Origin of the sequence: Streptomyces sp. NPDC053541 (assembly GCF_044544705.1) — a bacterium.
Lineage (GTDB): Bacteria > Actinomycetota > Actinomycetes > Streptomycetales > Streptomycetaceae > Streptomyces.
This window is the reverse complement of the sequence record NZ_JBITXM010000012.1, coordinates 79,922-135,697: the sequence shown is the minus strand read 5'-3', so window position 1 is coordinate 135,697 and position 55,776 is coordinate 79,922. Positions and strand designations below refer to the sequence as shown.

The window sequence follows — 55,776 nt, the reverse complement described above, 5'->3', positions numbered from 1 at the left end:
GATCTCTTCGCCCATTCCCGTCCTCCAGGGGGACCGGGGCACCGAGCTGCGCTCCTCCGGCGAGGAGCTGGTCCTGCGCCGGCGGGACGCCGAGCTGCGCATTCCGTTCGCCGCCATCGCGCGCGTCCGGGCCGAGCGGCGGGAGGTCGCCGTCGAGCTGACCGCCCCGGCCGGCACCGAGCCCACCGTGCACCGGATCGAGGACGTGAGCGCGGCCGCCGCCTCCTTCTTCGCCGAGGCGGTGAACGCCGCCCTGCCCGAGCGCGCCCCCGGCGAGGAGACGGTCGACGGCGCCACGCTCGTGGTCACCCGGAGCCTGGTCTTCGACGCGGAGGACGGGGAGGGCGGCGGGGACGGGAGCGACGTGGAGATCGGGCTCGCACGGCACGGCACCTGGCCCATGTACGCGGCCTACGCCGTGGCCGGCGCGCTCGCCGTCGCCGTCGGGGTCCTCGACCGGAACGGGAGCCGGGGCATCGCGACCCTGCTGCTGGGCACGGCCGCCGCCTGGGTCACGTCCTGCGGCCTGCGGTGGCTGGCGATGGCCTGGAAGGACTGGTACCTGCCCCGCTACGGCATCACCGTGGAGGGACACCAGGTCTTCCGGGACGGCGAGACCACCAACGCCTTCACGGCCACCGACGGGGTGACCCGGCACATCCTCGGCGACAACAAGGGCAGGCCCGTCCAGATCGCCTACCATCCGCGGGACCCGAGAAGGGCGGTCGTCCTCAAGGGGACGAACGACCTGGTGCTCACGGTGGTCGTGGCGCTGGTCGTCCTCGGCGTGGCCGGGCTCATGCTCTACGGGACGTTCCTGCTGGCCCTGCCCGCCTTCGGCGGATGACGAAGGCGGGACCCGAGGGCCAAGGCTCGCCTATGGAAGGCATAAGTCCACCTTATGAGGTCATAGACCGGGCCCAGGTACCGAGCGGCGCACGGCGTTATTTAGGGTGGCCTAAGTGCGGCGACCCCTCGCCGACACGTCGCTTGCGAAGGGAATCCAGTCATGCCCCGCCCCCTCCGGGTCGCGATCGTCGGCGCCGGCCCCGCCGGGATCTACGCCGCTGATGCGCTGCTGAAGTCCGAGGCCGCCGCCGAGCCGGGTGTGTCCATCGACCTCTTCGAGCGGATGCCCGCCCCCTTCGGCCTCATCCGCTACGGCGTCGCCCCCGACCACCCGCGCATCAAGGGCATCGTCACCGCCCTGCACCAGGTGCTCGACAAGCCGCAGGTCCGCCTCTTCGGCAACGTGAACTACGGCACCGACATCCACCTCGACGACCTGCGGTCCTTCTACGACGCCGTGGTCTTCTCCACCGGCGCCATGTTCGACCGCGAGCTGCGCATCCCCGGTGTCGAGCTCGACGGCTCGCTCGGCGCCGCCGACTTCGCCTCCTGGTACGACGGGCACCCGGACGTCCCGCGCACCTGGGACCTGTCGGCCGAGAAGGTCGCCGTCCTCGGCGTCGGCAACGTCGCCCTCGACATCGCCCGGATCCTCGCCAAGACCGCCGACGAGCTGCTGCCGACCGAGATCCCGGCCAACGTCTACGAGGGCCTCAAGGCCAACAAGGCCGTGGAGATCCACGTGTTCGGCCGTCGCGGCCCGGCCCAGGCCAAGTTCAGCCCCATGGAGCTGCGCGAGCTGGACCACTCCCCCAACATCGAGGTCATCGTCAACCCCGAGGACATCGACTACGACGAGGGCTCGATCGCCGAGCGGCGCAAGAACAAGCAGACCGACATGGTCGCCAAGACCCTGGAGAACTGGGCGATCCGCGACGTCGGCGACCGCCCGCACAAGCTCTTCCTGCACTTCTTCGAGTCCCCCGTCGAGATCCTCGGCGAGGACGGCAAGGTCGTCGGCCTGCGCACCGAGCGCACCGAGCTGGACGGCACCGGCAACGTCAAGGGCACCGGCCAGACCACCGACTGGGACGTCCAGGCCGTCTACCGCGCCGTCGGCTACCTCTCCGACGAGCTGCCCAAGCTCCCCTGGGACACCGTCACCGGCACCGTGCCGGACGAGGGCGGCCGGGTCATCGAGGAGGGCGGCGCGCACATGGCCTCCACCTACGTCACCGGCTGGATCCGCCGCGGCCCGGTCGGCCTCATCGGCCACACCAAGGGTGACGCCAACGAGACCGTGGCCAACCTGCTCGACGACCACGCCAACGGCCGGCTGCTCACGCCGGAGTCCCCGGAGGAGGAGGCCGTCGTGTCCTTCCTGGAGGGCAAGGGCGTCACGTACACGACGTGGGAGGGCTGGTACCGGCTCGACGCCGCCGAGAAGGCGCTCGGCGAGGCGCAGGGCCGCGAGCGCGTGAAGATCGTCGAGCGCGAGGAGATGCTCCGCGCGAGCGGCGTCGACCTCGGCTGAAGGGCCTGCCGGCCGGGGGGTCCGGCCACGCGGGGGCCCTGCCTGCCAGGCGGGGGCCCTGCCTGCCCGGGGGGCCGCCTGCCTGCCCGGGGGTTCCCACCTGCCGGGGCACCGTGACCGCTCAGCCGGTCGCCCCGGCCTGGCCGGGTTGCCCCAGGCGCCCCGCCGCGCCTGCTGATCAAGCCGTGGCGCTCCGCCTCCCGGCCGAACCGGCCGCCCTCCCTTCCCGGTCCTATCCTTGATGGGGCCGGGAAGGAGTCGTTCCCATGGCCGTCGCCGCGCACGCACACGCTGCCGCCACCGCCACGGGCTTGCCCGCCACGGACTGGCCCGCGGCCTACGCGCTGCTGCACGCCGCCGACCGGCGGCCCGGTGGGCGGCCGCTCGGGCCCGACGGGCTCGTCGCGCTGGCCGATGCCGCCTGGTGGTCCGGGCGGCTTGACGAGGCCGTCGCCGCACGACTGCGGGCCCACGCCGGGTACGTCGCGGCGGGCGACGGGCGGGGCGCGGGGCTGACCGCGTGGTGGCTGTCCGACGCGTACCACCGGCTGGGGCGTCCGGCCGCCGCCGCGGGCTGGCTGCGCCGGGCCCACCACGACCTCGACGGACGGCCCGACTGCCCCGAGCAGGGCCTGCTCGCCTGGACCGACACCGCGCGGGCCGAGGAACACCACGACCCGGCCGCCGCGCTCGCCGCCGTCCGCCGGACGGCCCGGCTCGCGGCCCGTTCGGGCAGCGCCGACCTGCTCGCGCTGGCCCGGCAGGCCGAGGCGTCCCTGCTGCTGGCCCACGACCGGCGGGCCGAGGCGTTCGCGCTGCTCGACGCGGCCCGGGCCGCCGCGGCCCGGGGCGAGCTGAGCGCCGCCGTCACCGGGCGGCTGCACTCCCTCCTCGCCGGGCAGGCGCTGCGCGCCGGCGATCTGCGGCGCGCGAGCACCTGGGCGGACGACGCCATGGCCTGGTGCGCCGGCCAGCCGCCCGGCCCGCACCCCTTCCGGCCGCTGTGCCGGGTCCACCACGTCGCCGTGCTGGAACTGCGCGGCGCCTGGCCGCGGGCCGAGGAATCGGTACGACTCGTGGTGCAGGAGGCCGGCCCGGACGCGCGCGGTGCGGTGGCGGAGGCCTCGTACCTCCTCGGCGAGATCCAGCGGAGGCAGGGGCGCACGGCAGAGGCGGAGCGTTCCTTCGCCCGGGCCTACGGGCTCGGCCGGGTGCCGCAGCCAGGGCTCGGGCTGCTCCGGCTCCGGCAGGGGCGCGGTGACGCGGCGCTCGCCGGACTGCGCATCGCGCTGGACTGCCTGCCGGACCCCGCGCACGACCGGCTCGGCCGGGCCCGGCTGCTGGCCGCGCTCGCCGAGACCGCCCTGGCGCTCGGCGATCCCGAGACGGCGCGGCAGGCCGTACGGGACCTGGAGGCACTCGCCGCCCCGGACGCCGCGCTGCTCACCGCCCTGGCCACGACCGCCCGCGGCACCCTGACCCACGACCCGGCCGCGCTCCGTCGGGCCCTCGCGCTCTGGCGGGACCTGCGCGTCCCGTACGAGGCGGCCCGCGTCCGGGCCCGGCTGGCGGCGGCGGCAAGGTAGGGGCTCACCCGGATCGGGGGCCCCGGCCGGACCCGCAGGGCCACGGGCCTGCGTAGGCGTCCGGCCCGCCGGGTCTGCCGGGGCCCCACCAGGGCCAGGCCCACCGACACCCCCGCCCGCAGGACAACGGGCCGGGCGGGCGCCTCGCGCGGGCGCCACCCACAGACCAAACCGCCCGCCAGGCCCGCGAAGGCCAGGGCCCGCCCAGACCAGGGCCACCGCCACCCCGCCCGCAGGGCAACGGGCCGGGCGGGCGCCTCGCGCGGAGCCGCCCAAAGACCAGACCGCCCGTCACCCCCGCCCCGCGAAGGCCGAGGCCCTCGACGAGGCCCGCCCAGACCAGGGCCACCGACACCCCCGCCCGCAGGGCAACAGGCCGACGCAGGCGCCCGTGCCCGCAAGGCAACGGGCCAGCGCGGGCGCCACCCACAGACCAGACCGCCCGCCAGGCCCGCGAAGGCCAGGGCCCGCCCAGGCCGGCGGCCACCGACACCCCCGCCCGCAGGGCAACAGGCCGACGCAGGCGTCCATGCCCGCAAGGCAACGGGCCAGCGCGGGGGGCCGCCCAGAGACCAGACCGCCCGTCACGCCCGCCCCGCGAAGGCCGAGGCCCTCGACGAGGCCCGCCCAGATCAGGGCCACCGACACCCCCGCCCGCAGGGCAACGGGCCGGCGCGGGCGGCCATGTCCGCAGGGCAACGGGCATGCGCGGGTGTCCGGCCCAGGGGCCTTCTGGAGCCCGCCTCCGCCCTCAGCCGACCTTGCGCGCCGTTTCCAGGAGGCGCGCCGTGTCCTCGGCCGGCAGCGAGAGCGCGTTGCCCACCGTGGTGAGGACCTCCTGCTCGGCCGGGGTGTAGGGGCCGTCGGCGAGGGCGATGCGGGCGCCCTGGAGCAGGATCGATTCGCGGCCGGCGGCGGCGAGGTGCGGGGACAGCGGTTCGAGGGCCTCGTGGAGCTCGATGGCGAGGGCCGCGCCCCCGCTGCTCACGTCCGGCAGGAAGCGGCCGGTGTCGGCGGCCAGTGCCTCGACGAGCTCGACGAGCTGGAGCGAGGTGCAGTCCGCGTACCCGGCCGCGCGGACGGCCGTCGCCGCGGTGTCGACGGCGGTGCGGGAGGAGGTGCCGCCGGCGGCGAGGACCGCGAGGGCCACGGTGTGCACCGCGTCGCGCAGCATCCCGGAGAACCTGCTGGTCGTCGGGTGGGCCAGCGCCTCCGTACCGAAGTGGGTGTGGCAGGCGGCGCACTCGACGACCGGGCCGGCCTGCCCCCGGGGCAGCAGCGGCACGCCCAGGAGGGCGAACCGGCGGCGGCCGGTGCGGCGCCGGTAGTTGCGGTCGCCGCCGCACTCCTCGCAGAAGAACTCGCCGTCGCCGATCGTGTTCCAGGAGGTACGGATTCCGCAGAGAACCAGGCTTCGCTCACGGGACTTCCGCGCTGATCGCACGCCGCACCTCCTCCAACGACCCGGCAGCACTGCCGGCGTTGGCGTGATGTTAGCCACATCGATGATGTGGCGTCAGCACCTCGTCAGCAGAAGAACGCGTAGTTGGCCGAGACCCGCCGTGCCGCGCGCGGGCCCCGGCGGGGCCCCACAGGGGGCGCTCGCGGGGCTTCGCAGAGGCCAGGAAGCCGCCGCCGTGCGGGGCGCGCGCCGCCGCGGCGCCGGTGCCGGCGGGTCCGGGCGCGGAACCGGTCGTCGCGAGATCACCCTCCGGGGTGGCGGGGGCGCCGGTGCGGAACGGCGGACCGCCCCGCACCCACGGAAGGGGTGCGGGGCGGTCCGCCGGAGGCGCGTGCCGGGGCGGCGTCAGCGCGCGGAGCGGTTCACCGCGGAGACGACGGCCTTCAGCGAGGCGCGCGTGGTGTTGGCGTCGATGCCGATGCCCCACAGGACCTTGCCGTCGATGGCGCACTCGATGTACGAGGCGGCCTGCGCGGACGCGCCCTCGCTCATCGTGTGCTCCTGGTAGTCCAGCAGGCGGGCGTCCACGCCGATCGCCTGCAGCGCGGCGAAGAAGGCGGAGATCGGGCCGTTGCCGGCGCCGGTCAGGACGGTGTCGACGCCGTCGACGACCGCCTCGACCTTCAGGGTGTCGGTGCCGTCGGTGTCGGAGGTCGACTGGCCGGAGCGCAGCTGGATGCGGCCCCACGGGTTGTCCGGGTTCGGCAGGTACTCGTCCTGGAAGACCGACCAGATCTCCGCCGGCGTGACCTCGCCGCCCTCGGCGTCGGTCTTGGCCTGGATGATCTTCGAGAACTCGATCTGCATGCGGCGCGGCAGGTCCAGCTTGTGGTCGTTCTTCAGGACGTACGCGATGCCGCCCTTGCCCGACTGCGAGTTGACCCGGATGACGGCCTCGTAGGAGCGGCCGACGTCCTTCGGGTCGATGGGCAGGTAGGGCACCGCCCACTCGATGTCGTCGACGGTCTTGCCCTGGGCGGCCGCGTCGGCCTCCATGGCGTCGAAGCCCTTCTTGATGGCGTCCTGGTGGGAGCCGGAGAAGGCGGTGTAGACCAGGTCGCCCGCGTAGGGGTGGCGCGGGTGGACCTCCATCTGGTTGCAGTACTCGCTGGTGCGGCGGATCTCGTCGATCTGCGAGAAGTCGATCTGCGGGTCGACGCCCTGGGAGAACAGGTTCATGCCCAGCGTCACCAGGTCGACGTTGCCGGTGCGCTCGCCCTGCCCGAACAGGCAGCCCTCGATGCGGTCGGCGCCGGCCATGATGGCCAGCTCGGCCGCGGCCACGGCCGTGCCGCGGTCGTTGTGCGGGTGCACGGACAGGCACACGTACTCGCGGCGGGTCAGGTGGCGGGACATCCACTCGAAGCGGTCCGCGTGCGTGGACGGGGTCGAACGCTCCACGGTGGCGGGCAGGTTGAGGATGATCTCGCGGCCGGGGCCGGGCTGCCACACGTCGCAGACCGCCTCGCAGACCTCCAGGGCGAAGTCCAGCTCGGTGTCGGTGAAGATCTCGGGGCTGTACTGGTAGCCGAAGGTGGTCTCCGGGCCCAGCAGCTTCTCCGCGTACTCCATCACCAGGCGGGTGCCGTCGACGGCGATCTGCTTGATGGCGTCCTTCGAGCCGCGGAACACGACCCGGCGGAAGGTCGGGGCGGTGGCGTTGTAGAGGTGCACGGTGGCGCGCTTGGCGCCCTTCAGGGACTCCACGGTCCGCTCGATCAGGTCCTCGCGGGCCTGGGTCAGGACGGAGATCGTGACGTCGTCCGGGATCGCGCCCTCTTCGATGATGGAGCGCACGAAGGCGAAGTCGGTCTCGCCGGAGGACGGGAAGCCGACCTCGATCTCCTTGTAGCCCATGCGTACCAGCAGGTCGAACATCTCGCGCTTGCGGGCCGGGCTCATCGGGTCGATCAGGGCCTGGTTGCCGTCGCGCAGGTCGGTCGACAGCCAGCGCGGCGCCTTGGTGATGCGCTGCTCGGGCCAGGTGCGGTCGGGGATGTCGACGGCCTCGTACTGCCCGTACTTGTGCACGGGCATGCCCGACGGCTTCTGCAGGTGCGTGGCGTTGGTGACGGGCGTCGGACGGCTGATGAACGGCGACTGGGACATTGCGTAGGGCTCCTCGGAGGGTCCTGCGGAAAGGACGGCCGACTGTCGAACGCAACACCGAAACCCGCGGGGAGGGGGTCGGCCTACGACTACAGGCCCTCGCCGCGGCAGCTAAGGAGAAGCAGCCCGAAACGCATGATGTGCGTCACTGTAGCCCAGGCCCGGCGGAGGCGGACGTCCCGTTTCAGTATGCGGGACGGCGTCCGCGTCAAGCGCGAAAGGTGACTCATCACTCCATTTCGCCAATCGTCGTCGCGGGTCGTGACAGCGGCAGCACGCAGTGCCACATTGCTGCAATGACTCCCCACTTCTGCACGATCGTCCCTCCGCACATGCTGGAGCGGCTCGCCGAGTCGGAGAACCCGGTCTACGCGGAGGCCGCGCAGCGGACCCTCCTGATGGACACCGCCCAGCGCTCGGCCCGCGAGGAGGCGCCGCCGGCCCCGGAGGGCTCCCCCTCGGACAAGCCGCGGCGGACCCTGTACGACGCGCGGCACGGCACGGCGCTGCCGGGCGTCGAGGTGCGCGCCGAGGGCGAGCCGGCGGTCGCGGACACCACCGTGAACCGGGCCTACGCGGGGCTCGGCGCCACCTTCGACCTGTTCCTCAAGGCCTTCGGGCACCGCTCGGTCGACGGCGCGGGCATGCCGCTGCTGGCGACCGTCCACTTCGACGAGAAGTACGACAACGCCTTCTGGAACGGCGAGCAGATGGTCTTCGGCGACGGCGACGGGGAGCTGTTCCTCGACTTCACCATCCCGGTGGACGTGATCGGCCACGAGCTGGCGCACGGCTTCACCCAGCACACGGCGAACCTCGCCTACTTCGGGCAGTCCGGGGCGCTCAACGAGTCGGTCTCCGACGTCTTCGGCTCGCTGGTCAAGCAGCACGCGCTGGGCCAGACGGCCGAGCAGGCCGACTGGCTGATCGGCGCCGGGCTGCTCGGCCCGGCCATCGACAACGGCGTCGCGCTGCGCTCCATGAAGGAGCCGGGCACGGCGTACGACGACGACGTCCTCGGCAAGGACCCGCAGCCCGCCACCATGGACGACTACGTGCGCACCAGCTCCGACAACGGCGGGGTGCACATCAACTCGGGCATCCCCAACCACGCCTTCTACCTGCTGGCCACCGAGCTCGGCGGCTTCGCGTGGGAGCGGGCCGGGAGGATCTGGTACGACGTGATGACCGGCGGCACCCTGACGGAGGAGGCCCGGTTCAACGAGTTCGCGCGGGCGACCGTGGCGTCGGCGCGCCGGCTCTTCGGCGAGGGCGACGAGGTGCAGGCGGTCCTGAAGGCCTGGTCGCTCGTCGGCGTGCCGACCACCTGAGGGCGCTGGTAGACAGGTCCCATGCGCATCCGAGTACGACGCACCGGCGGCTTCGCGGGCATCGCGCGGGAGGCCGAGGTGGACACCTCCGGTCTCGCCGACGCCGAGCGGGTCCACGACCTGGCCCGCGCGGCGCTCGCCGCGGAGCCCCGCGAGAGCCGCGGGGTCCCGGACGGCTTCAGCTACGAGATCACGGTCGACGGACGCACGGTGACGTGCTGCGACCCGGACCTCACCCCGGAGCAGCGCGAGCTGATCCAGCGCGTCCTGAAGGAGGGCGCCTAGCCGCTGCGGCTCAAGGCCCTTCGGGCCTAGAAGCCGAGCTTCCGCAGCTGCTTCGGGTCCCGCTGCCAGTCCTTCGCGACCTTCACGTGGAGGTCGAGGAAGACCGGGGTCCCGAGCAGGGCCTCGATGTGCTTGCGGGACTTCATGCCGACCTCCTTCAGGCGCTTGCCCTTGGGGCCGATGATGATGCCCTTCTGGCTGGGGCGCTCGATGTACACGTTGGCGTGGATGTCGAGCAGCGGGCGGTCGGCGGGGCGGTTCTCGCGGGGCAGCATCTCCTCGACGACCACCGCGATGGAGTGCGGCAGCTCGTCCCGTACGCCTTCGAGCGCGGCCTCGCGGATCAGCTCGGCGACCATGACCATCTCGGGCTCGTCGGTGAGGTCGCCCTCGGGGTAGAGCGGCGGGGACTCCGGGAGCAGCGGGATGATCAGGTCGGCGACGAGCTGGACCTGCTTGTCGCCGACGGCGGAGACGGGCACGATCTGCGCCCACTCGATGCCCAGCTCCTTGCCGAGCCGGTCGACGGCGATGAGCTGCTCGGCGAGGGTCTTGGAGTCGACCAGGTCCGTCTTGGTGACGATGGCGACCTTGGGGGTCTTCCGGATCTCGGAGAGTTCCTTGGCGATGAAGCGGTCGCCGGGGCCGAGCTTCTGGTCGGCGGGCAGGCAGAAGCCGATCACGTCGACCTCGGCCCAGGTGGTGCGGACGACGTCGTTGAGGCGCTCGCCGAGCAGGGTGCGGGGCTTGTGCAGGCCGGGGGTGTCGACGAGGACGAGCTGGGCGTCGGGCCGGTGCACGATGCCGCGGACGGTGTGCCGGGTGGTCTGCGGCCGGTTGGAGGTGATCGCCACCTTCTGGCCGACGAGAGCGTTCGTGAGGGTGGACTTGCCCGCGTTGGGGCGTCCGACGAAGCAGGCGAAGCCCGCCCGGTGGGGGGCTTGGGTCTCATCGGTCTCAGGGGTGCGAACGCTCATGGGGGCCATTGTCCCCGATGAGCGCCCCCCTCACGTACTCGCGTCCCCGCGCGCGCTGCGGCGGCGGCGCAGCCGCAGGGCGAGCGCCCCGCCGGCGGTGCCGGTGAGCAGGACGGCGAGCGGCAGCCAGGGCAGGGCGAGGAAGCCGGCCCGGCCGGATGCGCGGACGTCCTCGGCGGTGGCGGTGAGGGTGACGTCGCCCCAGTCCAGCTGGGGGGAGCCGGTCCACTCGGCGGTGAGCCGGATCTTCTGCCGGGGCAGCAGTGCGGCGGGCAGCCGGCCGAGGTCGCGGGTGAGCAGGGTGCGGCCGAAGGCGCCCTCGGCGCGGAGGGCGACGCGCGGGTCGAGGGTGACGTTGCCGCGGTTGTGCAGGGTGTAGGAGACGACGGCGCGGCTGGTGCGGGTGCCGGGGACGAGCGGCCGGTGCTGGACGAGGGTGACGTCCTCGACGGACAGGGCGGGGACGGTGGGGCCGCCGACCCGGAGGTAGACGCGGGCGGCGACGGCGCGCTGCACGCCGAGGGCGACGGCGTCGCGGCCGGTGCCGGCGCGGGCGATCCGTTCGTCGAGGGCGACGAGGGCGCCGGCGTGGTCGCCGGGCTCGGCCGTGGCGGGGACGGTGAGGGTGTAGGGGACGGTGACGGCCGAGCGGGCCGGGACGGTGACCCGGTCGCGGGCGGGCCGGATCCAGGCGCCGGTGCCGGTCTGCTGCTCCTGGCGGGTGCGGACGGCGAAGCCGCCGTCGCGTTCGGTGTTGTAGGCGTCGGCGCCGTAGAGGAGGAAGGTGAGCGGGGCGGCGGTCTTGTTGGCGACGGTGACCCGGTCGGTGACGGTGGCGCCGGGGTCGGCCGAGAGGTAGAAGTACGGGCGGCTGCCGAGCTGCGAGGCGGCCGGGTAGACGGCCCACTCGCCGTTGTCCGCGGCGGAGGCGGCGGGTGCCTCCTGGGCGCCGAGCAGCAGCAGGGCGCCCAGGAGGGCCAGGACGTGTCGCAGGAGGGCGTACGGCGTGCGCACGGGTGCGGGCCCCTTCGTCATGGCGGTGTCGTGCGGGTCAGGACAGCGTCAGCGTGAGCACGCCCGCGTACGAGCCCGGCGCGGTGAACGCGGGCACGTCGAGGGAGAGCCCGGCGTCGACGGTGAACTCGCCGCCGGTGACGGTGCCGTTGGGCGTGGAGGCGAGGGTCGCGCCCGTGCCGCCGACGGGTCCGGCGGTGCCGGCGACGCAGGTGCTGGGGCTGCCGGCCTTGGTGGCGCAGACCGGGGTCCAGCTGAGCTTCCCGGCGCCGATGGCGCCGCCGGGTCCGGTGAAGTCGGTGACCTTGCCGGTGAGGGACCAGCCGGCGGGGCCGCCGCGGAAGTCCTTGACGGTCACCGTCTGCAGGGCTCCGGTGGCCGCGCCGCCGGTGCCGAAGTCGACGGCCGAGAGCGCGACGGCATCGCCGGCCTGGGTCATCGACAGGGTGCCGGCCTTGACGGTGGCGCTGATCTTCTGGCTGCCGGGCGGGGCGGGGGTGTCGTCGACGACCTGGTACGCGACGGGGCCTGCGCCCTTCTGCGGGTCCCAGGCGGCACCCTCGTAGGCCACGATGCCGGTGGTGGCGAGGTCGGTCACCTTGAGGCGTGCGGCGAAGCCGCCCTCGCTGTCGGTGGTGACGGTCATCCGGTCGGCGGTCTCGGCGGCGCCGGCCCGGCCGGTGACGGTGACCTCGGTGAGCGGGGTGAACTTGGTGCCGCTGACGGTGACCCGGACGCCGGGGGCGCCGGAGGCGCTGTCGAGCTGGAGGGCCCGTTCGTTGGCTCCCGGCTGGGCGGTGGCGGTGACGGTCTCGGAGACCGGGGCGGGCGGGCTGGAGACGGTGCAGGGGGTGTCCAGCTCCATGATGTAGGAGGTGTGGATGTTGTAGTCGCCGGGCGAGAGCTGGATCGCGCCGGGCGCGGTGACCGTGAAGGTGCCGGTCATCGAGAAGGGCGGGAAGGCGCCCTTGCCGGGGACGGGCGGGTTCTTCTTCTCGCCGGTGACGGTGACCGAGCCGGTCTGGGCGCCGCCCAGGGTGACCTTGCCGCTCGGGGTCATGATGTTCTCGGGCAGCGCGAGGTCGACCGGGTTGGAGGCGGCGGGCTTGGTGACCGTGTAGGTGACGGTGACCGTGTCGCCGACCTTGGGCGCGGTGTTGTCGACGGTGATCTGCGCGGTGGTGGTGCCGTCGATGGGCGGGATGCCGGCGATCGGCGGCGGGACGCAGTGGGTGGCGAAGTCGACCGCCGAGGAGGCGGTGGTGACCGCCCCGGCGGGGGCGGCGAGCGCCCCGCCCGCGGTGAGCGCGAGCGCGGTGGCGCCGAGGGCGGCGGTCCAGCGGCGCCGTCTTCGGGTGGCCGTGCGGCTGGGATCGAGTGCCATGTGGGCCCCTCCTGAGGGATGAGAGGGCGCCATTGACGGGTGCGGGCCGAGAGAAGTCAATGGAAGCGAAATCCATCGACTGATGACCCATCAGATACTGTCAAGATCAGGCTGCGGGCTCCGGCCGCCAGGCGCGTTTGCGCAGGTCACGGCGGGAACCGGTGCCACCACGGGCGGCACCGGTCCGTCGTGCGAGGGGCGGGCTCAGCTGAACACGAAGGGCCCGGGCGACTGCGAGGTGAGCGCGTCGCAGTTCACGGTGACACCGAAGATCACCATCTTGAGCGCGGTGCCCGCGAAGTAGGAGTTGAGGCTGTCGCCGGAGGCGACGGTCCCACTGAGCGGGCCGATGGTGACGGACTGGTTGGCGGCGAGCGGCGGGTTCTTCTTCCCGGTGAAGGTCCGGGTGCCGCCGCCGGCCCTGGCCATCGTGAGGGTGGCGCTGATCTGGTCGGCGCCGACCGCGATCGGCGTCTTCACGGCCGAGGTGAGGGTGATCGTCGCGGCGGTGCCGCTCTGGGTGGCGGTGAGCGTGGCACCGCCGCCGCCCCAGCTTCCGCAGTCGTACGTGGCGGTGGCCGAGCCCGGGGAGACGGCGGCGGCGCCCGGCGCGAAGGCGAGGGCCGCAGCGGCGAGCGTCCCGGACAGCGCCGCGAAGATCCCTAATCTGCTGCTGCTTCTCATGGCGAGGTCGAACCCCTTCCGATTCCGAGAGAACGCAGGGGTGCGGACACTGCGTGGAGGAGACTCCGCGAGAACGGCGGAGATCTGACGGTCCGTCGGACCGGTCGCAGTCATTGACGCGCATTCCTCACAAGAGCACAAGGCCCGTGTGTGAGCGGGTGTGAGCGAGTACGAGGGAGTGCGGAGGAGTGCGAGTGAGGAACGGCGCGGGGCCCGGTGTCCGACGGACACCGGGCCCCGCGGGTCACGCTCAGCCCGCCGTAACCGCCACGCGCAGCCGCCCGTCGGGCCCCGCGAGCAGCACCGGCGTCTCCGGCCCGCCCAGGTCGCGGACCGCGGCGCGGTCCAGGTCCGAGGGGGTCTCGGCGGCGGAGACCACGGCCGCGGCCTCCAGCGACTCCGCGCCGCTGGCCACGGCCATGGCGACCGCGGTCTGCAGCGCGCTCAGCTTCAGCGACTCCAGGGCGACGGTCCCGGCCACATAGGTGCGCCCGGTCTCGTCCCGCACCGCCGCGCCCTCCGCGACCCCGTTGCGGGCGCGGGCGCTGCGCGCCAGCGTGATGATCTTCAGGTCCTCGGCGCCGAGGTCCTCGTGCTCGCGGTTGAGTGTCATGATCCGAGGATAGGCCGGGGGCCTCTTCCCCGGGCCGGGGGCTCGGCCCTGGGGCCGGGGCTCAGCCCTGGGGCCGAGCCCCCGGTCCCGGGGTCGGGGCTCAGCCCTGGGCGGCCTTGGCGAACTTCTCGGTGGCCGTCTTGGCCAGGCTGTCGAAGTCCTTCTTGGCCGTGCCGGCGTCCGCGAGGTGCACCATGCGGAAGACACCGGCGCCCTGGCGGGCGACGGCCAGGCTGGGGCCGAGCTTGACGCCCGGCGCGACCTCCAGGGTCAGCCCGAAGGCGAGGGCCTCCTCGGCGCCCTGCGGGGCCGTGAGCTTCTTCGACTCGACCTTGATCTTCTGGCCCTCGGCCTCGACGCTGAAGCTCGCGCAGGCGTCCAGCGCCGCGGCGATCTTCTTCGTGTAGTCGGCGGCGCCGTCGGCTGCCGGGAAGGTCGCCACCTCCTGGCTGAGCTCGGAGGCGTTCTTGCCGATGGCGAAGTCGACGCTGGCGCCCTGGGTGGCGCCGTCGATGCCGGCGCTCACCATGGCGGCCAGCGGCTGGCACTCGGCCTTGTCGGCCTTGTAGACCATGTTGTCGTTCTCGACCTTCTTGGTCTTCCAGCCGGCCGGCAGGTCCTTCAGCTCCAGGGCCGCGGCCTTCATCTGGGCGGCCGTCAGCGGCTTGGCGGCCGGGGCCTCGGTGGTGGGGGCGGCGGTGGTCGCCGTCCCGGCGGCCGGCTTGTCGGCGCCGTCCTTCTTGGTGTCGTCCCCGCCACCGCACGCGGCGGTCAGGGAGAGCGCGGAGACGGCGACGACGGCGGACAGGCCACGGGTGATACGCGTACGCATGGGGCGGGGGTCCTCGAGGGTGAGAAAGGACGACGGGGACGAGCACGACCGCGTCCTGCGGTGCTGTGCTGCGTGAGGATATCCGGACCCTCCGACATCGCCGCGGCGAGGCCCCCACTTCCCCAAGAGAACACCAAAATCCCTGGTCAGAGGGCCCCTTACGGGCTCAGCCGGCCACCGGGAACATCGCCCCGCGCCGTCCCTCGGGGGAGACCAGCCACTCCAGCTTCGCGGCCGTGTCCGCCTCCGGGAGCGGGGTGTGCAGGACGATGACGAGGTCGGGCCGGGCCGGGACCCTGAGCTGGGTCGACTCGACCACCAGCGGACCGACCAGCGGGTGCGCCATCTCCTTGCGGTTCTGCCCGCCCGGCAGGATGTCCCGCCGCTCCCACAGCTCCGCGAACTCCGCGCTCGCCTCCTTGGCCTCGGCCACCACCTGGCGGAAGCCCTCGTCGTCCGGGCACTCCGAGCAGGCGGCCCGGAACTGCGCCACGACCTTCGGCGCCAGCTCCTCCCAGCTCGTCGCCCGCTCGCGGTAGAGCGGGTCGGTGAAGAAGGCGATCAGGCAGTTCTGCACGATCTCCGGCCGCATGCCGAGCACGACCGCCGCCGCGTCGTTCCACATCACCGTGTTCCAGTACTGGTCCATGATGTGCGCCGGGAACGGCATCCACGCGTCGATCAGCCGCCGCAGCCCCTCGCACATGTCCCGGTCCTCCGGGGCGGGTTCCGGTGCCGGCGGGTTCAGCGCGGCGAGCACGTACAGATGGCGGCGCTCCGTGGGGCTCAGCCGCAGCACCCGCGCCACCGAGTCCAGGACCTGCGGGGACACCGTGATGTCCCGGCCCTGCTCCAGCCACTGGTACCAGGACACCCCGACCCCGGCGAGCACCGCGACCTCCTCGCGGCGCAGCCCCGGGGTGCGGCGCCTGCCGCCGTCCGGCAGGCCCGCCTCGGCGGGGCTCACCCGGGCCCGGCGGCTCATCAGGAACTCGCGGAGCTCGGCCAGTCGGTGTGCCTTGGCGGTGGTGGACTCCAGTGCCGTGGCCACGTGTGCTTCCTCCCCCTGGATGCCTGGTGGTGCGACCAACAGGATAAGTTCCCGCTCCCCACCGTTGTTCCCGTGCCGCGAGAGTCGTGGCCATGGCAACCGTGACCTCTCCCCCGACCGAGCGACAGGACCAGTCCCCCGCCGCGCCCGTCCTCACCGGCCGCGCCCGCCTCGTCCTGTTCGTGCTGTGCGCCGCCCAGTTCATGGTGGCGCTCGACTTCTCCGTCCTCAACGTGGCCCTGCCCGTCCTCGGGGCCGACCTCGGCTTCGCGCCGTCCGCGCTCCAGTGGGCGGTCACCGCCTTCGCCCTGCCCTCCGGCGGCTTCCTGCTGCTCTTCGGCCGGATCGGCGACCTGTTCGGCCGCAAGCGGCTCTTCCTGGCCGGGCTCGTCCTCTTCGGCGCCGCGTCCCTGCTCGCGACCCTGGCCTGGAGCCCGGGCGCCTTCCTCGCCGGCCGTGCCCTGCAGGGCCTCGGCGCGGCGGCGATCGTGCCCACCGGCATGGCGCTGCTGACCACCGTCTTCCCCGAGGGGCCGCTGCGGGAGCGGGCGCTCGGCATCTCCGGCACCCTGATGTCGCTGGGCTTCACCATCGGCATGGTGCTCGGCGGCGTCATGACCGACACCCTCGGCTGGCGCTCCACCATGGGCCTGCTCGCCGTCTTCACGCTGATCGTGCTGCCGCTCGCGCCCGGCCTGCTGCCCGAGTCCCGCACCCCGGAGCGGCCCCGGCTCGACGTCCCCGGCGCGGTGACCGTCACCGGCGGACTGCTCTTTCTGATCTACGCCCTGACCACGGCGGCCGAGCACGGCTTCGGCGGCACCGACGTCCTGGTCACCCTCGTCCTCGGCGTGCTGCTGCTCCTGGCCTTCGGCGTGGTCGAGTCCCGGCACCCGGCGCCGCTGGTCTCGCTGCCGGTGCTGCGCCGCCGCACGGTCGCCTTCGGCAACCTGGGCGGTCTGGTCACCTTCTCGATGATGTCGACGATCGTCTTCGTGCTGACCCTGTACCTCCAGGAGACCCTCGGCCTGTCGGCCTTCGCCTCCGGGATCGTCTTCGGCGTCCAGGGCGCCTGCTCGGTCCTCGCCGGCATGGTCACCCCGCGGGTGATCGGCCGGCTCGGCGCCCGCCGCACCCTGGTCGTCTCGCTGGCGGGGCAGGGCCTGCTGACGGCCGCGCTGCTCCTGGTGGGCCGCGAGTCCGGCGCCGTCCTGGCCACCGTCGCCGTCTCGGCCGCCTCGATGCTGCACCTCGGCGCGATCATCTCGTACGGCGTGACCGTCACCTCCGGCGTCCGCGACGAGGAGCAGGGGCTGGCCACCGGTCTGGTCACCACCACCCAGCAGGTCGGCCTCACCGTCGGCATCCCGATGCTGGGCGTGCTCGCCACCACCGGCGGCGACCTGTTCTCCGGGGTCCGCACCGTCATCGCGCTGGACGCGGCGATCGTGCTCGGCGCGGCCGTCCTGGTCGCCCTCGGCCTGCGGCGGCGGGCCTGACGGTCAGGGCCGGTCGAGGCGGAGCCGTACCGCCCGGGGAAGACCGGCGACCACCAGGTCGTACGAGTCCTCGACGAGCTCCCGGACCAGCCGGTCCGGGAGCTCTCCCACGCGCACGGTGTTCCAGTGCCGCTTGTTCATGTGCCAGCCGGGGGTGATCGCCGGGTGCTCCCCGCGCAGCCGCACGGCCTCGTCCGGGTCGCACTTGAGGTTGACGCTGAGCGGTTCGGCGTCGAGCGTCGCCAGCGCGAACATCTTCCCGGCGACCTTGAAGACGGAGATCTCCGGGCGGAACGGGAATTCCTCCGTCGCGCCGTTGAAGTCCAGGCAGAACGCGCGCAGCTGCTCGGGCGTCATCGCTCGGCGGCCTCCCCCTCGGTTCCCTCGCCGGTCTTGCCGAGCGGCTCGACGAGCACGGTCACGATCTTGTTCCGGCGGCCGGCCGGGGACTCGGCGGTGAGCCGCAGGGTCCGCCCGTCGGGCAGCTCCACGACGGCGTTGGCGCCGGCGATCGGCACCCGGCCGAGGGCCTTGGCGAGCAGTCCGCCGACCGTCTCCACGTCCTCGTCGTCGTACTCGTCGGGGCCGAAGCCGTAGAGCTCGCCGAGGTCGCCGATGTCGAGGCGGGCGGTGACCCGGTAGCGGTCGTCGCCGAGCTCCTCGACGGGCGGCAGCTCCCGGTCGTACTCGTCGGTGATCTCGCCGACGATCTCCTCCAGGATGTCCTCGATGGTGACGATCCCGGCCGTGCCGCCGTACTCGTCGATGACGACGGCGACGTGGTTGCGCTCCTGCTGCATTTCGCGCAGCAGGTCGCCGGCGTTCTTGGTGTCGGGCACGAAGGCCGCGGGGCGCATCGTGGTGGAGACCAGGTCGGCCTCGGCGTCGCGGTTGATGTGCGTCTTGCGGACCAGGTCCTTCAGGTACACGATGCCGACGATGTCGTCCTCGTTCTCGCCGGTCACCGGGATCCGGGAGAAGCCGGAGCGCAGCGCCAGGGTGAGCGCCTGACGGACCGTCTTGTAGCGCTCGATGATGACCAGGTCGGTGCGCGGCACCATCACCTCGCGCACCAGGGTGTCGCCGAGCTCGAAGACCGAGTGCACCATGCGGCGCTCCTCGTCCTCGATCAGCGACTCCTGCTCGGCCAGGTCGACCATCGCCCGCAGCTCGGCCTCGGAGGCGAAGGGGCCCTTGCGGAAGCCCTTGCCGGGCGTGACCGCGTTGCCGATGAGGATGAGCAGCTGCGGGACCGGGCCCATGACCCGGGCCAGCGGCAGCAGCACGTACGCGGCGGCGGTGGCCGTGTTCAGCGGGTGCTGGCGGCCGATGGTGCGCGGCGAGACGCCGACGGCGACGTAGGAGACGAGCACCATGACGGCGATCGCGACGAGCAGCGCCTGCCAGGTCTCCGGGAACTCCTCCAGGCAGGCGTAGGTGACGAGGGCGCCGGCCGCCATCTCGCAGGCGACCCGGACCAGCAGCGCCACGTTGAGGTAGCGGGTCGGGTCGGAGGCGACCTGCGCCAGCTTCTCGGCGCCGCGCCGCCCGGACCGCAGGGCCTCGGCGGCCCGGAAGCTGGAGACGCGGGCGATGCCCGCCTCGGCGCAGGCGGCGAGCCAGGCGACGACGACGAGGGCGACCGCGCCCAGGATCAGCTGAGCGTTCATGACCGCCCGCTCAGGAGACGGTGGGCGCCGGAGACGGGCCGGTCAGGCCCTGCTCCGCGCGCCAGCCGTCCACGATGGCGGCCTGCAGACCGAACATCTCGGCCTTCTCGTCCGGCTCCTCGTGGTCGTATCCGAGCAGGTGCAGCACTCCGTGGACGGTGAGCAGCTGGAGCTCCTCGTCCATGGAGTGCCGGGTGGGGGCGTCCTCGCCCTGCTTCTTGGCGACCTCGGGGCAGAGCACGATGTCGCCGAGGAGCCCCTGCGGGGGCTCCTCGTCGTCCTTCGACGGCGGGCGCAGCTCGTCCATCGGGAAGGACATGACGTCCGTGGGGCCCGGCAGGTCCATCCACTGGATGTGGAGCTGCTCCATCGCCTCGGCGTCCACGACGATCACCGAGAGCTCGGAGAGCGGGTGGATGCGCATGCGCGCGAGCGCGTAGCGGGCGATGTCGAGGATCGCCTGCTCGTCGACCTCGGTGCCGGACTCGTTGTTGACGTCGATCGACATGTGCTGCTGCTTCTACTTCCCGTTGCGGCTGTCCTGACGGCCGCCGTTGCGGCTGTCGTACTGCTCGTACGCGTCGACGATACGGCCGACGAGCTTGTGCCGTACGACATCCTGCGACGTGAGCGCCGAGAAGTGCACGTCGGGGACCCCCTCCAGGATGTCCCGGACCTGGCGCAGACCGCTCTTCGTGCCGCCGGGCAGGTCGACCTGGGTGATGTCACCGGTGATGACGATCTTCGAGTCGAAGCCGAGGCGGGTGAGGAACATCTTCATCTGCTCGGGGTTCGTGTTCTGCGCCTCGTCGAGGATGATGAACGCGTCGTTGAGCGTCCGGCCGCGCATGTACGCGAGCGGCGCGACCTCGATCGTCCCGTTGGCCATCAGCTTGGGGATGGAGTCGGGGTCGAGCATGTCGTGCAGCGCGTCGTAGAGCGGGCGCAGATAGGGGTCGATCTTCTCGTAGAGCGTGCCGGGCAGGAAGCCGAGCCGCTCGCCCGCCTCGACCGCCGGCCGGGTCAGGATGATCCGGGTGACCTGCTTGGACTGCAGGGCCTGGACGGCCTTGGCCATGGCCAGATAGGTCTTGCCGGTGCCGGCGGGGCCGATGCCGAAGACGATGGTGTGCTTGTCGATGGCGTCGACGTAGTGCTTCTGGTTGAGCGTCTTGGGGCGGATGGTGCGGCCGCGGCTGGAGAGGATGTTCTGGGTGAGCACCTCGGAGGGCGTCTCGGCCGCGCCCTGTCCGTCGGTCTCCTCCCGCAGCATGGCGATCGATCGTTCCACCGCGTCCTCCGTCATCGGCTGTCCGGTGCGGAGCACCAGCATCATCTCGTCGAACAGGCGCTGAACGAGCGCGACTTCCTTCGCGTCACCGATCGCGCTGATCTCGTTTCCCCGCACGTGGATGTCGGTGGTGGGGAAGGCTTCCTCGATCACGCGCAGCAGGGCGTCTCCGGAACCCAGGACCATCACCATGGGGTGCTTGGCGGGGACCTTGAACTGGGCGCGGGCCTGCCCCGGCGCGGGGGTGTGGGCTGTGGGTGTCTGAGTCATGGGCCGGCACTGTGGCCTGCGCATACCTCCCGTTGCGGGGTTCTCGCTGCTCGACAACCTCTCGGATACCAAGCCTACGACTCGCCCCGGACATCCCTGAACGGATTTACGGGGGCGGGGTCCCCGGCGCGCGGGGCGGGTCCTCAGGGCGCGGGGGCGGGTCCTCAGGGCGCGGGCGCGGGCCGGAAGCCGATGGTGGGGACGGCCCGGCGCAGCGGCCAGGGGCGGGCCGGGGCGGGGAGCAGCCGCTCCAGGAAGGCGTAGCGGTCGCGCAGCGCGGCCGGGTCCTGGCACTCGTGGCCCTGGACGTGCTGCCACCAGGCGGCGATCTCGCCCCAGGTCGGCGCGGACAGCGAGCCGCCGAACTCCTGGACGGAGAGGGCGGCGGTGAGCCCGGCGAAGGCGAGCCGGTCGGCGAGCGGCCAGCCGGCCAGGGTGCCGGTGACGAAGCCGGCGACGAAGACGTCCCCGGCGCCGGTCGGGTCGAGCGCCTCGACCTGGATGGCCGGCACCTCGGCGGTCTCGCCGGTGGCGCCGTCGACGGCGTAGGCGCCCTCGGAGCCGAGGGTGACGACGGCGTAGCGCACCTTGTCGGCGAGGGCGCGGGCGGCGGCCCGGGGGCACTCGGTGCGGGTGTAGCGCATGGCCTCGGCGGCGTTGGGCAGGAAGGCCTCGCAGTGCTCCAGGTCGGTCAGTCCGGCGAGGTCCCAGCGGCCGGTGTCGTCCCAGCCGACGTCGGCGAAGACCTTGGCGCCGGCCCCGGCGGCCCGGGCCACCCACTCCTCGCTGCGGCCGGGCACCAGGGAGGCGACGGCGGCGCGCGCGTGCGGCGGGCAGGCGAGCGGGCCGGCGGGCAGCGTGCCGTCGAGGGGCGGGGCGGCGTGGCCGTGCGAGACCATCGTGCGCTCGCCCTCGTAGGCCATGGAGACGGTGACGGGCGAGTGCCAGCCGGGCACGGTGCGCGAGAGCGAGAGGTCGATGCCCTCGCCCTGCTCCAGGGCGTCCCAGCAGTACTCGCCGTAGTGGTCGTCGCCGAACGCGGCGGCCAGCGAGGTGCGCAGGCCGAGCCGGGCGAGCGCGGTGGCCATGTTGGCGACGCCGCCGGGGCTGGAGCCCATGCCGCGGGCCCAGGACTCGGTGCCGCGGACGGGGGCGCTGTCGAGCCCGGTGAAGATGATGTCGAGGAAGACGGTGCCGGTGAGGAAGACGTCGCACTCGGGGTCGGTGGGCTCGCGCAGCCGCCCGAGCGGGTCGACGTCGGTGTCGCGTTCGGTCACGGCAGGCTCCCCGTTCGTGGTGCGGCGGATCGCATGGTGCTGATCCGGACAGTGTGCCCGAAGGGGACGGTGAGACGGGGCTGACGCAACGAGATCGCCATGGGATACCCCGTGAATCCTTTTCCAAACCGATCGTGACCCACATCACAGACCGAATCGGGGGATAACGCCTTCTCCGCCCACTCGGATGCTTGATACACATGGTGCCGCGACCCCGTGGCCAACCGGGCGCCATCTCATTTCCCCGTTCAGTTCCTGGAACGCCCATGCCGTCGCGCCCTCCGCGTGTCCTGGGGGCGGTCACCGCTCTCGTCGCCCTCTTCACGGCCGGATACCTCGCCCCGTACCTGCTGCCGACCGTCGTCGGCCGGCTGTCCGCGGGCCTCGGCCTCGGTCCCGCCCAAGCCGGTCTGGTCGGCTCGATCCTGCTGCTCGGCTCGGCCTCCGCGGGCTTCGCGCTGGCCGCCCGGGTCGAGCGGATCGGCCCCCGCCGGGCGGCCCGGGCCGGACTGCTGCTGATGTTCCTCGGATACGGCACGGCCGCGGCGAGCTCGCTCGTGCCGCTGGTCGTGGCGGGCGCGGTGGTCGGCGGGTTCGGCTCCGGCACGGCGACGGCGGTCGCCGCGGCGGGCATCGCCGGCCGCCCGGACCCGCACCGCGCCTCGGCCCTCGGGCTGCTCTCGGTCTCCGCGACCGCGGGCGCGCTCTATCTGACCCTGCCGCACCTGGGCGGCGGGCACACGCTGCCGTTCGCGGCGATCGCCGGCACGGCACTGCTCGTCGCGCCGAGCACGGCCTGGCTCCCGGACGGACGCGGCACCCGGGCCACGCCGGTGCCCGGAGCGGGCGCGAAGGGCCGCCTGCCGCAGCGCGCGGCGGGCACGGTCCTGGCGGGCGCGATCCTCCTGTGGTCGATGGCGCAGAACGCGCTGTGGGGCGTCAGCGGCCGGATCGGCCTGACCCAGGCGGGGCTCTCGGAGGTGGCCCTCGGCCTGGTGTTCGCGCTGGCGCTCGGCGCGGGACTGCTCGGGGTGATCGGCGCGGGCGCGCTGGGCTCCCGGCTCGGCCGCGCGGTGCCGATCGGCGTGGGCACGGCACTCATCGCCGCCTGTGTGCTGCTCAGCTCGGCGGCCCGCGGCCCGGCCTCCTTCGCGACCGGCGAGATCGCCTGGAACACGGTCTACCCGGTGGTCCTGTCCTACCTCCTGGGCCTCGCCGCCTCCCTCGACCCGCGGGGCCGCTGGGCGGTCCTGGTCGGCTCGGCGTCCTCGCTCGGCGTGGCCTGCGGCCCCGTCGTCGGCAGCCTCCTGTCCGAGGCCGCCGGCTACCCCGGCATGGGCCTGACGCTCTGCGCCCTGCTCCTCCTGGTCGCCGTCCCGATGACCGCCGTGGCCCGCCACGCCTCCGGCCGCCCGCTCGTCCCCGGCTCCGTCCGCCGCCGCGGCGGCGCCCCGGCGGCCGTCCTGGCCGCGACGACCACCCCCACCGGCCTGGTCCCGCAGATGGGCGCCCCGGAGCAGGAGATCGCCCCGCTGCCGGTCCCGGCCACGCCGACCACCCCCCGCCGCCGCCCGGCGAAGTCGTCCTTCCGCCTGGCGAGGCCGGGGAAGGGATAGGGGCCCGCACGAGGCCGCGCGCAGGCCGCACGGGGCAGGCGCGGGGCCCGCACGGGGCAGGCGCGCGGGGCAGGCCCTACGCCCGCTCGAACTCGTACGCCTCGACCTCCGCGAGGTACCGCGCCCGGCGCGGCTCGTCGTCGTCCAGGAAGGACGCCTCGAAGGAGTTGCGCGCCAGGGTGCGCAGCTCCTCCTCGCCGAGGCCGAGCGCGGCCCGCACCGCGTCGAAGTTGTCGCCGGCGTAGCCGCCGAAGTAGGCCGGGTCGTCCGAGTTGACCGTCGCCACCAGACCGGCCGCCAGCATCTCCCGCAGCGGGTGGTCCGCCAGGACGTCGATCGCCCGCAGCCGCACGTTCGACAGCGGGCACAGCGTCAGCGGCACCCGTTCCCGGACCAGCCGGTCCACCAGGTCCGGGTCCTCCAGGCAGCGCAGGCCGTGGTCGACCCGCTCCACGCCGAGGACGTCGAGCGCCTCGCGGATGTAGGACGCCGGGCCCTCCTCGCCCGCGTGGGCGACCCGCCGCAGCCCGAGCCGCGCCGCCTCCTCGTACACCTCGCGGAACTTCGCCGGCGGGTGCCCGACCTCCGCCGAGTCCAGACCGACGCCGACGATCCGGTCCAGATACGGCTTCGCCGCCTCCAGGGTGGCCATCGCCGACGCGGCCGGCTCGTCGCGCAGGAAGCACATGATGAGCCGGGTCGAGATCCCGTACCGCTCCTCGGCACGGTCCAGGGCGGCGCCGAGGCCCTCCACGACCACGCCCATCGGCACCCCGCGCGCCGTGTGCGCCTGCGGGTCGAAGAAGATCTCGGCGTGCCGCACGCCCTGCTCCGCGGCCCGCGCCAGATAGGCGTCGGCGAGCTCGGTGAAGTCCTCGGCGGTGCGCAGCACCGCCATCAGCGCGTAGTACAGGTCCAGGAAGGACTGCAGGTCGCTGAAGCGGTACGCCTCGCGCAGCGCCTCGGTGTCCGCGTACGGCAGCGTCACCCCGTTCCGCCGGGCCAGCGCGAACGCCAGCTCGGGTTCCAGGGTGCCTTCGATGTGCAGGTGCAGTTCGGCCTTGGGTACGGGCATGGTTCTCGGTGCTATCTCTTCGGTACGGGGACCCTCATCAGGTCCTGGGCAATACTCAGCTCCCCCTCGAACCCCGCCGCCCGCGCCTGCCGCTCGAACTCCCCCGGGTCCGCGTAGCGCTGCGAGAAGTGCGTCAGGACCAGGTGCCGCACCCCCGCGTCCCGCGCGACCGCCGCCGCCTGGCCGGCCGTCAGGTGCCCGTGGTCGGCGGCGAGCCGGGCGTCCTCGTCGAGGAAGGTCGACTCGATGACCAGCAGGTCGACCCCCTCGGCGAGCGCGTGCACCCCCTCGCACAGCCGGGTGTCCATGACGAACGCGAACCGCTGCCCGCGCCGCACCTCGCTCACCTCGTCGAGGCTCACCCCGCCGAGCACGCCCTCGCGCTGGAGCCGGCCCACGTCGGGCCCCTTGATGCCGTGCGCGGCGAGCCGCTCCGGCAGCAGCCGCCGCCCGTCGGGCTCGACCAGCCGGTAGCCGTACGACTCGACGGGGTGCGAGAGCCGGCGCGCCTCGATCACGTACGCCCCGGTGTCGGCCAGGACCCCGTCCGCGGCGACCGGCGCCTCGGTCAGGCGCACCGTCTCGCGGTACGCCGTCGCGTACCGCAGCCGGTCGAAGAAGCGCTGCCCGCTCGCCGGGTAGTGCGCGGTGACCGGGTGCGGCACCTGGTCGAGGTTGATCCGCTGGATCACCCCGGCGAGGCCGAGCGAGTGGTCGCCGTGGAAGTGCGTGACGCAGATCCGGTGCAGGTCGTGCGCCGCGACCCCGGCCCGCAGCATCTGCCGCTGGGTGCCCTCACCGGGGTCGAAGAGGATGCCGGTGCCGTCCCAGCGCAGCACGTAACCGTTGTGGTTGCGCTGCCGGGTCGGGACCTGGCTGGCCGTGCCGAGGACGACCAGTTCGCGTACGGACACGGGAGGGTCCTGCCGTTCTGTCTTCCGGGCGGTGCGTCTATCCGGGCGGCCAGTTGAGGCCGCGGCCGCCCAGCACGTGCGCGTGCGCGTGGAAGACGGTCTGGCCGGCGCCGGCGCCGGTGTTGAAGACGATGCGGAAGCCGCTGCCCTCGACCTTCTCCTGCGCGGCGACCTCACCGGCCTCGCGCAGCACGTCGGCGGCGACGCTCGGCGCGGCGGCGGCGAGCGAGGCGGCGTCCGGGTAGTGCAGCCGCGGGATGACCAGGACGTGCGACGGCGCCTGCGGGTTGATGTCGCGGAACGCCAGGGTCGTCTCCGTCTCGCGCACGATCGTCGCCGGGACCTCCCCCTCCGCGATCTTGCAGAACAGGCAGTCGCTCTGCGGCTCTCCGGCCATGGCCCGGGCCTCCTCGCCTCCGTCGATCATCATCCGTACACGCGCATGCTATCCGGGCGCGCCGACAGCGGCGCCCACCACCGGCCGCGCCCGCCAGGGGGCGTGACCGGCGGCGCTCAGGACCAGCGGCGCTCAGGACCAGCGGCCGGTCCGCCCCAGCACGAGCGCCGCGGCCGCCGTGCCCGCCGTGGAGGTGCGCAGCACGCTCGGCCCGAGCCGGTACGGCGCGGCCCCGGCGGCCTCGAACAGCGCCAACTCCTCCGGCGACACCCCGCCTTCGGGCCCCACGACCAGCACGACCGAGCCCTCGGCGGGCAGCTCGGCGGTGGCGAGCGCGCCGCTCGGGTGGTCCCGGTCCTCGTGCAGCACGGCCGCGAAGTCCGCCTCCGCGAGCAGCGCGGCGACCTGCTTGCCGGACATCAGCTCGGCGACCTCGGGGAACCGGGTGCGGCGGGACTGCTTGCCGGCCTCGCGGGCGGTGGCCCGCCACTTGGCCAGCGCCTTCTGGCCGCGCTCGCCCTTCCACTGGGTGATGCAGCGGGACGCCGCCCACGGCACGATCGCGTCGACCCCGGTCTCCGTCATGGTCTCGACGGCGAGTTCGCCGCGGTCGCCCTTCGGGAGGGCCTGGACGACGGTGATCCGGGGCGCCGGCTCGGGGTCGGCGTGGACGGCGGTGACCTCGACCGTCAGCTGGTCCTTGCCCTCGGCGGCGGCGACCACGCACCGGGCCCAGCCGCCGCGCCCGTCGGTGAGCACCAGCTCCTCGCCGGCCCGCAGCCGCTTCACGGACACGGCGTGCCGGCCCTCGGGCCCGTCGAGGAGGAAGCCGCCGACGGCGGGCACGGCGTCGACGACGAAGACGGGTGCGGTCACGAGGAACTCCTGTCACTGGAGGAGGACGGGGACGGGGACGGGGAGGAGACCGGCTCCCGGTACTGGCCCGGGGCCGTGGAAAGGGGGGCGCCCAGGTCGGCGCGCGCGGCCGTCAGCTCGGCGGCCAGCAGCTCGACGAGCCGCCCGGCCGGCAGCTCGCGCACCAGCCGGTGCCCCTGGCCGGCCCACAGGGCCATCCCCTGCGGGTCGCAGGCCGTCGCGGCCGCCTTGCGCAGCGGGGCGGTCAGATGGTGCACCTCGGGGTAGGCGGCGGGGGCGTACGGCCCGTGCTCCCGCATGAAACGGTTCACCAGACCGCGCGCCGGACGCCCCGAGAACGCCCGGGTCAGCTCCGTGTGGGTGAACAGCGGATCGGTCAGCGCCCGCTTGTGCAGCGGATGCGCGCCCGACTCCGGGCACACCAGGAAGGCCGTGCCCAGCTGGGCCGCGTCGGCACCGGCCGCGAGCACGGCGGCGATCTGCCGGCCGCGCATGATCCCGCCGGCCGCGACGATCGGCAGCCGCACGTGCTCCCGGACCTCGGTGAGCAGCGCGAGCAGCCCGCGGCCCCGCCCGCCGCCCCCGCCGGGCGCGTCGGCCGGGTCGTCCCGGTGGGTGCCCTGGTGCCCGCCGGCCTCGACGCCCTGCACGCAGATCGCGTCCGCCCCGGCCCGCTCGGCGGTCCGGGCCTCCTCGACCGAGGTGACGGTGACGATCGTGTACGTACCGGCCCGGGCGAACGCGTCCAGCGCGTCCCGGTCGGGGCAGCCGAAGGTGAAGGAGACCACCGGCACCGGGTCGTCGAGCAGGATCGCCAGCTTGGCGTCGTACGCGTCGTCCCGGCCCTGGTCCGGATCGCCCAGCTCGGTCTCGTACCAGCCGGCCTCGCCCGCCAGCTGGTGCCGGTAGACCTCCACGGCGGCGCGGTCGGCGGGCTGCCCGCCGGGCGGCATGAACAGGTTCACCCCGAAGGGCCGCGCGGTCAGCGCACGGACCCGCTTGACCTCCTGGTAGAGCCCGCCGGCCGTCTTGTACCCGCCGGCCAGGAAGCCGAGCCCCCCGGCCTCGCACACGGCACCGACGAGCTCGGGAGAGGAGGCGCCACCCGCCATGGGGGCCTGCACGATCGGAAGACGCGCGAGATCGTTCAGTGCGGTGGACATGCAGGCATCGTGTCATGCCCCGCCGACCCGCCCGAAACGCGAGGGACGCCCCTCACCACGGAGAGTGAGGGGCGCCCTTCGACGACGTGGGGACGTCAGCGCCCGTTGAACGCGTCCTTCAGACGCGAGAACAGCCCCTGCTGCCCCGGCTGCCTGTGCCGCCCCGGGGGACAACCCCCGGACCCCCGGCAACCGGGCCACCCGCCGGCCTAGCGCCCGTTGAACGCGTCCTTCAGACGCGAGAACAGCCCCTGCTGCCCCGGCTGGAACTGCCCCTGCGGGCGCTCCTCGCCGCGGAGCTTGGACAGTTCGCGCAGCAGGCGCTCCTGCTCCGGGTCGAGCTTGGTCGGGGTCTGGACCTCGACGTGCACGATCAGGTCGCCGCGGCCGTTGCCGCGCAGGTGGGTGACGCCGCGGCCGTGCAGCGGGATCGACTGGCCGGACTGGGTGCCCGGGCGGATGTCGACGTCCTCCAGACCGTCCAGGGTCTGGAGCTGCACCTTCGTGCCGAGCGCCGCCGCCGTCATCGGCAGCGTGACCGTGCAGTGCAGGTCGTCGCCGCGACGCTGGAAGACCTCGTGCGGGACCTCGTGGATCTCCACGTACAGGTCGCCGGCCGGGCCGCCGCCGGGGCCGACCTCGCCCTCGCCGGCGAGCTGGATCCGGGTGCCGTTGTCGACACCGGCCGGGATCTTGACCGTGAGCGTGCGGCGGGAGCGGACCCGCCCGTCGCCCGCGCACTCGGGGCACGGGGTCGGGACGACGGTGCCGAAGCCCTGGCACTGCGGGCAGGGCCGCGAGGTCATGACCTGGCCCAGGAAGGACCGGGTGACCTGGGAGACCTCACCGCGGCCGCGGCACATGTCACAGGTCTGCGCGGAGGTGCCGGGCGCGGCGCCCTCGCCGGAGCAGGTGGTGCAGACGACGGCCGTGTCGACCTGGATGTCCTTCGTGGTGCCGAAGGCCGCCTCCTCGAGGGTGACCTCCAGGCGGATCATCGCGTCCTGGCCGCGCCGGGTGCGCGACCGCGGGCCGCGCTGGGACGCCGTACCGAAGAAGGCGTCCATGATGTCCGAGAAGTTGCCGAAGCCGCCCGCGCCGAAGCCACCGGCCCCCGCGCCGCCGCCGGAGGCGGACAGCGGGTCGCCGCCGAGGTCGTAGACCTGCTTCTTCTGCGGGTCCGAGAGCACCTCGTAGGCGGCGTTGATCTCCTTGAACCGCTCCTGCGTCTTCGGGTCCGGGTTCACGTCCGGGTGAAGTTCACGGGCGAGTCGGCGGAAGGCCTTCTTGATCTCGTCCTGCGACGCGTCGCGGCGTACGCCCAGTACGGCGTAATAGTCCGTGGCCACTTACGACTCCGCCAGGATCTGTCCGACGTAACGTGCCACTGCGCGTACCGCTCCCATCGTTCCGGGGTAGTCCATGCGGGTCGGTCCGACCACGCCGAGTTTGGCGACTGCCTCGCCGCCGGAACCGTAGCCGACCGAGACGACGGACGTGGACGTGAGGCCCTCGTGGGCGTTCTCGTGCCCGATCCGCACGGTCATGCCTGATTCCTTGGCCTCGCCGAGCAGCTTGAGGAGCACGACCTGCTCCTCCAGGGCTTCCAGGACGGGCCTGATCGTCAGGGGGAAGTCGTGTCCGAAGCGGGTGAGATTGGCGGTGCCGCCGATCATCAGCCGCTCCTCGTGCTCCTCCACGAGGGTTTCGAGGAGGGTCGCGAGCACCGTCGAGACCGTACCGCGGTCCTCGGCGTCCTCGAACGACTCGGGCAGGTCCTGCACCAGCTGCGGCACGTCCGCGAAACGGCGGCCGACGACACGGCTGTTGAGCCGGGCCCGCAGGTCGGCCAGGGAGGTCTCGCCGAAGGGCGCCGGGCAGTCGATGACCCGCTGCTCGACCCGGCCGGTGTCGGTGATCAGCACCAGCATCAGCCGGGCGGGGGCCAGCGAGAGCAGCTCCACGTGCCGCACCGTCGAACGGGTCAGCGAGGGGTACTGCACGACGGCGACCTGCCGGGTCAGCTGCGCGAGCAGCCGGACCGTGCGGCCGACGACGTCGTCGAGGTCGACGGCCCCGTCGAGGAAGTTGTGGATCGCCCGCCGCTCCGGGGTGGACAGCGGCTTGACGCCGGCCAGCCGGTCGACGAAGAGGCGGTAGCCCTTGTCGGTCGGGATGCGGCCGGCGCTGGTGTGGGGCTGGGCGATGTAGCCCTCCTCCTCCAGGACCGCCATGTCGTTGCGCACGGTGGCCGGAGAGACGCCGAGCCGGTGGCGCTCGGTGAGCGCCTTGGAGCCGACGGGCTCCTCCGTGCCGACGTAGTCCTGGACGATGGCGCGCAACACCTCGAGCCTGCGTTCACTGAGCATCGCGCGCACCTCCAGCTGTTTCCGGTTCCGGTTGCTCCGCTTTTGGCACTCCCCCTGTCCGAGTGCCAGCGATCCCGCGGCCAGTGTACGGCGGCGGGCATCGCTCCTGGCAAGGAGGCGGCGTCGACCGCGCCGGACCGGATAGCGTCGCGGCATGGACGTGACGCGGGACGTGGACTGGGAAGCCTACGGCTGGGAGCGGCTCGGCGAGGGCGTGGGACGCCGCAGGCTGGCGGGCTGGGACGCCACCGCGGGCCTGGTGATCGGGCGGGACGGGGTGCTGCTGTACGACACGGGCGCCACGCTCGCGCAGGGCGCCGAGCTCCACGCGGATGTGGCGGCTCTCACGGGCGGCCGCAGGGTGACGCACATCGCACTCAGCCATCCGCACTTCGACCACGTCCTCGGCACGGCGGTCTTCGCGGGCGCGGAGGTGTTCGGCGCGGTCGGCGTGGACGCGCTGCTGCGGCGGGAGGCCGAGGAACTGCGGCAGGACGCGGTACGGCACGGGGTGGACGAGGCGGCCGCGGCGGAGGCCGCCGAGGTCCTCGTCGCGCCCCGGCACCTGGTGAGCGGCGAGTGGACGCTCGACCTGGGCGACCGCCAGGTGCTCCTGGCGAACGTCGGCCCCGGGCACTCCGGCCACGATCTGGCACTCTGCGTGCCGGGCGCCCCCGAGGTGGTCTTCTGCGGCGACCTGGTGGAGGAGTCCGGCGAACCGCAGGCCGGCCCGGACGCCCTCCCGGCCCGCTGGCCGGCCGCCCTGGACCGGCTGCTCGCGCTGGGCGGCGAGGACGCGGTGTACGTGCCGGGGCACGGCGCGGCGGTGGACGCGGCGTTCGTCCGGCGCCAGCGGGACGAACTGGCCCGCCGCTTCGCGGTCTCGTAGCGGGCGGCGGGGTGGGCGGGGCGCGGGCCCGGCGACGCGGCGTCGCCCGAACGAGCGGGCGGTGACGGGAGACTGACGCCCCATCGGCGAGAATCGGGGCCATGCGCAGCTACAACCCGGATCTCACCCCGCCCTGGAAGCGCTCGGCCCCCGTGCCGGAGGTGCCGGCCGACCCCGACCTGGTCGTCGAGGAGGTCTCGACCGGCTTCTGCGGGGCGGTGATCCGCTGCGAGGCGGGCACGGTGACCCTGGAGGACCGCTTCGGCAAGCACCGGGTCTTCCCGATGGAGCCGCGCGGCTTCCTCCTGGAGGGGCGGCCGGTGACGCTGGTCCGTCCCTCCCGCCCCGCCCCCTCCCGCCCCACCCGCACCGCCTCCGGCTCGATCGCCGTCCCGGGGGCCCGGGCCCGGGTGGCCCGCGCGGGCCGCATCTACGTCGAGGGCCGGCACGACGCGGAGCTGGTCGAGCGCGTCTGGGGCGACGACCTGCGGATCGAGGGCGTCGTCGTCGAGTACCTGGAGGGCGTCGACGACCTGCCCGCGATCGTCGACGCCTTCGCGCCCGCACCGGACGCCCGGCTCGGCGTCCTGGTCGACCACCTGGTCCCGGGCTCCAAGGAGTCCCGCATCGCCGCCCAGGTCTCCTCCCCCGACGTCCTCGTCGTCGGGCACCCGTACGTCGACGTCTGGCAGGCCGTGAAGCCCGCCGCCCTCGGCATCCCGGCCTGGCCCACGGTGCCCCGGGGCCAGGACTGGAAGACCGGCGTCTGCCGCGCCCTCGGCTGGCCGGACCACACGGGCGCCGCCTGGCAGCACATCCTGTCCCGGGTCACCTCCTACAAGGACCTGGAACCGGAGCTGCTGGGCCGCGTGGAGGAACTGATCGACTTCGTGACGGCGCCGTAGCGGCCCCCCGCGCGTGGCGGCGAACGGCGCGGGGGCCTGCGGCGGATCAGGGCCGGGTCCGGCCCTGATCCGCCGGACAGGCGCTAGTCCACCAGGTCCCGCACCACCGCGTCCGCCAGCAGCCGCCCGCGCAGGGTCAGGACCGCGCGGCCCCCGGCGTACGGCTCCGGGGCCAGGAGGCCGTCCGCGAGGGCACGCCCGGCCGCGGCCAGGCCGGCCGGCTTGAGCAGGCCCAGCTCGACGCCCTCGCGCAGCCGCAGCTCCAGCAGGATCCGCTCCACGCGCCGGTCCTCGTCCGACAGGACCTCGCGTCCGGCGCCCGGGGAGCGTCCCTCGCCCAGCGCGGCCGCGTAGGCGCCCGGGTGCTTCACGTTCCACCAGCGCACCCCGCCGACGTGGCTGTGGGCGCCGGGGCCGGCGCCCCACCAGTCGGCTCCGCGCCAGTAGAGCTCGTTGTGGAGGCAGCGGCCGGCCTCCGAGGTGGCCCAGTTGGACACCTCGTACCACTGGAAGCCCGCCCCGGACAGCACGTCCTCGGCGATCAGGTAGCGGTCGGCGTGCACGTCGTCGTCGGTCATGGGTATCTCGCCGCGCCGGATCCGCCGGGCGAGCTGGGTGCCCTCCTCGACGATCAGCGCGTAGGCGCTGACGTGGTCCGGTCCGGCGCCGATCGCCGCGTCGAGCGAGGCCCGCCAGTCCTCGTCGGTCTCGCCGGGGGTGCCGTAGATGAGGTCGAGGTTGACGTGCTCGAAGCCGGCGGCGCGCGCCTCGCCGACGCAGGCCTCGGGGCGGCCGGGCGTGTGGGTGCGGTCGAGGACCTTCAGGACGTGCTGCCGGGCGCTCTGCATGCCGAAGGAGATCCGGTTGAAGCCGCCCTCGCGCAGGGTGGCCAGATACGCGGGGTCGACGGACTCCGGGTTGGCCTCCGTGGTCACCTCGGCGTCCTCGGCGAGCCCGAACTCGTCCCGGATCGCGGCGAGCATCGTGACGAGGTCGTCCGCGTCGAGCAGCGTGGGCGTGCCGCCGCCGACGAAGACGGTCCGCACGGGGCGCGGGTCGTCGCCGAGCACCTTGCGGGCCAGCCGTATCTCCTCGACGACCTGCCCCGCGTAGTTCTCCCGCGAGGCGAGCACCCCGCCGGCACCGCGCAGCTCGCTCGCGGTGTAGGTGTTGAAGTCGCAGTAACCGCACCGGGTGGCGCAGTACGGCACGTGCAGATAGAACCCGAGCGGTCGCTCCCCGGCGCCCTGCAGGGCGCTCGCGGGCAGCGCTCCGTCCTCGGGCATGGGCTCACCATCGGGCAGTACGGAAGGCATGCAGCCATTGTCCCGTACTGCCCGACGGCCCCGCCGAGCCTGTGGAAAACTTCCCTCCGCGAGGGAGATCCGCAGGTCAGGCCTCCCGCGCGCCCTCGTACATCTCGTCGATCAGGTGCTGGTAGGTCCGCTCGACGACGGGGCGCTTCATCTTGAGGCTCGGGGTGAGCTCGCCGTGCTCGACGTCGAGGTCGCGCGGCAGGAGGCGGAACTTCTTGATGGTCTGCCAGCGCTGCAGCCCCTCGTTGAGGCGGGCGACGTAGCCCTCGACGAGCTTCTCGACCTGCGGGGAGGCGACGACCTCGGCGTAGCTCTTGCCGGCGAGGTCGTGCTCGGCGGCCCAGCCGAGGATGGCGGGCTCGTCGAGGGCGATGAGCGCGCTGCAGTAGTTCCGGTCGGCGCCGAGGACCACGATGTTGGAGACGAAGGGGCAGACGGCCTTGAACTGGCCCTCGATCTCCGTCGGGGCGATGTACTTGCCGCCGGAGGTCTTGAAGAGGTCCTTCTTGCGGTCGGTGATCCGCAGGTAGCCGTCGGCGGACAGTTCGCCGATGTCGCCGGTGTGGAACCAGCCGTCGGACTCCAGGACCTCGGCGGTCTTCTCCGGCAGGCCGTGGTAGCCCTCCATGATGCCGGGGCTGCGGAGCAGGATCTCGCCGTCGTCGGCGATCCGGACCTCGGTGCCGGGCAGCGGCTTGCCGACGGTGCCGGTGCGGTAGGCCTCGCCGGGGTTGACGAAGGAGGCGGCGGAGGACTCCGTCAGGCCGTAGCCCTCCAGGATGTGGATGCCGGCGCCGGAGAAGAAGTAGCCGATGTCGGGGGCGAGGGCGACGGAGCCGGAGACGGCGGCGCGCAGCCGGCCGCCGAAGGCCTCGCGGAGCTTCTTGTAGACGAGGGCGTCGGCGACCTTGTGCTTGGCGCTGAGGCCGAAGGGCGCGGTGGCGGCGCCGGTGCGGCGGAAGTTGTCCTGGGTGACCCGGGCGTACTCGCGGGCCACGCCGGCCGCCCACTGGAAGATCTTGTACTTGGCGCCGCCGCCCTCGCGGGCCTTGGCGGCCACGCCGTTGTAGACCTTCTCGAAGATGCGGGGGACGGCCGCCATGTAGGTGGGCTGCACGACCGGCAGGTTGACGATGATCTTGTCGATGCGGCCGTCGACGGCGGTGACGTGGCCGACCTCGATCTGGCCGGAGGTGAGGACCTTGCCGAAGACGTGGGCGAGCGGCAGCCAGAGGTACTGCACGTCCTCCTGGGTGACGAGGCCGGTGGCGGCGATGGCCTTGGCCATGTACGACCAGCTGTCGTGGCGCAGCCGCACGCCCTTGGGGCGGCCGGTGGTGCCGGAGGTGTAGATGAGGGTGGCGAGCTGGTCCTTGGTGATCGCGGCGACGCGTTCCTTGACCACCTCGGGGTGCTGGTCGAGGTAGGCCTTGCCGCGGGCCTCCAGGTCGGCGAGGGTGAGCACCCACTCGTCGCCGGTGTCGACGCCGTCGGCGTCGATGACGACCACGTGGTGGAGGTGGGGGAGCTCGGCCCGGCGCTCGACGGCCTTGGCGAGCTGGGCGGCGTTCTCGGCGATCAGGACGCGCGAGTCGGAGTCGGAGAGGATGAACGCCGACTCCTCGGCGTTGGTCTGCGGGTAGACGGTCGTGACGGCGGCGCCGGCGCACATGACACCGAGGTCGGCCAGGATCCACTCGACGCGGGTGGCGGAGGCGAGGGCGACCCGCTCCTCGGGCTCGACGCCGAGGTCGATGAGGCCGGCGGCGATGGCGTGGACACGCTCGGCGGCCTGCGCCCAGCTGAGCGACTTCCACTCGTCGGGACCCTGGCCGGAGGCGGCCGGTACCGGGTAGCGGTAGGCCTCGGCGTCCGGGGTCCGCTCCACGCGCTCCAGGAAGAGCGCCGCCACGGACGGCGGCCGGTTCTCGATCAGGGTCTGTGTGTCGCTCACGACGTCCTCCGGGCGGCGGCGGTGCGGTCAGGCGGGGCGTAACTAACTGGCGAGTAACCTTCGAGCGGCTTCAGAGTAGAGCGCCGGGGACTGGCGCGTAAGGGCTTGCATATAACGAACGGGTCTGCACGCCCTTGGCGCGCAGACCCGTTCGCGGTGGCACGGGGCGGCTACTTCTTGGCCTTGCCGGCCGACTCGTCGCTGGAGAGGACGGCGATGAAGGCCTCCTGCGGGACCTCCACGGAGCCGACCATCTTCATGCGCTTCTTGCCTTCCTTCTGCTTCTCGAGCAGCTTCCGCTTGCGGGAGATGTCACCGCCGTAGCACTTGGCGAGGACGTCCTTGCGGATGGCGCGGATGGTCTCGCGGGCGATGACCCGGGAGCCGATGGCGGCCTGGATGGGCACCTCGAAGGCCTGCCGCGGGATGAGCTCGCGCAGCTTGGCGACGAGCCGCACACCGTAGGCGTAGGCGGCGTCCTTGTGGGTGATCGCCGAGAAGGCGTCGACCTTGTCGCCGTGCAGCAGGATGTCGACCTTCACGAGCGAGCTGCTCTGCTCGCCGGTGGGCTCGTAGTCGAGCGAGGCGTAGCCGCGGGTCTTGGACTTCAGCTGGTCGAAGAAGTCGAAGACGATCTCGGCGAGCGGGAGGGTGTAGCGGATCTCGACGCGGTCCTCGGAGAGGTAGTCCATGCCGAGGAGGGTGCCGCGCCGGGTCTGGCAGAGCTCCATGATCGAGCCGATGAACTCGGAGGGGGCGAGGATCGTGGCGCGCACGACCGGCTCGAACACCTGGTCGATCTTGCCCTCGGGGAACTCGCTCGGGTTGGTGACCGTGTGCTCGCTGCGGTCCTCCATCACGACGCGGTAGACCACGTTGGGGGCGGTGGCGATCAGGTCGAGGCCGAACTCGCGCTCCAGGCGCTCGCGGATCACGTCGAGGTGGAGCAGGCCGAGGAAGCCGACGCGGAAGCCGAAGCCCAGGGCGGCGGAGGTCTCCGGCTCGTAGACCAGCGCGGCGTCGTTGAGCTGGAGCTTGTCGAGCGCGTCGCGCAGCTCGGGGTAGTCGGAGCCGTCGAGCGGGTAGAGGCCCGAGAACACCATCGGCTTCGGGTCCTTGTAGCCGCCGAGCGCCTCCTCGGCCCCCTTGCTCTGCGAGGTGATCGTGTCGCCGACCTTCGACTGGCGGACGTCCTTCACGCCGGTGATCAGGTAGCCCACCTCGCCGACGCCGAGGCCGTCGGACGGCAGCATCTCGGGCGAGTTGGTGCCGATCTCCAGGAGCTCGTGAGTGGCGCCGGTCGACATCATGCGGATGCGCTCGCGCTTGTTGAGCTGGCCGTCGACGACCCGGACGTAGGTGACGACGCCGCGGTAGGAGTCGTAGACCGAGTCGAAGATCATCGCGCGGGCCGGGGCGTCGGCGTTGCCGACGGGGGCCGGGATGTCGCGGACGACGCGGTCGAGCAGCGCCTCGACGCCCATGCCGGTCTTGGCGGAGACCTTGAGGACGTCCTCGGGCTGGCAGCCGATGAGGTTGGCCAGCTCCTCGGCGAACTTCTCCGGCTGGGCGGCCGGCAGGTCGATCTTGTTGAGCACCGGGACGATGGTGAGGTCGTTCTCCATCGCCAGGTAGAGGTTGGCCAGGGTCTGCGCCTCGATGCCCTGGGCCGCGTCCACCAGCAGGATCGTGCCCTCGCAGGCGGCGAGCGAACGGGAGACCTCGTAGGTGAAGTCGACGTGCCCCGGCGTGTCGATCATGTTCAGGATGTGCGTCCTGCCCTGCTCGGGCCCCTCGGTGGGGGCCCAGGGCAGACGGACCGCCTGGGACTTGATCGTGATGCCGCGCTCACGCTCGATGTCCATCCGGTCGAGATACTGGGCGCGCATCTGCCGCTGGTCGACCACTCCGGTCAGCTGGAGCATCCGGTCGGCAAGGGTCGACTTGCCGTGGTCGATGTGCGCGATGATGCAGAAATTGCGGATCAGAGCCGGGTCGGTACGGCTCGGCTCGGGCACGTTGGTAGGAGTCGCGGGCACGCAGGGTTCTCGTCTCGGGCGATGTTCAGAACGGATACGTAGGCTCCATCGTCCCATGACTGCGGGCCGGTGCTCGGTTTGGGCGGTCTGGAGGGGGGCTGATACCGTGGACAGCTGTGTCTCGTGTGCCCTCTCAGCTGCGCGGCACATCCTGAAGAAACATCGAACCTGTAAAGGCTCTTTTCGTGGCGAACATCAAGTCCCAGATCAAGCGGAACAAGACCAACGAGAAGGCGCGCCTGCGCAACAAGGCCGTCAAGTCGTCGCTCAAGACCGCGATCCGCAAGGCCCGCGAGGCTGTCGCCGCCGGCGACCTCGAGAAGGCCACCGTGGCCGCTCGTGCCGCTTCGCGTCAGCTCGACAAGGCTGTCTCGAAGGGCGTCATCCACAAGAACGCCGCCGCCAACAAGAAGTCGGCGCTGGCCACCAAGGTTGCCACCCTCCAGGGCTGAGCTCTGATGTGACCGGCCGCACGGGACTCCAGCGGGCCCTCTAACCGCTCCCGGCGGCCACCCCGGCTCGTACGCGAGACGCGTTCGCCACGCGTGTACGGGCCACCCGAGCAGCACCCCGCGGGCCCCGCCGTCCTCCTTCCCCAGGAGGCGGCGGGGCCCGCGGCTTTTCCGTGTGCCGTACGGGCCGGGGCGGGCCGGGCCGCGTGCGTCAGGGGCGGCGCATGCGGGCGGCGCGGGCGATCGTGACGACGGCCTTCTCCAGCGCGTACTCGGGGTCGTCGCCGCCGCCCTTGACGCCCGCGTCGGCCTCGGCGACCGCGCGCAGGGCCAGGGAGACGCCGTCGGGGGTCCAGCCGCGCATCTGCTGGCGGACCCGGTCGATCTTCCAGGGCGGCATGCCGAGCTCGCGGGCGAGGTCGGCGGGGCGGCCGCCGCGGGCCGAGGAGAGCTTGCCGATGGCGCGGACGCCTTGGGCGAGGGCGCTGGTGATGAGGACGGGGGCGACGCCGGTCGACAGGGACCAGCGCAGGGCCTCCAGGGCCTCGGCGGCGCGGCCCTCGACGGCCCGGTCGGCGACGGTGAAGGAGGAGGCCTCGGCGCGGCCCGTGTAGTAGCGCCCCACGACGGCCTCGTCGATGGTGCCGTCCACGTCCGCGGTGAGCTGGGCGACGGCGGAGGCCAGCTCCCGCAGGTCGCTGCCGATGGCGTCGACGAGCGCCTGGCAGGCCTCGGGGGTGGCCGAGCGGCCGAGGGCGCGGAACTCCTGGCGGACGAAGGTGAGCCGCTCCGCGGGCTTGGTGGTCTTCGGGCAGGCCACCTCGCGGGCGCCCGCCTTGCGGGCCGCGTCGAGGAGGCCCTTGCCCTTGGCGCCGCCGGCGTGCAGCAGCACCAGGGTGATCTCCTCGGCCGGGTCGTCGAGGTAGGCCTTGATCTCCTTGATGGTGTCGGCCGGGAGGTCCTGCGCGTTCCGCACGACCAGGACCTTGCGCTCGGCGAAGAGCGAGGGGCTGGTCAGCTCGGCGAGCGCGCCGGGCTGGAGCTGCTCGGGGGCGAGGTCGCGCACGTCGGTGTCGGCGTCGGCGGCCCTGGCGGCCGCCACCACCTCGCGCACGGCGCGGTCGAGCAGCAGGTCCTCCTGGCCCACGGCGAGCGTGAGCGGGGCGAGGAGGTCGTCGGGTGAAGACTTCTTGGTGGCCATCGCGGTCAAGGATCCCACGCGCCACCGACAGCCCGGCCATCGTCGAGAATGTGCACGTGAGCGATATGAGACACGTACTGGTCCTGCCCGACCGCGACGCGGCCGAGGAGGTCGCCGAGGAGCTGCCGGACCGCTTCGGCGTGGCGGAGGAGCCCCAGCTCGTCCGGGACGCCCTGGCGGGCGAGGACGACGCCGAGGACGCCCAGTGGCTGGTCGTGGTCGAGGACCCGGAGGGCCGCCTCGACCCGGCGGCCCTGGACGAGCTGGCCGCCGAGTACGAGGGCTGGCTGGAGGCTCCCTGACGCCCGCCGGGCGTTGGGCGCCGGGCGGGCGGCCTCAGGAGGACTTGGGCACGATCTGGATGTCGAGGTCGATGGTGATGCTGGAGCCGACGGCCGCGATGCCCCGGGCGAGCAGGGTCTGCCAGGTGAGGGTGAAGTCCTCCCGGTGCAGTTCGGTGGTGGCCCGGCAGGCGCCGCGCGTCTCGCCCTGCAGCCCGTTGCCGAGGCCCAGGTACTGGGTGTCGAGGGTGACGGTGCGGCTGACGCCGTGCAGGGTGAGCGCGCCGGTGACGGCCCACCGGCTGCCGCCCTTGTGCACGAACCGGTCGCTGTAGAACTCCATCGTCGGATAGGCCCCGACGTCCAGGAAGTCGCCGGAGCGCAGGTGGTCGTCGCGCATCTGCACGCCGGTGTCGATGGACGCCGCGTCGATCACGACGTGCATCGCGGACTGCTCCATCCGCTCGGCGATCCGGACCGCGCCGGCGAAGCTGTTGAACCGGCCGTGGATCCGGGCGAGGCCGATGTGCCGGGCGGTGAAGCCGACCTGCGAGTGCAGGGGGTCGATCTCCCAGTCGCCCGGCTCGGGCAGCGTCTGCTGCGGCGCGACCTGCAGCCGGACGTCACCCAGGCCGGCGTGCCCGGACTCCTCGACGAGCGTGTTGGCGTGGTACGGCGTGTACCCCTCGGCGGTGACCGCGACCCGGTACTCCCCGGCCGGCACGGTCGCCAGGACGCTGCCGTACGGATCGGTCTCGCCGGTCAGCACCCTGCGTCCGGCGGTGTCGGTGACGGTGAACTCCGCCTGGCGGACGGGCTCGTCGACCGGGTCCAGCACCCGGCAGCTCAGCACCCCCGCCGAGGACGGGACCGCTATCCCCGCCAGCGGACCGCCCCGGGAGGCTCCCGCACCACGCTTGCCGAACAGACCGAACACTTCCGTACCCCCGGAAAACCAGCTGACGTTTGCGATTCAACGAATTTCGATGAGAAAACGCATTCGATCACCCTTGTGGCGTTCGAGGCAAACGGCGGAAGTGTTACCGGAGGTCCGTTTTCGCCGGAGTAGGGAACTCCGGTTCCGGTGTCGGAAGCGGGCACGTCTCCTCGGGCCCCTCGGGCAGCTTCCGCAGCCGAGGCAGCGGCGACGGCAGCACCCACAGCACGGCCAGCACCGCGCCCGCGGTCCCGATCCAGAGCGTGGGACGCAGCCCGAGGACGGTGCCGAGGAAGCCGCCGGCCAGTGCGCCGAGGGGGCGGAAGCCGTGGTTGAGGGTGCGGAAGGCGCCCATCACCCGGGCCCGGATGGCGTCGGGTATCAGCGCCATCTGCAGCGAGCCCGCCGCGATGTCGACGAGCATCACGCCCGCGCAGGACAGGAACTCGGCGACGAAGAGCAGCCCGACGACCAGCGGCAGGGGCCCCTGCGCCGTGGGTATGAGCACTAACGGCAGGGTGAAGCCGAGGAATCCGGCCACGAGCGAGGGGCCGATCCCGATTCGCCGCACCACCGCCCCGCTGCAGGCCGCTCCGATCAGCCCGCCCACGGCGGCGGTGCCGAGCACCGCGCCCAGGAGGCCGGGACTCAGGCCGAGTTCCCGCGTGGCGTAGAGCACGGAGAGGGTGTGGAACATGAAGTTGAAGAACTGGACCGTGCCGGATGCGGCGAACAGCGCCCGCATCGACGGGTTGCGCACCAACCAGCGCAGACCCTCGGTGAAGTGGCCCTTCGCGACGGGCGCGGGGGCGGGTTCGGCCGGCCGTATCCGGGCCAGGTAACCGGCCGAGAGCAGATAGGTGAGCGCGTCGGCGAACAGCGCGAGCGGCGCGGTGAGCACCTGCACCAGCATGCCTCCGACACCGGGCCCCGCCAGCCAGGCCATCGAACGGCTGCCGTTGACGAGGGAGTTCGCCTGCACATAGCGCTCGGTGGGCACGAGCGCCACGAACAGCGTGGCGTTGCACACCTCGAAGAGCACCGTGAGCACCCCCACCCCGAAGGCCACGAGGTAGAGCTGGCCGAGCGTCAGCAGGCCGATGAGATGGGCGGCCGGGAGGGTGAGCAGCAGGGCGGCACGGGCCAGGTCGGCGAGGATCATCACGCGCCGCCGCCGGGCCTGCCGGTCGACCCAGGCACCGAACGGCAGGTTGAACAGCAGCGCCGGCAGCAGCTCGGCCGTCTTCAGCCAGCCCATCTCGGCGGCGTCCGCGCCCAGGACGAGGACGGCGGCGAGCGGCAGGGCCATCAGGGAGATCTGGTCGCCCATGAGGGAGACGGTCTGACCCGTCCAGTAGCGGCGGAAGGCCTTCTCCCGCAGCAGCCCGGGCACGCGGGCCGAGAGGGCCATGGCTCACTCCTCCCCGTCGGCCGGGGGCAGCCGCTCGACGAACGCGAGGCGGAGGAGGGCCACCGGCTGGGCTCCCTCGGGCCGCAGCGCCGGGTCGGCCTCGCGCTCCTCGTAGGGGCGCAGCAGCTCGGCCATCCGCTCGCCGAGCTCCTCCAGCTCCCCTGGTGTGAGGTGGACCAGGGCGTCACTGAACTCCTCCGCCCGTTGCCACTCCGTCGGCAGGGTGTGCCGGCGCTCCACGGCCCGGACGATCCGCTCGAAGTACTGCTCGGCCATGGCCACGTTGAGCGCGTCCGCCGCCTGGGCGACCGCCGGGTCCTCGCTGTGGTCGGGCCATTCGGTGTACCGCGCCGTCGCCCGCCAGGGCTTCTCCCGCCCCTTGCCGCCCGGCGCCTCCTCCACCAGCCCGTACTTGGCGAGTATCCGCAGGTGGTACGAGCAGCTGGCAACGGACTCCCCGGTGAGCTCGGCGGCCCGGGTGGCGGTGAACGGACCTTCCCGCCGCAACAGGCCCACCAGGGTCATCCGGGTCGGGTGGGCGTAGGCGCGCAGGGCGCGCGGGTCGGTGAGCTGGATGCTGCGAGGCTGCTCCGTCATGATGAAAACATATCCTTAGAAAGATTCCTTTACAAGCATTCCTTTAGACGCTTCAGGGCGGCTCCGGCCCGCCGGGCAGCGTGTGCGCCACCAGTCCGGAGCCCGCACCGCTCACGGCGATCGCCCCGTCCCGGTCCGTGCTCAGCACCCGCGCCCCGCCCTCCCGCAGCGCCCCCACCGTCAGTGGCGAGGGATGCCCGTAGGGGTTGTCCCGGCCCGCCGACACGAGCGCGAGCCGCGGCCGCACCGCCCGCAACAGCCCCGGGTCCTGGCGCGCCGAGCCGTGGTGCGCCACCTTCAGCACGTCCACCGGCGACAGGCCCGGATGCGCCCGGAGCAGCAGCCGCTGCGCCGGGGGCTCCAGATCGCCGAGCAGCAGCAGGCTCACCCCGCCGGCCGCCCGTACGGACAGGGCGACGCTGGCGTCGTTCGGCCCGTCCGCCACGGTGCCCCCGTCGGCCGGCGGCCACAGCACCGCCCACTCCAGCGGGCCCAGCCGGCGCCGCTCCCCCGCCCCGGCCCGCACCACCGGCACCCCGGCCGCACGTGCCGTCCGCCGCACGAACTCCGCCTGCTCGGGCGGCTCCTCCAGCCCGGTCGTCTGGATCACCCCCACGGCCCGCCCGCGCAGCACCCCAGGCAGCCCGGCCACATGGTCCGCGTGGAAGTGGGTGAGCAGCAGGAGCGGGATCCGGCGCACCCCCAGGTCCCGCAGGCAGCGGTCCACGGAGGCAGGTTCGGGCCCCGCGTCCACCACCACCGCGGTGTCCCCGCCGGCCGCGAGCACCGTGGCGTCGCCCTGCCCGACCTGGCACATCGCGAACACCCAGCCCGGCGGCGGCCACCCCGTCACCACCCGGACCAGTGGCGGCGGCCGCACCACCGCCAGGAGCAGCAGCACCGCACAGCCCGCACCGATCCACCGGCGCCCCGGCAGCCGCCGCACCGCGACCAGCACGAGCCCGGTCAGCGCCGCGAGCAGCAGCCCGCCCCACCAGCCCTCCGGCCAGGGCGTCTCCGCCCCCGGCAGCCCGGCCCCGGTGCGGGCCACCCCCGCGATCCACCCGGCCGGCAGCCCCGCGCACCAGGCCACCGCCCCGGCCGCCCCCGGCCACACCGCCGCGAGGGCGAGCGTGAGGAAACCGAGGACCGTGGCCGGGGCCACGGCCGGCTCCGCGAGCAGGTTCGCCGGCACCGCGACCAGGCTCACCCGGGCGGCGAACACCACCACGACCGGTGCGCACACCGCCTGCGCCGCGAGCGTCGCGGCCACCGCCTCCGCGATCCGCCCCGGCACCCGGCGCCGCCGCAGCGCGTCGCTCCAGCGCGGGGCGACGGTGAGCAGCGCACCGGTGGCGAGGACCGAGAGCAGGAAGCCGTAACTCCGCGCCAGCCACGGGTCGTAGAGCACCAGGACGAGCACCACCGCGGCCAGCGCCGGGATCAGCGAGCGCCGCCGGCCGGTCGCGACGGCGAGCAGTGTGACCAGCCCGCAGGCCGCGGCCCGCAGCACGCTGGGATCGGGGCGGCACACCACCACGAACGCCAGCGTGAGCACTCCCCCTGCCACCGCCGTGGCCCGCAGCGGCAGCCCGATCCGGGGAGCCAGCCCACCGCGCTCGACCAGCTGGGCGGTCCCCGGCCGGCCGATGAGCAGCAGCAGGACGACGGTCAGGTTCGATCCCGAGACGGCCAGCAGATGGGTCAGATCGGTGGCCTCGAAGGCCTCCTTCAGCTCCGGTCCGACCCGCGAGGTGTCGCCCACGACCAGGCCCGGCAGCAGGGCCCGGGCGTCCGGCGCCAGCCCCTCGGTCGCCTCCCGCAGCCCGGCCCGCAGACCGCCCGCCGTGCGCTGGAGCGCGCTCGGCGGCCCGGTGATCCGCGGCGGCCCCGAGTCGTCCGCCCGCAGCACCGCGGCGAACGGGTCGTCCGGTCGGGCCGGGACCGCCATCCGTCCCGCCACCCGCAGTCGGGTCGAGGGCAGCAGCCGCAGCCACTCCTGTCGCCCGTCCCCCGCGGTCACCAGGACGAGGACCGGGGCCCTGGTCCGGTGCGCGGCGCCGTCCGGTGTCTCGACCCGCGTCACCTCACCCTCCAGGACCACGGACACCGGCGCCGCCCGCCCGGCGCGCACCGTCGGCACGGTGAGCCGCGGATCGGCGGTGACCGTCAGCTCGGCCGTCACCCGCCCCTCGTCCCGGGCGAGTTCGGGCACCGGTCCGCGCCGCAGGTCGGCCGCGTGCAGCCCGGCGGACGCCGCGCCCGCGGCCCCGCAGAGCAGCACGCCCGCGCAGGCGGTCGCCCGCAGCCCCCGCCGGGCGGCCGGGACCAGGAGCAGTCCCGCCCCGCCGAGGCAGAGCAGCACACCCGCGACCGTCCACCAGCCGGCCACCCCCACCGCGACGGCCGCCCCGCCCCAGGCGGCGAGCGCCGGGGGCACCAGCCGCAGATCCGCGGGTCCCTCGTCCCGTGCCGGTCCGTCCCGGATGTCCGCCTCCACGTCACCCGGGACGGTCGCGGGACTCGGGGCACTCACGGCGGTCACGGCCGGACCAGCGGTGCGAGGTCCGCGAACCGGCGGGCGCCGATCCCGTTGACGTCCCGCAGCTCGGCGACCGTCCTGAACCCGCCGTGCCGCATGCGGTGTTCCACGATGTGGCGGGCGAGGACCGGGCCGACCCCGGGCAGCGCGTCGAGCTGTTCCACCGTCGCGGTGTTGAGGCTGAGCGGGGTGGCCGGGCCGGTCGCGGCCGCCGCCGTGCCGCCCGGCGATCCGCCGGCGCCGGTGACCCCGGTGACACCGCCCGCCGTCCCGCCGCCGGCGGGTGCGGGCAGCCCGACCACGACCTGTTCGCCGTCCATCAGCACCCGGGCCCGGTTCAGGCCCGTCAGGTCGGCGCCGGGGCGGATGCCACCCGCGGCCCGCAGCGCGTCGGTGACCCGCGATCCGGCGGGCAGTGTGAACACCCCGGGGCTGCGCACCTTTCCGCCGACGTCCACCACGACCACCGCCGCCGTGCCGGGACTCCGGCCCGGAGCGGAGGACGAGCCGGCGGACGGCCTCGGGGCCGGCCCCGGGTCGGGGGCCGCCGGCGCGATCCCGGGCAGCGGCCTGACCGCCGCGACCACCTCGGGCGCCCTGATCTCCTGCGGCCGCCCGGTCCAGAAGTACGCCCCGGCCCCGCCCGCTGCCACGGCCAGGACCACGGCGAGCGCGGCCAGCGAGCGCCGTTCGAGCCCGCACCGGGACTGCACCCACAGCGGCAGCCGGTCCCGCAGCGCGAGCCTGGCCAGCTCCCCGCGCGAGAAGGCCGGTGGCGCCCCGGCCCGCTCCCGGTCCGCCTCGGGATCCGGCCCCGCCTGCGGCGCCCGCGTCGGGGCGGGCGGAGGTGGTGCCGGGGGCGCGGCGGGTGCCGGGGGCGGCGCGGGGGCCTGGGGTGGTGGGGCGGGCGTCGGGAACAGGGCCTCGCCCCGGCTTCGTACCGAGGTCGGAGAGACGGCCGTGCCGGCCGTGCGCCGGCGACGGTCCTTGGTGGCCCGGGTCCGTGCCCTGCCGTCCGAACCGGGCGCCCGGCCCGGGCCGCTCGTGGGCCCGCTACGACGTGTTGCGATCTGCGTGCGAAGAGTCATGACGTCGACGGTAGGCCGCCGCGGAACCCCTCGGCCGGGCCGCTCGATTTCCGTGGAAAACCGGCGCGTTGTGGATAACTCCATCACCCGTTCGAGGGATGGTGGCGCGTCAGCGGGGCGAGACCACGACGGCGAGCAGCCCCGGTCCGGTGTGCGCGCCGATGACCGCGCCGACCTCGGTGACCTGGAAGTCCGCGACGGAGGGAAGGCGCTCACGGAGCCGCTCGGCGAGCGCGGCGGCCCGCTCGGGCGCGGAGAGGTGGTGCACGGCGACGTCGACGGTCCCGGCCCCGGCCCGCTCGACCGCGATCTCCTCCAGCCGGGCGATCGCCTTGGACGCGGTGCGCACCTTCTCGCGCAGCTCGATCCGCCCGTCCTCGAGTTCGAGGAGCGGCTTCACGGCGAGCGCCGAGCCGAGGAGGGCCTGGGCGGTGCCGATCCGGCCGCCGCGGCGCAGGTAGTCGAGCGTGTCGACGTAGAAGAAGGCCGAGGTGCCGGACGCCCGCTTCTCGGCGGCCGCGGCGGCCTCGTCGAGCGAGCCGCCCGCCTCGGCGACCTCGGCCGCCGCCAGGGCGCAGAAGCCCAGGGCCATGCCGACCATGCGGGTGTCGACGACCCGTACGGGCACGGGGGCGTCCTTCGCGGCGAGCACGGCGGCGTCGTAGGTGCCGGAGATCTCGCCGGACAGATGGAGGGAGACGACGCCGTGCGCGCCCGCCTCGGCGGCCGCCCGGTAGGTGGCCGCGAAGACCTCGGGGGCGGGCCGGGAAGTGGTCACCTGGCGGCGTTTCTGCAGGGCCTCGGCGAGCGAGCGGGCCGAGATCTCGGTGCCTTCCTCCAGCGCGCGGTCGCCGATGACGACGGTGAGCGGAACGGCGGTGATGGCGTGCCGCTCCATCGCCTGGGCTGGCAGGTAGGCCGTGGAATCGGTGACGATCGCGACATGCCGGGACATGAGCGGGAGGTTACCCGGAGGGGCCGCCGCACGGCAGCCCGGGCCCCCGGCACGAGCGCGGCCCGCCTCGCGACCCGCACCGAATCCCCCCGCTGCCCCCACGAACGCGCGCGCCCGCGCGCCCGCGCGACACCGGCCGGCAGACGGTCCGGGCGTGACCGGGCGACGGTCTCGGCTCTGATGACGGGGTGGGCTCAGGTGGTCGTCTCGGGCCGGGTCGACTTCTCCCACGGATAGGCCGTGCTGCGCGGGTCCGGTGCCGGAATCGCCTGCGGCTGCCCGGACGAGGGGCCTGCCGCACCGCCCTCCGCGCCGGTCCACGCCTGCCCCTGCCCCTGGCGCTGCTCCGGCCCGGCGGCCGCGCCGGGAACGTCCGTGGCGGTGGTCCAGTGCCGCAGGGCGCCCGCCTCCATGTCGATCTGCGCGCTCAGCGAGGTCAGGTCGTCCTCGGCGAACCGGCGGGCGCGGTCGCGGGCGGCGAAGCGCAGCGCGTCGGCGGAGTGGGTGATCTGCTCCGTGCGCCGGCGCAGGTCGGGAAGCAGGGCCGCGACATGTGCCCGGTCGGGCTCGCGCTCCAGCCGCTTGAGGTCCTCGTCCAGCTCCCGCCCATGGGCGCTCAGGCGCTCGAAGAGATCGAGGGACTCCTTCAGGGAGGCGTCCTCGGCGACGCCCGCGTGCAGCGAGTCCTGGGTGGCGCGCATCGAGGTGCGCAGCGAGAGCCTCAGCTGGGCCAGCTCGCCGGCGACGCCGGTCTGGCCCAGGCTCTTGGCACGCAGAGTGGTGTCCTCGACCGTGCGCCGGGCCTGGTCGATGGTGCGGTCGACACCGCGCTTGGCGGCCTTGGCGACCTTCACCGTGGCGTAGATCCCGAGCGCCACCATGGCGACGAAGAGCAGCGCCATGATCGTGATCGCGGCTTCCATGAGCGTCGCCCCTCCGGCCTGGATTGTGGTTCCTCCACGGTAAACGGAAGGGGCAGGCCGGTGGTTCCGAAGGAACCCCCAACCTGCCCCCACCGCACCCCTAGGGGACGGCCGCGTCAGCGGCCGACGGCCTCAGCCGGTCGGCCGCACGGGCCGGCGGCTGGCGGCCGGCTGGCCGGACTCAGCCGGCGACGATGTTGACCAGCTTCGGCGCGCGCACGATGACCTTGCGGATCTGCGCGCCACCCAGCGCCGCGACGACGTGCTCGTCCGCCAGGGCCAGGGCCTCCAGCTCCGCGTCGGTGATCGACGGGGAGACCTCCAGGCGGGCCTTGACCTTGCCCTTGATCTGCACGACGCAGGTCACGGTCTCGTCCACCACGTAGGCCGGGTCGGCAACCGGGAAGTCCTGGTGGACGACCGAGTCGGAGTGGCCCAGGCGGTGCCACAGCTCCTCGGCGATGTGCGGGGCCAGCGGCGCGACCAGGCGGACCAGCTGCTCGGCGACCGGACGGGACACCGCGCCACCGGACTTGGTCAGGTGGTTGTTCAGCTCGGTGATCTTGGCGATGGCGGTGTTGAAGCGCATCGCCGCCATGTCCTGGGAGACCCCGTCGATGGCCTTGTTCAGGGCGCGCAGGGTGTCCTCGTCGGCGGGCTCGTCGACGACGGTGACCTCGCCGGTCGTCTCGTCGACGATGTTGCGCCACAGACGCTGCAGCAGACGGTACTGGCCGACGACGGCACGGGTGTCCCACGGGCGGGAGACGTCCAGCGGGCCCATGGCCATCTCGTACAGGCGCAGGGTGTCGGCGCCGTACTCGGTGCAGATCTCGTCCGGGGTGACCGCGTTCTTCAGGGACTTGCCCATCTTGCCCAGGACGCGGCTGACCTTCTCGCCCTGGTACCAGTAGGCGCCGTCGCGCTCCTCGACCTCGGCGGCCGGGACGGCGATGCCGCGGGAGTCCCGGTAGACGAAGGCCTGGATCATGCCCTGGTTGTACAGCTTGTGGAAGGGCTCGGCGGAGGAGACGTGGCCCAGGTCGAACAGGATCTTGGACCAGAAGCGGGCGTACAGCAGGTGCAGCACGGCGTGCTCGGCACCGCCGACGTACAGGTCGACACCGCCGGTCGGCATGCCCTCGCGCGGGCCCATCCAGTACTGCTCGATGGCCGGGTCGACCAGCTTCTCGTCGTTGTGCGGGTCCAGGTAGCGCAGCTCGTACCAGCAGGAACCGGCCCAGTTGGGCATGGTGTTGGTCTCGCGGCGGTACTTCTTCGGGCCGTCGCCCAGGTCCAGGGTGACGTTGACCCAGTCCTCGTTGCGGGACAGCGGGGTCTCCGGCTGGGTGTCCGCGTCGTCCGGGTCGAAGGTGCGCGGCGAGTAGTCCTCGACCTCCGGCAGCTCCAGCGGCAGCATGGACTCGGGCAGCGGGTGGGCGACGCCGTCCTCGTCGTAGACGATCGGGAAGGGCTCGCCCCAGTAGCGCTGGCGGCTGAACAGCCAGTCGCGCAGGCGGAAGTTGACGGTGCCCTCGCCGATGCCGCGCTCGGTCAGCCAGGCGGTGATCCGCTCCTTCGCCTCGACGACGCCCAGGCCGTCCAGGGCCACGTCCTCGTTCGAGGAGTTGACCAGCTTGGCCTCGTAGGAGGAGAAGGCGTCGTCCCAGGTGGACGGGTCGGTGCCGCGGTCGTCCGAGGGCTCCACGACACAGCGCATGGGCAGTTCGAAGGCGCGCGCGAAGGCGAAGTCGCGGCTGTCGTGCGCCGGGACGGCCATGATCGCGCCGGTGCCGTAGCCCATCAGGACGTAGTCGGCGATGAAGACCGGGATCTGCTCGCCGCTGACCGGGTTGGTCGCGTAGGCGCCGGTGAAGACACCGGTCTTGTCCTTGGCCTCGGCCTGCCGCTCGACGTCGGACTTGGCGGCGGCCTGCTTGCGGTAGGCGTCGACGGCCTCGGCCGGGGTGGCGTGCCCGCCGGTCCACACCTCGTGGGTGCCCTCGGGCCAGGCGGCCGGGACGATCTTCTCGACCAGGTCGTGCTCGGGGGCCAGCACCATGTAGGTGGCGCCGAACAGGGTGTCCTGGCGGGTGGTGAAGACGGTGATCGCGCCGGCCTCGCCGACCTGGAAGTCGACGCGGGCGCCCTCGGAGCGCCCGATCCAGTTGCGCTGCTGCAGCTTGATGGCCTCGGGCCAGTCCAGGCCGTCCAGGTCGTCCAGCAGGCGGTCCGCGTAGGCGGTGATGCGCATGTTCCACTGGCGCAGCTTGGCCTTGAAGACGGGGAAGTTGCCGCGCTCGGAGCGTCCGTCGGCGGTGACCTCCTCGTTGGCCAGGACGGTGCCCAGGCCGGGGCACCAGTTGACCGGGGCGTCGGAGGCGTACGCCAGGCGGTACTCGCCCAGGACGTCGGCGCGCTCGGCGGCGGTCAGCTCGCTCCACGCGCGCGTGGTGCCGGGGACCTCACGGGTGCCGTTCTCGAACTGCTCGACCAGCTCGGCGATCGGGCGGGCCTTCTTGGCCTCGTCGTCGTACCAGGAGTTGAAGATCTGCAGGAAGATCCACTGGGTCCACTTGTAGTACTCCGGGTCGATCGTGGCGAACGACCGGCGCTTGTCGTGGCCCAGGCCCAGCCGGCGCAGCTGGGCCTTCATGTTCTCCATGTTGGCCTCGGTGGACACGCGCGGGTGCGTGCCGGTCTGCACCGCGTACTGCTCGGCGGGCAGGCCGAAGGCGTCGAAGCCCAGGGTGTGCAGGACGTTGTGGCCGGTCATGCGCGCGTGGCGGGCGAAGACGTCCGTGGCGATGTAGCCCAGCGGGTGGCCGACGTGCAGGCCCGCACCGGAGGGGTACGGGAACATGTCCATGATGAACTTCTTGGGGCGGGCCGCCAGGGCCGGGTCCCCGGCCAGGTCGCCGCTGGGGTTCGGGGCCTCGTAGGTGCCCTCGGCGTCCCAGGCGTCCTGCCAGCGTGCCTCGATGTCGGCGGCCAGGGCCGCCGTGTAGCGATGCGGGGCCGCCGTCTCGGCAGCCGTGTTGATCTCGGTCATGATCCTTGAAGCTCCATCGATCGTCTCTGCCCACTGCCAGCACTGCCACGAAATGAAAAATCCCCTCGCACAGGAGGGGACGCCGCGCCGATGCCGACCGGATCTTCATCCGTCGGGACTGATCAGCGCGGCTCGCTAAGCAGAAGGCGTACGGCACGCATGGCGTCAGGGTACCGCAGGGCCCGATCGGGCCGCACCGACGTTCCGGGGAGCGGAACCGGGTCACCGGCCGGAGCCGGGAACGGCACCAGGACCGGGAGACGAGGAAGCGGGGCGGGCGGGGGGGGGGGGCGCGGGCCCCCCCCACGGCGGGTGGTGTGGGCGGGGGTCAGTCCTCGCCGCGGAAGATGTTCCGTTCCTCACCGAGGACGACGTTCCGCTCCTGGTCGAGGTCGTCCCTCTCGTCCGGCGACCCCGCCTCGGGTGTGGTGACCGCGGGTCGGTGCGTGCACAGCGTGCTGTCGTGCCAGAAGATCTCGTCGGCGGTTTCCGTTTCGATCCGCGTGTCCATCGCGGCCATCTCCTCGGTCCGGGCCCGGCCGTTCGGCCGGAAGTGTCGAGCAGCACCTACCCCGGGACCGCGCCACTGAGTCACTTTCTACTGACTTGTTCCGCTTTGCACAGTTTCGTGGAGAAGCCTCCGCATACGAGGAGTAGCGCTGCTCGACCCGGGTAAGTGCCCGATCGATTCCCCTGCCACGCCAGTTCCGAAGACCCGCCCTCCGCAGGGAGGAGATGTGCCATGGCCCCCGCGCCCCGCTGGGAACACGCCGTCGTCACGGGAGGATCCGGATTCGTGGGATCCCACCTCTGCGCCGCACTGCTCGCCGACGGCACGGACGTGACCTGCGTCGACGACTTCAGTACGGGCCGCCCCGCCAATGTCGCGGAGCTGCGGGGCCACGACGGATTCCGGCTCGTGGAGGCCGATGTCCGCCAGCCGTTCACGGTCGACCGGCCGGTGGACCTGGTGCTGCACTTCGCCTCGCCGGCGTCCCCGGCGGACTATCTGCGCCTGCCGCTGCACACCCTGGAGACGGGCAGCCTCGGCACCCGCAACGCGCTCGCGCTGGCCCATGCGCACGGGGCCCGCTTCGTGCTCGCCTCGACCTCCGAGGTGTACGGCGACCCCGAGGAGCACCCGCAGAGCGAGCGCTACTGGGGCCGGGTCAACCCCGTCGGCCCGCGCAGCGTGTACGACGAGGCGAAACGTTTCGGCGAGGCGTTGACCGCCGCCACCGCCCGCGCCCGCGGGACGGACACCCTGATCGTGCGGCTCTTCAACACGTACGGGCCCCGCATGCGCGGCCTCGACGGACGCGCCGTGCCGACCTTCGTCCGCCAGGCGCTCGCCGGCGAGCCGCTGACCGTGACGGGCGACGGCCGCCAGACCCGCTCGCTCTGCTACGTGTCGGACACCGTCCGTGGCGTCCTCGCGGCCGCCGCCCACGGCATGCGCGGGCCCGTGAACATCGGCAACCCCGCCGAGATCACCATGCTCGAACTGGCCCGCTGGATCGCGCGCCTCACCGGCTCGCCCTCCCGGATCCGCTTCGTCGAGCGGCCCGTCGACGACCCCGCCGTGCGCTGCCCGGACATCACCCTGGCCCGCGACAAGCTGCAGTGGCGGCCGCTCGTCGACGCCGAGCAGGGCCTGCGCCGGACGATCGAATGGTTCCGGACGGCGGGCGCCGACGGCGCCGACGCCTTCCACAGTTCCGGCGGCGAGGCCCCGGCCGCCGCCCCTTCCCCCACCTCGGGCCGCCGCGCGGATCCGCCCGGGCTGCCCGGCTGAACCGAGCCGCCCCGCTCCCGCCGCCCCCCACCCCGGAAGGCCCCACCGGAAGGCCCCGCCATGCGCGTTCTCGGCATCAACGCCCTGTTCCACGACCCCGCCGCCGCCCTGGTCGTCGACGGCGTCACCGTCGCCGCGGCCGAGGAAGAGCGCTTCTCGCGGCGCAAGCACGGCAAGCGGCCCGTGCCCTTCTCCGCCTGGGAACTGCCCGAACAGTCCGCCCGCTGGTGCCTGGAGCAGGCCGGACTGCGGCCCGCCGACCTGGACCTCGTCACCTACTCGTACGACCCCGAAATCGCCTGCCCCGCCGAGACGCTGGGCCTGGACGACCCCTGGGACAGCCTGCGCCAGGCCTACGCCCGGCACGCCCCCGGCTTCCTCGCCACCGCGCTGCCGGGGCTCGACCCCGGGGCCGTCCGGTTCGTCCCCCACCACATGGCGCACGCCGCCTCCGCCGCGTACGCCGCCGAGGGCGCCGAGACCTCCTCCGTCCTCGTGCTCGACGGACGTGGCGAACGCGCCTCCCACCTGGCCGCGAGCCGCCAGGGCGACCGGCTCGAACCGCTCCGCGCCCAGCTGCTGCCCGAATCCCTCGGTCTCGTCTACGAGGAGCTCACCGAACACCTCGGATTCCTGCGCTCCTCCGACGAGTTCAAGGTGATGGCGCTCGCCTCGCACGGCTCGCCGCGGATGGCCGCGGAGATCCGCCGGTACGTGCACCCCACCGGCGACGGCGGCTTCCGCGCCCACGGCGTCCCCTGGGCCGAACTGTGCCCGCCGCGCGCGGCCGACGCGCCCTGGACCGCCCGGCACGCCGACCTCGCCGCCAGCGCCCAGCTGGTCCTGGAGGAGACCCTGCTCGACCTGGTGCGCTGGCTGCACGGCAGGACCCACGACGAACTGCTCACGCTGGCCGGCGGCGTCGCCCTCAACTGCGTCGCCAACTCCCGTGTCGCCCGCGAGGGACCGTTCTCCCGCGTGTGGGTGCAGCCGGCCGCCGGCGACGCCGGGACCGCCCTCGGCGGGGCGCTGCTGGCCACGGCAGAGGCGGGGGAGCAGCCGGTGCCGATGCCCGGGGCCGCGCTCGGACGCGGATGGTCGGACGCCGAGATCGCCGGCCGCCTCAAGACCGCCGCCATTCCCTTCGAACGGCCCCCGGACATCGCCGCCACCGTGGCCGAGACCCTCGCCGCGAACGGCATCGTCGCCTGGTTCCAGGGCCGTTCCGAGTACGGACCCCGGGCGCTCGGGCACCGCTCCCTGCTCGCCCACCCCGGCCACGCGGGCAATCTGGAGCGCCTCAACGACATCAAGGGCCGCGAGCAGTTCCGGCCCGTCGCCCCCATGGTCCTGACGGAGCGCTCCGCCGACATCTTCGACGGCCCGCTGCCCAGCCCGTACATGCTCTTCGTGCACGACGTCGCCCCCGCCTGGCGCGAGCGCATCCCCGCCGTCGTGCACGTGGACGGCACCGCCCGGATACAGACGGTCGACCGGCGGCACGAGCCGCTCGTCGCACGGATGCTGGAGGAGTTCGAACGGCGCACCGGACTGCCCGTCGTCGTCAACACCAGCCTCAACACCGCCGGCCGGCCCATGGTCGACGACCCGCGCGACGCCCTGGAGTGCTTCGGCTCCACACCGGTCGACCTGCTGGCCATCGGACCCTTCGCGGTGCGCCGCAGCGCCCTGTTCCACACCGGCGCGGACGACTCGACGGGAGCCACGGGAGCCAACGGCGCGTCCACCGTCTACGGAGGCGACCACATGGGCGTCGACGGCAGCGACCGCGGCGCGGGCGAGAGCGCGCCCGGCGCGGACGCCGACGTGCCGCAGAACATCGGCGGCGGGGGGTGCGTCCGGTGAACCCGCGCCCCGCCCACGACCCGCGCCCCGCCCACGGCCCCCGCCCGGCCCCCGGGCACGGCGCCCCGCCCCGCTACGCCGTCGTCGTGCCCACGCTCGGACGGCCCAGCCTCCGGCACTGCCTGACGGCCCTCGCCCGGGCCACCGAGGACGTGCCCCCGGACCGCGTGATCGTCGTGCACGACCGGCCCGGCCGCGACGGCACCGTGCCCGCCCTGCCGCTGCCCGCCGTGCTCCGCGACCGCACCACCGTGGTGCCGGGACCGGCGCGCGGACCCGCCGCCGCACGCAACACCGGGTTCCGGCGGGCCGGCGACGTCCCGTGGATCGTCTTCCTCGACGACGACGTCGTCCCGTCCCCGCACTGGGGCGCGGAGCTCGCCCGGGACCTGACCGGCCGGCCGGACACCGACGCCGCCGTCGCGGCCCGCATCGAGGTCCCCCTGCCCGCCGACCGGCGCCCCACGGACGCCGAACGCAACACCGCCGCGCTGGCCACGGCCCGCTGGATCACCGCCGACATGGCGGTGCGCCGGACCGCCCTGGAACGGGTGGGCGGATTCGACGAACGCTTCCGCCGCGCCTTCCGGGAGGACGCCGACCTGGCCCTGCGCCTCCTCGACCAGGGCTGGACCCTCGCCCAGGGCCGTCGCCGCACCGCCCACCCGCCCCGCCAGGGCGGCCGCTGGCTGTCCGTGCGCCAGCAGGCCGGCAACGGCGACGACGTCCTGATGCGCCGCCTCCACGGACCCGACTGGCGCGAGCGCGCAGGCGCCCCGCCCGGCCGGCTTCCGCGCCACCGCGCGGTCACGGCCGCCGGCCTCGCCGCGCTCGGCTGCGCCCTGACAGGCCGGCCCCGCGCCGCCGCCCTGTGCGGCACGCTGTGGGCCGCCGGCACGGCGGAGTTCGCCCTGGCCCGCATCCGGCCGGGACCGCGCACCCGCGCGGAGGTCCTCGACATGCTCCTCACCAGTGCCGCGATCCCGCCCGCCGCCACCTGGCACTGGCTGCGCGGCGTCGTCGCCCACCGTGGCACGCGTCCGCACGAGGCGGGACCGGCGGTCGCGCCCGTACCGGCCGGGCCGCGGGCGGCCAGCCCATCGATTCCCGGACCCTGGCGGGAGGCGACGGCATGACCACCGCACCGACCACCCGGCGCTGGCTGCGCGGCGTCGTCGCCCACCGTGGCACGCGCCCGCACGAGGCGGGACCGGCGGTCGCGCCCGTACCGGCGGGACCCGGGGCGGCCAGCCCATCGATTCCCGGACCCTGGCGGGAGGCGACGGCATGACCACGGCACCGACCCCCTGGCACTGGCTGCGCGGCGTCGTCGCCCACCGTGGCACGCGCCCGCACGAGGCGGGACCGGCGGTCGCGCCCGTACCGGCCGGGCCGCGGGCGGCCAGCCCATCGATTCCCGGACCCTGGCGGGAGGCGACGGCATG

Annotated in this window: 49 protein-coding genes (1 of these 49 running past the window's edge); 15 read left to right on the top strand and 34 right to left on the bottom strand. The window is 73.6% G+C overall.

The genetic code is table 11. From position 1 onward, the window contains the following. The 3 genes from ACIGW2_RS29225 to ACIGW2_RS29215 form a co-directional block, all read left to right on the top strand. A protein-coding gene (locus ACIGW2_RS29225; RefSeq protein ID WP_391656422.1) for a hypothetical protein crosses the window boundary here: on the top strand, positions 1–847 show its 3' portion. 5 nt of this gene lie to the left of the window's left edge; only the last 847 of its 852 coding nucleotides appear in the window; its start codon lies beyond the left edge, outside the window; the stop codon is at positions 845–847. Between the two features lie 162 nt (positions 848–1,009). Then, the gene (locus ACIGW2_RS29220) at positions 1,010–2,383 is read left to right on the top strand and encodes an FAD-dependent oxidoreductase (protein ID WP_361585384.1); all 1,374 of its coding nucleotides are present in this window, start codon (positions 1,010–1,012) and stop codon (positions 2,381–2,383) included. Positions 2,384–2,649: 266 nt separating this feature from the next. After that, positions 2,650–3,969, top strand: a complete 1,320-nt coding sequence (locus ACIGW2_RS29215; RefSeq protein WP_399846977.1) for a LuxR family transcriptional regulator — start codon at positions 2,650–2,652, stop codon at positions 3,967–3,969. Positions 3,970–4,720: 751 nt separating this feature from the next. Here the strand turns inward: ACIGW2_RS29215 and ACIGW2_RS29210 are convergent. Beyond that, entirely contained in the window at positions 4,721–5,413 is a 693-nt protein-coding gene (locus ACIGW2_RS29210; RefSeq protein ID WP_391656424.1) for a TerB family tellurite resistance protein, read from the bottom strand. A gap of 363 nt (positions 5,414–5,776) precedes the next feature. After that, on the bottom strand, positions 5,777–7,540 hold the full coding sequence (leuA, locus tag ACIGW2_RS29205; RefSeq protein WP_399846975.1) for a 2-isopropylmalate synthase: 1,764 nt from the start codon (positions 7,538–7,540) through the stop codon (positions 5,777–5,779). Positions 7,541–7,836: 296 nt separating this feature from the next. On the opposite strand from leuA, the gene ACIGW2_RS29200 reads away from it, so the two are divergent. After that, a complete protein-coding gene (locus tag ACIGW2_RS29200; RefSeq protein WP_399846974.1) occupies positions 7,837–8,871 on the top strand; it encodes a M4 family metallopeptidase in 1,035 nt (344 codons plus the stop codon). A gap of 21 nt (positions 8,872–8,892) precedes the next feature. Next, positions 8,893–9,156 (top strand): protealysin inhibitor emfourin, encoded by a 264-nt coding sequence (locus ACIGW2_RS29195; protein ID WP_356076943.1) that lies wholly within the window; start codon positions 8,893–8,895, stop codon positions 9,154–9,156. A gap of 26 nt (positions 9,157–9,182) precedes the next feature. On the opposite strand, the gene era is transcribed toward ACIGW2_RS29195, so the two are convergent. The 7 genes from era to ACIGW2_RS29160 form a co-directional block, all read right to left on the bottom strand. Next, positions 9,183–10,142 carry a GTPase Era gene (gene era / locus ACIGW2_RS29190; RefSeq protein ID WP_391656426.1) on the bottom strand — a complete coding sequence of 320 codons (960 nt, stop codon included), beginning with the start codon at positions 10,140–10,142 and terminating at the stop codon, positions 9,183–9,185. A 21-nt stretch (positions 10,143–10,163) separates the two neighbouring features. Further along, positions 10,164–11,168: a WxL protein peptidoglycan domain-containing protein gene (locus tag ACIGW2_RS29185; RefSeq protein ID WP_399846972.1), complete on the bottom strand. Its 1,005-nt coding sequence runs from the start codon at positions 11,166–11,168 to the stop codon at positions 10,164–10,166. Between the two features lie 16 nt (positions 11,169–11,184). After that, a complete protein-coding gene (locus ACIGW2_RS29180; RefSeq protein WP_391656428.1) occupies positions 11,185–12,531 on the bottom strand; it encodes a beta-xylosidase in 1,347 nt (448 codons plus the stop codon). Between the two features lie 204 nt (positions 12,532–12,735). Beyond that, entirely contained in the window at positions 12,736–13,215 is a 480-nt protein-coding gene (locus ACIGW2_RS29175) for a hypothetical protein (protein WP_391656429.1), read from the bottom strand. A 250-nt stretch (positions 13,216–13,465) separates the two neighbouring features. Further along, positions 13,466–13,828, bottom strand: a complete 363-nt coding sequence (locus ACIGW2_RS29170) for a cytidine deaminase (RefSeq protein ID WP_356067905.1) — start codon at positions 13,826–13,828, stop codon at positions 13,466–13,468. Positions 13,829–13,928: 100 nt separating this feature from the next. Beyond that, the gene (locus ACIGW2_RS29165; RefSeq protein ID WP_391656430.1) at positions 13,929–14,660 is read right to left on the bottom strand and encodes a hypothetical protein; all 732 of its coding nucleotides are present in this window, start codon (positions 14,658–14,660) and stop codon (positions 13,929–13,931) included. A gap of 166 nt (positions 14,661–14,826) precedes the next feature. Beyond that, complete coding sequence (locus ACIGW2_RS29160; protein ID WP_391656479.1) at positions 14,827–15,645, bottom strand: helix-turn-helix transcriptional regulator; 819 nt, start codon at positions 15,643–15,645, stop codon at positions 14,827–14,829. A gap of 158 nt (positions 15,646–15,803) precedes the next feature. Between ACIGW2_RS29160 and ACIGW2_RS29155 the strand changes: the two genes are divergently transcribed. Then, positions 15,804–17,210, top strand: coding sequence for an MFS transporter (locus ACIGW2_RS29155; protein WP_399846970.1), 1,407 nt, complete (start codon positions 15,804–15,806; stop codon positions 17,208–17,210). A 3-nt stretch (positions 17,211–17,213) separates the two neighbouring features. Here ACIGW2_RS29155 and ACIGW2_RS29150 read toward each other — a convergent pair whose 3' ends face one another. The 5 genes from ACIGW2_RS29150 to ACIGW2_RS29130 all read right to left on the bottom strand — a co-directional run bounded on the left by ACIGW2_RS29150 (position 17,214) and on the right by ACIGW2_RS29130 (position 21,718). Beyond that, positions 17,214–17,567 (bottom strand): MmcQ/YjbR family DNA-binding protein, encoded by a 354-nt coding sequence (locus ACIGW2_RS29150; RefSeq protein WP_391656432.1) that lies wholly within the window; start codon positions 17,565–17,567, stop codon positions 17,214–17,216. Continuing rightward, a complete protein-coding gene (locus ACIGW2_RS29145) occupies positions 17,564–18,880 on the bottom strand; it encodes a hemolysin family protein (protein ID WP_391656433.1) in 1,317 nt (438 codons plus the stop codon). The genes ACIGW2_RS29150 and ACIGW2_RS29145 overlap by 4 nt, the downstream gene beginning before the upstream one ends. Positions 18,881–18,890: 10 nt before the next feature. Beyond that, on the bottom strand, positions 18,891–19,388 hold the full coding sequence (gene ybeY / locus ACIGW2_RS29140; protein WP_356067895.1) for an rRNA maturation RNase YbeY: 498 nt from the start codon (positions 19,386–19,388) through the stop codon (positions 18,891–18,893). A gap of 12 nt (positions 19,389–19,400) precedes the next feature. Beyond that, positions 19,401–20,441, bottom strand: coding sequence for a PhoH family protein (locus ACIGW2_RS29135; RefSeq protein WP_356067894.1), 1,041 nt, complete (start codon positions 20,439–20,441; stop codon positions 19,401–19,403). Positions 20,442–20,605: 164 nt separating this feature from the next. After that, a complete protein-coding gene (locus ACIGW2_RS29130; RefSeq protein WP_361585342.1) occupies positions 20,606–21,718 on the bottom strand; it encodes a PfkB family carbohydrate kinase in 1,113 nt (370 codons plus the stop codon). A gap of 266 nt (positions 21,719–21,984) precedes the next feature. Here ACIGW2_RS29130 and ACIGW2_RS29125 point away from each other — a divergent pair, with 266 nt between their 5' ends. Then, on the top strand, positions 21,985–23,334 hold the full coding sequence (locus ACIGW2_RS29125; RefSeq protein ID WP_399846968.1) for an MFS transporter: 1,350 nt from the start codon (positions 21,985–21,987) through the stop codon (positions 23,332–23,334). A 76-nt stretch (positions 23,335–23,410) separates the two neighbouring features. Here ACIGW2_RS29125 and ACIGW2_RS29120 read toward each other — a convergent pair whose 3' ends face one another. The 7 genes from ACIGW2_RS29120 to hrcA form a co-directional block, all read right to left on the bottom strand. Next, positions 23,411–24,409 carry an adenosine deaminase gene (locus ACIGW2_RS29120; protein ID WP_391656435.1) on the bottom strand — a complete coding sequence of 333 codons (999 nt, stop codon included), beginning with the start codon at positions 24,407–24,409 and terminating at the stop codon, positions 23,411–23,413. Positions 24,410–24,420: 11 nt separating this feature from the next. Further along, positions 24,421–25,323, bottom strand: a complete 903-nt coding sequence (locus ACIGW2_RS29115) for a ribonuclease Z (protein ID WP_391656436.1) — start codon at positions 25,321–25,323, stop codon at positions 24,421–24,423. Positions 25,324–25,360: 37 nt separating this feature from the next. After that, positions 25,361–25,720 carry a histidine triad nucleotide-binding protein gene (locus ACIGW2_RS29110; protein WP_356067969.1) on the bottom strand — a complete coding sequence of 120 codons (360 nt, stop codon included), beginning with the start codon at positions 25,718–25,720 and terminating at the stop codon, positions 25,361–25,363. Positions 25,721–25,852: 132 nt separating this feature from the next. After that, positions 25,853–26,596, bottom strand: a complete 744-nt coding sequence (locus ACIGW2_RS29105) for a 16S rRNA (uracil(1498)-N(3))-methyltransferase (protein ID WP_356067885.1) — start codon at positions 26,594–26,596, stop codon at positions 25,853–25,855. After that, positions 26,593–27,759 (bottom strand): nitronate monooxygenase, encoded by a 1,167-nt coding sequence (locus ACIGW2_RS29100; RefSeq protein ID WP_391656437.1) that lies wholly within the window; start codon positions 27,757–27,759, stop codon positions 26,593–26,595. The genes ACIGW2_RS29105 and ACIGW2_RS29100 overlap by 4 nt, the downstream gene beginning before the upstream one ends. A 209-nt stretch (positions 27,760–27,968) precedes the next feature. Further along, the gene (gene dnaJ / locus ACIGW2_RS29095) at positions 27,969–29,108 is read right to left on the bottom strand and encodes a molecular chaperone DnaJ (RefSeq protein WP_391656438.1); all 1,140 of its coding nucleotides are present in this window, start codon (positions 29,106–29,108) and stop codon (positions 27,969–27,971) included. Beyond that, complete coding sequence (gene hrcA, locus ACIGW2_RS29090) at positions 29,109–30,128, bottom strand: heat-inducible transcriptional repressor HrcA (protein ID WP_356067880.1); 1,020 nt, start codon at positions 30,126–30,128, stop codon at positions 29,109–29,111. A gap of 154 nt (positions 30,129–30,282) precedes the next feature. Here hrcA and ACIGW2_RS29085 point away from each other — a divergent pair, with 154 nt between their 5' ends. Both ACIGW2_RS29085 and ACIGW2_RS29080 read left to right on the top strand, forming a co-directional pair. Continuing rightward, on the top strand, positions 30,283–31,017 hold the full coding sequence (locus ACIGW2_RS29085) for an MBL fold metallo-hydrolase (RefSeq protein ID WP_399846966.1): 735 nt from the start codon (positions 30,283–30,285) through the stop codon (positions 31,015–31,017). Positions 31,018–31,118: 101 nt separating this feature from the next. Continuing rightward, the gene (locus tag ACIGW2_RS29080) at positions 31,119–31,922 is read left to right on the top strand and encodes a DUF3097 domain-containing protein (protein ID WP_391656440.1); all 804 of its coding nucleotides are present in this window, start codon (positions 31,119–31,121) and stop codon (positions 31,920–31,922) included. Positions 31,923–32,005: 83 nt separating this feature from the next. On the opposite strand, the gene hemW is transcribed toward ACIGW2_RS29080, so the two are convergent. The 3 genes from hemW to lepA all read right to left on the bottom strand — a co-directional run bounded on the left by hemW (position 32,006) and on the right by lepA (position 37,231). After that, positions 32,006–33,238, bottom strand: coding sequence for a radical SAM family heme chaperone HemW (hemW, locus tag ACIGW2_RS29075; RefSeq protein WP_361585317.1), 1,233 nt, complete (start codon positions 33,236–33,238; stop codon positions 32,006–32,008). A 76-nt stretch (positions 33,239–33,314) separates the two neighbouring features. Continuing rightward, entirely contained in the window at positions 33,315–35,192 is a 1,878-nt protein-coding gene (locus tag ACIGW2_RS29070) for an AMP-dependent synthetase/ligase (RefSeq protein WP_391656441.1), read from the bottom strand. A gap of 170 nt (positions 35,193–35,362) precedes the next feature. Beyond that, the gene (lepA, locus tag ACIGW2_RS29065) at positions 35,363–37,231 is read right to left on the bottom strand and encodes a translation elongation factor 4 (protein ID WP_356075736.1); all 1,869 of its coding nucleotides are present in this window, start codon (positions 37,229–37,231) and stop codon (positions 35,363–35,365) included. Between the two features lie 185 nt (positions 37,232–37,416). On the opposite strand from lepA, the gene rpsT reads away from it, so the two are divergent. Next, a complete protein-coding gene (rpsT, locus tag ACIGW2_RS29060; RefSeq protein WP_265862295.1) occupies positions 37,417–37,683 on the top strand; it encodes a 30S ribosomal protein S20 in 267 nt (88 codons plus the stop codon). A 211-nt stretch (positions 37,684–37,894) separates the two neighbouring features. Here the strand turns inward: rpsT and holA are convergent, their stop codons facing one another. Beyond that, on the bottom strand, positions 37,895–38,884 hold the full coding sequence (gene holA / locus ACIGW2_RS29055) for a DNA polymerase III subunit delta (protein ID WP_361585310.1): 990 nt from the start codon (positions 38,882–38,884) through the stop codon (positions 37,895–37,897). Between the two features lie 56 nt (positions 38,885–38,940). Between holA and ACIGW2_RS29050 the strand changes: the two genes are divergently transcribed. Beyond that, entirely contained in the window at positions 38,941–39,186 is a 246-nt protein-coding gene (locus ACIGW2_RS29050) for a hypothetical protein (protein ID WP_399846964.1), read from the top strand. Positions 39,187–39,220: 34 nt separating this feature from the next. Here ACIGW2_RS29050 and ACIGW2_RS29045 read toward each other — a convergent pair whose 3' ends face one another. From ACIGW2_RS29045 to ACIGW2_RS29005, 9 genes are all read right to left on the bottom strand, one after another. Continuing rightward, complete coding sequence (locus tag ACIGW2_RS29045; protein ID WP_361585307.1) at positions 39,221–40,102, bottom strand: YceI family protein; 882 nt, start codon at positions 40,100–40,102, stop codon at positions 39,221–39,223. Positions 40,103–40,205: 103 nt separating this feature from the next. Then, complete coding sequence (locus ACIGW2_RS29040; RefSeq protein ID WP_399846963.1) at positions 40,206–41,513, bottom strand: MFS transporter; 1,308 nt, start codon at positions 41,511–41,513, stop codon at positions 40,206–40,208. Between the two features lie 3 nt (positions 41,514–41,516). After that, entirely contained in the window at positions 41,517–42,110 is a 594-nt protein-coding gene (locus ACIGW2_RS29035) for a helix-turn-helix domain-containing protein (protein WP_391656443.1), read from the bottom strand. 52 nt (positions 42,111–42,162) lie between these two features. Continuing rightward, a complete protein-coding gene (locus ACIGW2_RS29030) occupies positions 42,163–44,610 on the bottom strand; it encodes a ComEC/Rec2 family competence protein (RefSeq protein ID WP_399847166.1) in 2,448 nt (815 codons plus the stop codon). A gap of 41 nt (positions 44,611–44,651) precedes the next feature. Continuing rightward, on the bottom strand, positions 44,652–45,740 hold the full coding sequence (locus ACIGW2_RS29025) for a helix-hairpin-helix domain-containing protein (protein WP_399846962.1): 1,089 nt from the start codon (positions 45,738–45,740) through the stop codon (positions 44,652–44,654). Positions 45,741–45,849: 109 nt separating this feature from the next. Next, positions 45,850–46,695 carry a DegV family protein gene (locus ACIGW2_RS29020; protein ID WP_361585298.1) on the bottom strand — a complete coding sequence of 282 codons (846 nt, stop codon included), beginning with the start codon at positions 46,693–46,695 and terminating at the stop codon, positions 45,850–45,852. 194 nt (positions 46,696–46,889) lie between these two features. Continuing rightward, entirely contained in the window at positions 46,890–47,618 is a 729-nt protein-coding gene (locus ACIGW2_RS29015; RefSeq protein ID WP_399846961.1) for a hypothetical protein, read from the bottom strand. 181 nt (positions 47,619–47,799) lie between these two features. After that, positions 47,800–50,670 carry a leucine--tRNA ligase gene (gene leuS, locus ACIGW2_RS29010; protein WP_391656447.1) on the bottom strand — a complete coding sequence of 957 codons (2,871 nt, stop codon included), beginning with the start codon at positions 50,668–50,670 and terminating at the stop codon, positions 47,800–47,802. A 328-nt stretch (positions 50,671–50,998) separates the two neighbouring features. Next, positions 50,999–51,181: a hypothetical protein gene (locus tag ACIGW2_RS29005; RefSeq protein WP_391651755.1), complete on the bottom strand. Its 183-nt coding sequence runs from the start codon at positions 51,179–51,181 to the stop codon at positions 50,999–51,001. 231 nt (positions 51,182–51,412) lie between these two features. On the opposite strand from ACIGW2_RS29005, the gene ACIGW2_RS29000 reads away from it, so the two are divergent. From ACIGW2_RS29000 to ACIGW2_RS28985, 4 genes are read left to right on the top strand one after another with little or no spacing between them, the layout of a single operon-like run. After that, on the top strand, positions 51,413–52,465 hold the full coding sequence (locus tag ACIGW2_RS29000) for an NAD-dependent epimerase/dehydratase family protein (protein ID WP_391651754.1): 1,053 nt from the start codon (positions 51,413–51,415) through the stop codon (positions 52,463–52,465). Positions 52,466–52,525: 60 nt separating this feature from the next. Continuing rightward, a complete protein-coding gene (locus tag ACIGW2_RS28995; protein WP_399846959.1) occupies positions 52,526–54,331 on the top strand; it encodes a carbamoyltransferase in 1,806 nt (601 codons plus the stop codon). Beyond that, positions 54,328–55,467, top strand: a complete 1,140-nt coding sequence (locus tag ACIGW2_RS28990; RefSeq protein ID WP_399846958.1) for a glycosyltransferase family 2 protein — start codon at positions 54,328–54,330, stop codon at positions 55,465–55,467. The genes ACIGW2_RS28995 and ACIGW2_RS28990 overlap by 4 nt, the downstream gene beginning before the upstream one ends. Continuing rightward, complete coding sequence (locus tag ACIGW2_RS28985; protein ID WP_399846956.1) at positions 55,464–55,622, top strand: hypothetical protein; 159 nt, start codon at positions 55,464–55,466, stop codon at positions 55,620–55,622. Before ACIGW2_RS28990 ends, ACIGW2_RS28985 begins: the two co-directional genes overlap by 4 nt. Positions 55,623–55,776: the final 154 nt, after the last annotated feature.

What these genes read in the sequence shown, in the direction of transcription:
- ACIGW2_RS29220 (WP_361585384.1), top strand. Translation starts at nt 1,010, where the DNA reads ATGCCCCGCCCCCTCCGGGTCGCGATCGTCGGCGCCGGCCCCGCCGGG.
- ACIGW2_RS29215 (WP_399846977.1), top strand. Translation starts at nt 2,650, where the DNA reads ATGGCCGTCGCCGCGCACGCACACGCTGCCGCCACCGCCACGGGCTTG.
- leuA (WP_399846975.1), bottom strand. Translation starts at nt 7,540, where the DNA reads ATGTCCCAGTCGCCGTTCATCAGCCGTCCGACGCCCGTCACCAACGCC.
- ACIGW2_RS29200 (WP_399846974.1), top strand. Translation starts at nt 7,837, where the DNA reads ATGACTCCCCACTTCTGCACGATCGTCCCTCCGCACATGCTGGAGCGG.
- ACIGW2_RS29195 (WP_356076943.1), top strand. Translation starts at nt 8,893, where the DNA reads ATGCGCATCCGAGTACGACGCACCGGCGGCTTCGCGGGCATCGCGCGG.
- era (WP_391656426.1), bottom strand. Translation starts at nt 10,142, where the DNA reads ATGGCCCCCATGAGCGTTCGCACCCCTGAGACCGATGAGACCCAAGCC.
- ACIGW2_RS29185 (WP_399846972.1), bottom strand. Translation starts at nt 11,168, where the DNA reads ATGACGAAGGGGCCCGCACCCGTGCGCACGCCGTACGCCCTCCTGCGA.
- ACIGW2_RS29180 (WP_391656428.1), bottom strand. Translation starts at nt 12,531, where the DNA reads ATGGCACTCGATCCCAGCCGCACGGCCACCCGAAGACGGCGCCGCTGG.
- ACIGW2_RS29175 (WP_391656429.1), bottom strand. Translation starts at nt 13,215, where the DNA reads ATGAGAAGCAGCAGCAGATTAGGGATCTTCGCGGCGCTGTCCGGGACG.
- ACIGW2_RS29170 (WP_356067905.1), bottom strand. Translation starts at nt 13,828, where the DNA reads ATGACACTCAACCGCGAGCACGAGGACCTCGGCGCCGAGGACCTGAAG.
- ACIGW2_RS29165 (WP_391656430.1), bottom strand. Translation starts at nt 14,660, where the DNA reads ATGCGTACGCGTATCACCCGTGGCCTGTCCGCCGTCGTCGCCGTCTCC.
- ACIGW2_RS29160 (WP_391656479.1), bottom strand. Translation starts at nt 15,645, where the DNA reads ATGAGCCGCCGGGCCCGGGTGAGCCCCGCCGAGGCGGGCCTGCCGGAC.
- ACIGW2_RS29155 (WP_399846970.1), top strand. Translation starts at nt 15,804, where the DNA reads ATGGCAACCGTGACCTCTCCCCCGACCGAGCGACAGGACCAGTCCCCC.
- ACIGW2_RS29150 (WP_391656432.1), bottom strand. Translation starts at nt 17,567, where the DNA reads ATGACGCCCGAGCAGCTGCGCGCGTTCTGCCTGGACTTCAACGGCGCG.
- ACIGW2_RS29145 (WP_391656433.1), bottom strand. Translation starts at nt 18,880, where the DNA reads ATGAACGCTCAGCTGATCCTGGGCGCGGTCGCCCTCGTCGTCGTCGCC.
- ybeY (WP_356067895.1), bottom strand. Translation starts at nt 19,388, where the DNA reads ATGTCGATCGACGTCAACAACGAGTCCGGCACCGAGGTCGACGAGCAG.
- ACIGW2_RS29135 (WP_356067894.1), bottom strand. Translation starts at nt 20,441, where the DNA reads ATGACTCAGACACCCACAGCCCACACCCCCGCGCCGGGGCAGGCCCGC.
- ACIGW2_RS29125 (WP_399846968.1), top strand. Translation starts at nt 21,985, where the DNA reads ATGCCGTCGCGCCCTCCGCGTGTCCTGGGGGCGGTCACCGCTCTCGTC.
- ACIGW2_RS29120 (WP_391656435.1), bottom strand. Translation starts at nt 24,409, where the DNA reads ATGCCCGTACCCAAGGCCGAACTGCACCTGCACATCGAAGGCACCCTG.
- ACIGW2_RS29110 (WP_356067969.1), bottom strand. Translation starts at nt 25,720, where the DNA reads ATGGCCGGAGAGCCGCAGAGCGACTGCCTGTTCTGCAAGATCGCGGAG.
- ACIGW2_RS29100 (WP_391656437.1), bottom strand. Translation starts at nt 27,759, where the DNA reads ATGTCCACCGCACTGAACGATCTCGCGCGTCTTCCGATCGTGCAGGCC.
- hrcA (WP_356067880.1), bottom strand. Translation starts at nt 30,128, where the DNA reads ATGCTCAGTGAACGCAGGCTCGAGGTGTTGCGCGCCATCGTCCAGGAC.
- ACIGW2_RS29085 (WP_399846966.1), top strand. Translation starts at nt 30,283, where the DNA reads ATGGACGTGACGCGGGACGTGGACTGGGAAGCCTACGGCTGGGAGCGG.
- ACIGW2_RS29080 (WP_391656440.1), top strand. Translation starts at nt 31,119, where the DNA reads ATGCGCAGCTACAACCCGGATCTCACCCCGCCCTGGAAGCGCTCGGCC.
- hemW (WP_361585317.1), bottom strand. Translation starts at nt 33,238, where the DNA reads ATGCCTTCCGTACTGCCCGATGGTGAGCCCATGCCCGAGGACGGAGCG.
- holA (WP_361585310.1), bottom strand. Translation starts at nt 38,884, where the DNA reads ATGGCCACCAAGAAGTCTTCACCCGACGACCTCCTCGCCCCGCTCACG.
- ACIGW2_RS29040 (WP_399846963.1), bottom strand. Translation starts at nt 41,513, where the DNA reads ATGGCCCTCTCGGCCCGCGTGCCCGGGCTGCTGCGGGAGAAGGCCTTC.
- ACIGW2_RS29035 (WP_391656443.1), bottom strand. Translation starts at nt 42,110, where the DNA reads ATGACGGAGCAGCCTCGCAGCATCCAGCTCACCGACCCGCGCGCCCTG.
- ACIGW2_RS29025 (WP_399846962.1), bottom strand. Translation starts at nt 45,740, where the DNA reads ATGACTCTTCGCACGCAGATCGCAACACGTCGTAGCGGGCCCACGAGC.
- ACIGW2_RS29020 (WP_361585298.1), bottom strand. Translation starts at nt 46,695, where the DNA reads ATGTCCCGGCATGTCGCGATCGTCACCGATTCCACGGCCTACCTGCCA.
- ACIGW2_RS29015 (WP_399846961.1), bottom strand. Translation starts at nt 47,618, where the DNA reads ATGGAAGCCGCGATCACGATCATGGCGCTGCTCTTCGTCGCCATGGTG.
- leuS (WP_391656447.1), bottom strand. Translation starts at nt 50,670, where the DNA reads ATGACCGAGATCAACACGGCTGCCGAGACGGCGGCCCCGCATCGCTAC.
- ACIGW2_RS29005 (WP_391651755.1), bottom strand. Translation starts at nt 51,181, where the DNA reads ATGGACACGCGGATCGAAACGGAAACCGCCGACGAGATCTTCTGGCAC.
- ACIGW2_RS29000 (WP_391651754.1), top strand. Translation starts at nt 51,413, where the DNA reads ATGGCCCCCGCGCCCCGCTGGGAACACGCCGTCGTCACGGGAGGATCC.
- ACIGW2_RS28995 (WP_399846959.1), top strand. Translation starts at nt 52,526, where the DNA reads ATGCGCGTTCTCGGCATCAACGCCCTGTTCCACGACCCCGCCGCCGCC.
- ACIGW2_RS28985 (WP_399846956.1), top strand. Translation starts at nt 55,464, where the DNA reads ATGACCACCGCACCGACCACCCGGCGCTGGCTGCGCGGCGTCGTCGCC.